This window comes from Burkholderia cenocepacia, from assembly GCF_014211915.1.
GTDB classification, from domain to species: domain Bacteria; phylum Pseudomonadota; class Gammaproteobacteria; order Burkholderiales; family Burkholderiaceae; genus Burkholderia; species Burkholderia orbicola.
This window is the reverse complement of record NZ_CP060039.1, coordinates 1,549,786-1,605,881: the sequence shown is the minus strand read 5'-3', so window position 1 is coordinate 1,605,881 and position 56,096 is coordinate 1,549,786. Positions and strand designations below refer to the sequence as shown.

General features: G+C 66.4%; 53 protein-coding genes and 1 other RNA gene (2 of these 54 only partly in view). 17 read left to right on the top strand and 37 right to left on the bottom strand.

What is annotated here, in order from left to right; all coding sequences use genetic code 11:
* The 6 genes from SY91_RS07540 to rpsP form a co-directional block, all read right to left on the bottom strand.
* Positions 1-670, bottom strand: partial view of a CobD/CbiB family protein gene (locus tag SY91_RS07540; protein WP_043887323.1) — the 5' portion only. 269 nt of this gene lie to the left of the window's left edge; only the first 670 of its 939 coding nucleotides appear in the window; its start codon is at positions 668-670; its stop codon lies beyond the left edge, outside the window.
* Between the two features lie 120 nt (positions 671-790).
* A complete protein-coding gene (locus SY91_RS07535) occupies positions 791-1,477 on the bottom strand; it encodes a CoA pyrophosphatase (protein WP_043887322.1) in 687 nt (228 codons plus the stop codon).
* Positions 1,478-1,564: 87 nt separating this feature from the next.
* Positions 1,565-1,957 carry a 50S ribosomal protein L19 gene (gene rplS, locus SY91_RS07530; protein ID WP_006486838.1) on the bottom strand — a complete coding sequence of 131 codons (393 nt, stop codon included), beginning with the start codon at positions 1,955-1,957 and terminating at the stop codon, positions 1,565-1,567.
* Positions 1,958-2,090: 133 nt separating this feature from the next.
* A complete protein-coding gene (gene trmD, locus SY91_RS07525) occupies positions 2,091-2,885 on the bottom strand; it encodes a tRNA (guanosine(37)-N1)-methyltransferase TrmD (RefSeq protein WP_006476548.1) in 795 nt (264 codons plus the stop codon).
* Between the two features lies 1 nt (position 2,886).
* Positions 2,887-3,564 (bottom strand): ribosome maturation factor RimM, encoded by a 678-nt coding sequence (rimM, locus tag SY91_RS07520; RefSeq protein ID WP_023475838.1) that lies wholly within the window; start codon positions 3,562-3,564, stop codon positions 2,887-2,889.
* Positions 3,565-3,606: 42 nt separating this feature from the next.
* Complete coding sequence (gene rpsP / locus SY91_RS07515) at positions 3,607-3,861, bottom strand: 30S ribosomal protein S16 (RefSeq protein ID WP_006476550.1); 255 nt, start codon at positions 3,859-3,861, stop codon at positions 3,607-3,609.
* Positions 3,862-4,013: 152 nt separating this feature from the next.
* Here rpsP and SY91_RS07510 point away from each other — a divergent pair, with 152 nt between their 5' ends.
* On the top strand, positions 4,014-5,153 hold the full coding sequence (locus SY91_RS07510) for a PQQ-dependent sugar dehydrogenase (protein WP_043887314.1): 1,140 nt from the start codon (positions 4,014-4,016) through the stop codon (positions 5,151-5,153).
* A gap of 111 nt (positions 5,154-5,264) precedes the next feature.
* Entirely contained in the window at positions 5,265-5,732 is a 468-nt protein-coding gene (locus SY91_RS07505; protein WP_023475835.1) for an NINE protein, read from the top strand.
* A 51-nt stretch (positions 5,733-5,783) separates the two neighbouring features.
* On the opposite strand, the gene SY91_RS07500 is transcribed toward SY91_RS07505, so the two are convergent.
* On the bottom strand, positions 5,784-6,962 hold the full coding sequence (locus tag SY91_RS07500; protein ID WP_043887312.1) for a PA0069 family radical SAM protein: 1,179 nt from the start codon (positions 6,960-6,962) through the stop codon (positions 5,784-5,786).
* Positions 6,963-7,052: 90 nt separating this feature from the next.
* Positions 7,053-7,541: an Lrp/AsnC ligand binding domain-containing protein gene (locus SY91_RS07495; protein WP_012492860.1), complete on the bottom strand. Its 489-nt coding sequence runs from the start codon at positions 7,539-7,541 to the stop codon at positions 7,053-7,055.
* Between the two features lie 145 nt (positions 7,542-7,686).
* Here SY91_RS07495 and SY91_RS07490 point away from each other — a divergent pair, with 145 nt between their 5' ends.
* Positions 7,687-8,973: a D-amino acid dehydrogenase gene (locus SY91_RS07490; RefSeq protein ID WP_011544898.1), complete on the top strand. Its 1,287-nt coding sequence runs from the start codon at positions 7,687-7,689 to the stop codon at positions 8,971-8,973.
* Positions 8,974-9,296: 323 nt separating this feature from the next.
* Here the strand turns inward: SY91_RS07490 and SY91_RS07485 are convergent, their stop codons facing one another.
* The 5 genes from SY91_RS07485 to SY91_RS07465 form a co-directional block, all read right to left on the bottom strand.
* Positions 9,297-10,232, bottom strand: coding sequence for an electron transfer flavoprotein subunit alpha/FixB family protein (locus SY91_RS07485; RefSeq protein ID WP_023475832.1), 936 nt, complete (start codon positions 10,230-10,232; stop codon positions 9,297-9,299).
* A gap of 16 nt (positions 10,233-10,248) precedes the next feature.
* Positions 10,249-10,998: an electron transfer flavoprotein subunit beta/FixA family protein gene (locus tag SY91_RS07480; protein ID WP_006496532.1), complete on the bottom strand. Its 750-nt coding sequence runs from the start codon at positions 10,996-10,998 to the stop codon at positions 10,249-10,251.
* Positions 10,999-11,227: 229 nt separating this feature from the next.
* Positions 11,228-12,022, bottom strand: a complete 795-nt coding sequence (locus SY91_RS07475; RefSeq protein WP_023475830.1) for a MetQ/NlpA family ABC transporter substrate-binding protein — start codon at positions 12,020-12,022, stop codon at positions 11,228-11,230.
* A gap of 28 nt (positions 12,023-12,050) precedes the next feature.
* The gene (locus SY91_RS07470; protein WP_006476559.1) at positions 12,051-12,704 is read right to left on the bottom strand and encodes a methionine ABC transporter permease; all 654 of its coding nucleotides are present in this window, start codon (positions 12,702-12,704) and stop codon (positions 12,051-12,053) included.
* Complete coding sequence (locus SY91_RS07465) at positions 12,694-13,728, bottom strand: methionine ABC transporter ATP-binding protein (protein ID WP_006476560.1); 1,035 nt, start codon at positions 13,726-13,728, stop codon at positions 12,694-12,696. The genes SY91_RS07470 and SY91_RS07465 overlap by 11 nt, the downstream gene beginning before the upstream one ends.
* A 216-nt stretch (positions 13,729-13,944) precedes the next feature.
* On the opposite strand from SY91_RS07465, the gene SY91_RS07460 reads away from it, so the two are divergent.
* Positions 13,945-14,853: an alpha/beta hydrolase gene (locus tag SY91_RS07460; RefSeq protein WP_023475829.1), complete on the top strand. Its 909-nt coding sequence runs from the start codon at positions 13,945-13,947 to the stop codon at positions 14,851-14,853.
* A 37-nt stretch (positions 14,854-14,890) separates the two neighbouring features.
* Here SY91_RS07460 and SY91_RS07455 read toward each other — a convergent pair whose 3' ends face one another.
* Positions 14,891-15,814: a histone deacetylase family protein gene (locus SY91_RS07455; protein WP_023475828.1), complete on the bottom strand. Its 924-nt coding sequence runs from the start codon at positions 15,812-15,814 to the stop codon at positions 14,891-14,893.
* A 43-nt stretch (positions 15,815-15,857) separates the two neighbouring features.
* Here SY91_RS07455 and mltB point away from each other — a divergent pair, with 43 nt between their 5' ends.
* A complete protein-coding gene (gene mltB / locus SY91_RS07450) occupies positions 15,858-17,201 on the top strand; it encodes a lytic murein transglycosylase B (protein WP_124477023.1) in 1,344 nt (447 codons plus the stop codon).
* Between the two features lie 76 nt (positions 17,202-17,277).
* Here the strand turns inward: mltB and cysM are convergent, their stop codons facing one another.
* The 16 genes from cysM to gyrA all read right to left on the bottom strand — a co-directional run bounded on the left by cysM (position 17,278) and on the right by gyrA (position 35,027).
* Entirely contained in the window at positions 17,278-18,180 is a 903-nt protein-coding gene (cysM, locus tag SY91_RS07445; RefSeq protein ID WP_006476564.1) for a cysteine synthase CysM, read from the bottom strand.
* Positions 18,181-18,397: 217 nt separating this feature from the next.
* Positions 18,398-18,745 (bottom strand): ComEA family DNA-binding protein, encoded by a 348-nt coding sequence (locus tag SY91_RS07440; protein ID WP_023475825.1) that lies wholly within the window; start codon positions 18,743-18,745, stop codon positions 18,398-18,400.
* Positions 18,746-18,819: 74 nt separating this feature from the next.
* A complete protein-coding gene (rfaD, locus tag SY91_RS07435) occupies positions 18,820-19,812 on the bottom strand; it encodes an ADP-glyceromanno-heptose 6-epimerase (protein WP_006476566.1) in 993 nt (330 codons plus the stop codon).
* A gap of 63 nt (positions 19,813-19,875) precedes the next feature.
* Positions 19,876-20,826: a D-glycero-beta-D-manno-heptose-7-phosphate kinase gene (gene rfaE1 / locus SY91_RS07430; RefSeq protein ID WP_011694215.1), complete on the bottom strand. Its 951-nt coding sequence runs from the start codon at positions 20,824-20,826 to the stop codon at positions 19,876-19,878.
* 7 nt (positions 20,827-20,833) lie between these two features.
* Positions 20,834-22,234, bottom strand: coding sequence for a UDP-glucose dehydrogenase family protein (locus SY91_RS07425; RefSeq protein WP_023475824.1), 1,401 nt, complete (start codon positions 22,232-22,234; stop codon positions 20,834-20,836).
* A gap of 90 nt (positions 22,235-22,324) precedes the next feature.
* Positions 22,325-23,497, bottom strand: coding sequence for a lipopolysaccharide assembly protein LapB (gene lapB, locus SY91_RS07420; protein ID WP_023475823.1), 1,173 nt, complete (start codon positions 23,495-23,497; stop codon positions 22,325-22,327).
* Between the two features lie 53 nt (positions 23,498-23,550).
* Positions 23,551-23,844: a lipopolysaccharide assembly protein LapA domain-containing protein gene (locus SY91_RS07415; RefSeq protein ID WP_023475822.1), complete on the bottom strand. Its 294-nt coding sequence runs from the start codon at positions 23,842-23,844 to the stop codon at positions 23,551-23,553.
* Positions 23,845-24,053: 209 nt separating this feature from the next.
* Complete coding sequence (locus tag SY91_RS07410; protein WP_011544886.1) at positions 24,054-24,377, bottom strand: integration host factor subunit beta; 324 nt, start codon at positions 24,375-24,377, stop codon at positions 24,054-24,056.
* A 22-nt stretch (positions 24,378-24,399) separates the two neighbouring features.
* Positions 24,400-26,112, bottom strand: a complete 1,713-nt coding sequence (gene rpsA, locus SY91_RS07405) for a 30S ribosomal protein S1 (protein WP_011544885.1) — start codon at positions 26,110-26,112, stop codon at positions 24,400-24,402.
* A 142-nt stretch (positions 26,113-26,254) separates the two neighbouring features.
* Positions 26,255-26,941: a (d)CMP kinase gene (cmk, locus tag SY91_RS07400; protein ID WP_006476573.1), complete on the bottom strand. Its 687-nt coding sequence runs from the start codon at positions 26,939-26,941 to the stop codon at positions 26,255-26,257.
* 13 nt (positions 26,942-26,954) lie between these two features.
* Positions 26,955-28,259, bottom strand: coding sequence for a 3-phosphoshikimate 1-carboxyvinyltransferase (gene aroA / locus SY91_RS07395; RefSeq protein ID WP_023475821.1), 1,305 nt, complete (start codon positions 28,257-28,259; stop codon positions 26,955-26,957).
* Between the two features lie 13 nt (positions 28,260-28,272).
* Positions 28,273-29,199, bottom strand: coding sequence for a prephenate dehydrogenase (locus SY91_RS07390; protein WP_043887301.1), 927 nt, complete (start codon positions 29,197-29,199; stop codon positions 28,273-28,275).
* Positions 29,200-29,386: 187 nt separating this feature from the next.
* Positions 29,387-30,469, bottom strand: coding sequence for a prephenate dehydratase (pheA, locus tag SY91_RS07385; protein WP_006476576.1), 1,083 nt, complete (start codon positions 30,467-30,469; stop codon positions 29,387-29,389).
* Positions 30,470-30,502: 33 nt separating this feature from the next.
* Complete coding sequence (serC, locus tag SY91_RS07380) at positions 30,503-31,585, bottom strand: 3-phosphoserine/phosphohydroxythreonine transaminase (RefSeq protein ID WP_006496544.1); 1,083 nt, start codon at positions 31,583-31,585, stop codon at positions 30,503-30,505.
* A gap of 155 nt (positions 31,586-31,740) precedes the next feature.
* Complete coding sequence (locus SY91_RS07375) at positions 31,741-32,340, bottom strand: DUF2059 domain-containing protein (protein ID WP_006486966.1); 600 nt, start codon at positions 32,338-32,340, stop codon at positions 31,741-31,743.
* An 83-nt stretch (positions 32,341-32,423) separates the two neighbouring features.
* Positions 32,424-35,027 carry a DNA gyrase subunit A gene (gyrA, locus tag SY91_RS07370; protein ID WP_011694211.1) on the bottom strand — a complete coding sequence of 868 codons (2,604 nt, stop codon included), beginning with the start codon at positions 35,025-35,027 and terminating at the stop codon, positions 32,424-32,426.
* A gap of 524 nt (positions 35,028-35,551) precedes the next feature.
* Here gyrA and ompA point away from each other — a divergent pair.
* The 4 genes from ompA to ssrA all read left to right on the top strand — a co-directional run bounded on the left by ompA (position 35,552) and on the right by ssrA (position 38,185).
* Positions 35,552-36,220: an outer membrane protein OmpA gene (ompA, locus tag SY91_RS07365; RefSeq protein WP_006476579.1), complete on the top strand. Its 669-nt coding sequence runs from the start codon at positions 35,552-35,554 to the stop codon at positions 36,218-36,220.
* Positions 36,221-36,372: 152 nt separating this feature from the next.
* Entirely contained in the window at positions 36,373-37,071 is a 699-nt protein-coding gene (gene ubiG, locus SY91_RS07360) for a bifunctional 2-polyprenyl-6-hydroxyphenol methylase/3-demethylubiquinol 3-O-methyltransferase UbiG (protein ID WP_023475819.1), read from the top strand.
* A 13-nt stretch (positions 37,072-37,084) separates the two neighbouring features.
* Positions 37,085-37,798: a phosphoglycolate phosphatase gene (gph, locus tag SY91_RS07355; protein WP_023475818.1), complete on the top strand. Its 714-nt coding sequence runs from the start codon at positions 37,085-37,087 to the stop codon at positions 37,796-37,798.
* Between the two features lie 17 nt (positions 37,799-37,815).
* Positions 37,816-38,185, top strand: a transfer-messenger RNA (tmRNA) gene (ssrA, locus tag SY91_RS07350).
* A gap of 289 nt (positions 38,186-38,474) precedes the next feature.
* Here ssrA and SY91_RS07345 read toward each other — a convergent pair.
* The 3 genes from SY91_RS07345 to SY91_RS07335 form a co-directional block, all read right to left on the bottom strand.
* The gene (locus tag SY91_RS07345) at positions 38,475-38,828 is read right to left on the bottom strand and encodes a DUF4148 domain-containing protein (protein ID WP_023475817.1); all 354 of its coding nucleotides are present in this window, start codon (positions 38,826-38,828) and stop codon (positions 38,475-38,477) included.
* Between the two features lie 355 nt (positions 38,829-39,183).
* Positions 39,184-39,453, bottom strand: coding sequence for a hypothetical protein (locus tag SY91_RS07340; RefSeq protein ID WP_023475816.1), 270 nt, complete (start codon positions 39,451-39,453; stop codon positions 39,184-39,186).
* A 101-nt stretch (positions 39,454-39,554) separates the two neighbouring features.
* Complete coding sequence (locus tag SY91_RS07335; protein WP_023475815.1) at positions 39,555-40,661, bottom strand: substrate-binding domain-containing protein; 1,107 nt, start codon at positions 40,659-40,661, stop codon at positions 39,555-39,557.
* Between the two features lie 130 nt (positions 40,662-40,791).
* On the opposite strand from SY91_RS07335, the gene SY91_RS07330 reads away from it, so the two are divergent.
* The 4 genes from SY91_RS07330 to SY91_RS07315 are packed head-to-tail and all read left to right on the top strand — an operon-like array spanning position 40,792 to position 46,094.
* Entirely contained in the window at positions 40,792-41,292 is a 501-nt protein-coding gene (locus SY91_RS07330) for an NAD(P)H-dependent oxidoreductase subunit E (RefSeq protein ID WP_023475814.1), read from the top strand.
* Positions 41,289-42,866: a formate dehydrogenase beta subunit gene (locus tag SY91_RS07325; RefSeq protein WP_023475813.1), complete on the top strand. Its 1,578-nt coding sequence runs from the start codon at positions 41,289-41,291 to the stop codon at positions 42,864-42,866. Before SY91_RS07330 ends, SY91_RS07325 begins: the two co-directional genes overlap by 4 nt.
* 17 nt (positions 42,867-42,883) lie before the next feature.
* Positions 42,884-45,835 (top strand): formate dehydrogenase subunit alpha, encoded by a 2,952-nt coding sequence (fdhF, locus tag SY91_RS07320; protein ID WP_023475812.1) that lies wholly within the window; start codon positions 42,884-42,886, stop codon positions 45,833-45,835.
* A 7-nt stretch (positions 45,836-45,842) separates the two neighbouring features.
* Complete coding sequence (locus SY91_RS07315) at positions 45,843-46,094, top strand: formate dehydrogenase subunit delta (protein ID WP_023475811.1); 252 nt, start codon at positions 45,843-45,845, stop codon at positions 46,092-46,094.
* A gap of 8 nt (positions 46,095-46,102) precedes the next feature.
* On the opposite strand, the gene SY91_RS07310 is transcribed toward SY91_RS07315, so the two are convergent.
* The gene (locus tag SY91_RS07310; protein WP_023475810.1) at positions 46,103-47,755 is read right to left on the bottom strand and encodes an FAD-dependent monooxygenase; all 1,653 of its coding nucleotides are present in this window, start codon (positions 47,753-47,755) and stop codon (positions 46,103-46,105) included.
* A 130-nt stretch (positions 47,756-47,885) separates the two neighbouring features.
* On the opposite strand from SY91_RS07310, the gene SY91_RS07305 reads away from it, so the two are divergent.
* Positions 47,886-49,721: a tetratricopeptide repeat protein gene (locus tag SY91_RS07305; RefSeq protein ID WP_023475809.1), complete on the top strand. Its 1,836-nt coding sequence runs from the start codon at positions 47,886-47,888 to the stop codon at positions 49,719-49,721.
* A 79-nt stretch (positions 49,722-49,800) separates the two neighbouring features.
* On the opposite strand, the gene SY91_RS07300 is transcribed toward SY91_RS07305, so the two are convergent.
* Positions 49,801-51,096 (bottom strand): MFS transporter, encoded by a 1,296-nt coding sequence (locus SY91_RS07300; protein WP_023475808.1) that lies wholly within the window; start codon positions 51,094-51,096, stop codon positions 49,801-49,803.
* Between the two features lie 368 nt (positions 51,097-51,464).
* On the opposite strand from SY91_RS07300, the gene SY91_RS07295 reads away from it, so the two are divergent.
* Positions 51,465-52,427: a hypothetical protein gene (locus SY91_RS07295; RefSeq protein WP_023475807.1), complete on the top strand. Its 963-nt coding sequence runs from the start codon at positions 51,465-51,467 to the stop codon at positions 52,425-52,427.
* Between the two features lie 78 nt (positions 52,428-52,505).
* Here SY91_RS07295 and SY91_RS07290 read toward each other — a convergent pair whose 3' ends face one another.
* A complete protein-coding gene (locus SY91_RS07290) occupies positions 52,506-53,204 on the bottom strand; it encodes a DUF2968 domain-containing protein (RefSeq protein ID WP_023475806.1) in 699 nt (232 codons plus the stop codon).
* Positions 53,205-53,319: 115 nt separating this feature from the next.
* A complete protein-coding gene (locus SY91_RS07285) occupies positions 53,320-54,510 on the bottom strand; it encodes a gamma-glutamyl-gamma-aminobutyrate hydrolase (RefSeq protein WP_011544866.1) in 1,191 nt (396 codons plus the stop codon).
* A gap of 282 nt (positions 54,511-54,792) precedes the next feature.
* On the opposite strand from SY91_RS07285, the gene SY91_RS07280 reads away from it, so the two are divergent.
* Together SY91_RS07280 and SY91_RS07275 are read left to right on the top strand one after the other, a co-directional pair.
* Positions 54,793-55,473 (top strand): GntR family transcriptional regulator, encoded by a 681-nt coding sequence (locus SY91_RS07280; RefSeq protein WP_023475804.1) that lies wholly within the window; start codon positions 54,793-54,795, stop codon positions 55,471-55,473.
* A 6-nt stretch (positions 55,474-55,479) separates the two neighbouring features.
* On the top strand, positions 55,480-56,096 hold the 5' portion of the coding sequence (locus SY91_RS07275) for an amidase (RefSeq protein WP_023475803.1). The gene runs 760 nt beyond the window's last position; the window shows 617 of its 1,377 coding nt (coding positions 1-617); it begins with the start codon at positions 55,480-55,482; its stop codon lies beyond the right edge, outside the window.

Below are 56,096 nucleotides of genomic sequence, written 5' to 3'. Positions count from 1 at the left end.
CGTAGATCGCATCCTCGAAATTGCCGACGATCGCGAAACCGAGCGCCGTCAGTCGGGACGGAATCCAGTCGATCACGAAGAACGCGCGCTGCGCGAACGTCGAGAACGCGACCGTGCGGTCCTCGCCCGGCGTCGCCCAGCTGCGCGCGAGGTATTCGGAAATCCGGTACAGCACGGCGCCGGCCGGGCCGAGTGGCAGCACGTACCAGAAGAACACGCCGAAGACGTGGCGATGCGACGCGACGACCGCATGGATCAGCGTATGGCGGACGATTTCACCGACCGGCATGTCGACCGTGTCGATACCCGTCCACTCGTGCAGGATTTCGCGCGCGCGCGGTACGTCGTCGTTGTTGAGCGCGAGATGGATATCGGTGAAGTAGTGGCTGAACTGACGGAAGCCGAGCGTGAAATACACGACGGCGACGTTCCACAGGAACGCGAGCACGAAGCTCACCTTGTACAGCAGGAAATAGATCAGCGCGACGATCAGCACCCACGGCAGCACGACCGCGAGCCATGCGAGAAGCCCGTGTTTCTGCTTGCCGGCGTCGAGGCCATGCGCGACGGTTTCCGCATGAAACTGGAACAGCGCGAACACCGGATTGCTCGGCGACAACGCGCGGACCTGTTCGATGATGAGAGCGAGGAGAACCGAAAAGAAAGTCATGCGTGGCGCCGTCTTCGGAGTTATGTCATTTTTTGCATAACGATAGCACAGCGTCAGCCGCGCATGGCTGCCGGTGCAGTGGCCCGACGGCAGCTCGCACGCGCCAGCCGGCACGCCCGCCTAGCCGGCGGCCAAGAAGCGATACAGATTGCGAAACATGGCGGCAGTTGCGCCCCAGATGAAGTAATGCCCGCCCGACTCGCCGTTCGGATAGGGCATGGCAAAAAAACGACGCTCGCCGCCTTCCCACCGGAACACGCGGACCTGATGGTTCGCGGGATTCATCACGAACGCGAGCGGCACTTCGAAAATCTCGGCGACTTCGAAGGTGTCGGCCTGCACCGTGAACGGCGGATGCACGAGGCCGACGACCGGCGTCACGCAGAAACCCGTGCCGGTGAGGTAGTCGGGCAGCACACCGAGAATCTCGACGCGTTCGGCGTCCAGTCCGATCTCTTCCTTCGCCTCGCGCAGTGCGGTGGCGGTCGCATCGCGGTCGAACGGCTCGCGCCGGCCGCCGGGAAAACTGATTTGCCCGGCGTGGTCGTTCAGGTGATCGGCGCGCTGCGTCAGCAGCACGGTGAGGCCCGACTCGCGGACGACGAGCGGCACGAGAACGGCCGCGCTACGTGGATCGACGCCCTCCTGCAGCCTCGCCTCGCCGGGCTCGACGCTCCATTCGAGCGTGCGTGCGAAACGTTCGCGCAGGCCGGACGGCGTCAGCAACCGGGAATCGATGACAGGCAGGCCGGCACCGGTGCCTTCGACCGGCAAGACTTCGGGATCGATGATGGGGCGGCGATTCAATGGGGCTCTCGGGTTCGTGTCGTATCGAGCATATTGTCGCGCCAGAATGAAAAAAGCACCCGGGTGGGTGCTTTTTCCTTACAGCTCTTACTCTTGGGAAGCTGCTGCGGCGCGATCCTTCGACACCAGCTTTTCCTTGATACGAGCCGACTTGCCCGAACGCTCGCGCAGGTAGTACAGCTTCGCACGACGCACATCACCGCGACGCTTCACGACGATGCTTGCCAGCAGCGGCGAGTACGTCTGGAACGTACGCTCGACGCCTTCGCCCGACGAGATCTTGCGGACGATGAAGTTCGAGTTCAGACCACGATTGCGAATCGCGATCACGACGCCTTCGTAAGCCTGAACGCGCTTGCGGTTACCTTCAACCACGTTCACGTTCACGATCACCGTGTCGCCCGGGGCGAAATCGGGGATGGTCTTGCCGGCGAGCGCGCGCTCGATTTCTTCCTGCTCAAGTTTTGCGATCAGATTCATTACTGACTCCTTATGCCATCGTGTCGGCGTTGACACCCGCCTGCTTCCAGGCCTGGCCCCGATAGAGGATGGATTCACATCAGGCGCCGCACACGCATGTACGGCACCGCCAATTCCCGCTCGCGCAGCCGCCTCAGGAGGCGTCCTTCGCTTCGCGTGCGAGGTTCGCGAGCCAGGCCTCGTCGGCCCGGCTCAACAACTTTTCGCGGCGCGCCCGGACGATCAGGTCCGGCCGCTTCCGCAACGTATTCCTCAATGCTTCCTGGCGCCGCCACTTCTCGATCTCGGCATGATGCCCGCCGAGCAGCACGTCCGGCACGCGTACACCGTCGTATTCCTCGGGGCGCGTGTAGTGCGGACAATCGAGCAGGCCATCGGCGAAGCTGTCCTGCACGGCCGACAACGAATCGTTCAGCACGCCGGGCAGCAACCGCACGACTGCATCCATCATCGCCATCGCCGGCAGCTCGCCGCCCGACAGCACGAAATCGCCGAGGCTGATTTCCTCGTCGACGCAACGGTCGAGCAGGCGCTGGTCGATCGCCTCGTAGCGACCGCACAGCACGACGACGCCGGGTTCCTGCGCCATCCGCACCGCGCGATCGTGCGTGAGCGGCGCGCCTTGCGGCGACATCATCACGACGCGCGTGCTCGCGATACCCTGCTCCGCCTGCGCCGCTTTCGCGGCGTCGATTGCGGCTTCGAGCGGCCTGGCCAGCATCACCATGCCCGGACCACCGCCGTACGGACGATCGTCGACCGTGCGGTAGTTGTCCGTCGTGAAATCACGCGGGTTCCAGGTGCGCAACCCGAAGCGCCCCTGCTTGACGGCCCGGCTGGTGATTCCCCAGTCGGTCAGTGCACGGAACATCTCGGGAAAGAGCGTGACGACGTCGAACTGCACCGCGCTCTCGGTAACCTGGTTCATTTCAGTAATCGGCTTCCCAGTCGACGACGATGCGACGCGCCGCCTGATCCACCGTTTTGACGTAGACGCCGACGAACGGAATCAACCGCTCGTCGGTGGTCGGCTGACCGTCTTTGCCGGTTGCCGGATACTCGACACGCATGATCGAATGCACGCCGTTGTCGATCATCCCGCTCACCTTCCCGAGCGCCACCGATTGCTCGTTGACGACCTCGAGACCGATCAGGTCGACCCAATAGAATTCGTCCGCGGCGAGTGCCGGGAAATCTTCCCGGCGCACGAACACGCGAAAACCGCGCATGGACAGCGCAGCATCGCGGTCGCTGACGCCCGCGGGTTGCGCAACGACAGTGTCGCTGTGCGTCTTCGACTGCATGATGCGGACGGAAAGCCGCTCCGCACCGCGTTCCAGCCACCAGCGACGCGCGTTGAGCAGCGCGTCGCCGCCGCGACCGGCATCGGCATGCGTCGCCACCTTGACCCAGCCCTTCAGGCCGTAGGCGTCGACCACCGCCCCGACCTCGACGGCATCGTCGGGCCAGGCCTGCGTCGCTTCGGGACTGCCTTGTTCGACAGCCTGACCGGCGTTCGCGACCGAGTCGCGCTCGACCGGCTTGCGGACGAATGCGCCGAATGACGCACGCCCGCGCCTTGCATTACCGGAATCGTGACCCGCCATCAATGCACCTCACAGCCGGCACGACCGGCACACCGTGCCATGTTAGGCAGCCGGTTGCGCCTTTTGCGCTTCCTTCACGAGACGCTGGACGGTCGGCGACAGTTGCGCGCCAACGCCTTGCCAGTACGTCAGGCGATCCTGAGCGATACGCAGCGATTCGCCCTTCGTGGCGACCGGGTTGTAGAAGCCGACGCGCTCGATGAAGCGGCCGTCACGACGGTTGCGCGAATCGGTAGCAACGATGTTGTAGAACGGGCGCTTCTTCGAGCCGCCACGAGCCAGACGGATGATAACCATATGATGTCCTTCGGGAAAACCGGGTTCGAAACTACTGAAACACGCGATTATAGCCGGAAACCAGAGGTACAACAAACACTTACGCGTAAAAAACCGCGGACGGCCCGTCCGCCGGGCATACAATCGTCGTGTCCAGGACGTTCCCGACCGTCATGCCGCCCCTTCGCGCCACCCCGATGCACCGCGTCCAGCGCCAAGTCGCGGCGCTGCTGGCCGGCCTTGCCTGCCTCGCGTCCGCACGGGCGTTTGCCGCGCCGCTGCCGGTGAGCGAACTCGTCGTGCCGCCCGGCTTCCATATAGACGTGCTGACCGACGCCGTCCCGGCCGCGCGCGAAATGGCGTGGTCGCCACGCGGCATCCTGTATGTCGGCTCGCGGGACGGCCGCGTCCACGCGTTCGTCATGCACGAGGGCCGGATCAATGCGCACTATGTCGTCGCGTCCGGGCTCGACCTGCCCGTCGGCGTCGCCTACCGCGACGGCGCCCTCTATATATCCGCCGTCTCGCGCATCCTGCGCCTCGATCATATCGACGACCGGCTCGCAAAACCGCCCGCCCCCGTCGTCGTGACCGACGCGCTGCCGACCGACCACCATCACGGCTGGAAATTCATCGCGTTCGGCCCCGACGGCAAGCTGTACGTGCCGACCGGCGCGCCGTGCAATGTCTGCCTCCCCGATCGCAATCGCTACGCGATCATCGCGCGGATGAATGCCGACGGCAGCGGGCGCGAAGTGGTCGCCCGCGGCATACGCAATACGGTCGGCTTTGCATGGCACCCGGAGTCGGGCGAGCTGTGGTTCACCGACAACGGGCGCGACATGATGGGTGACGACGTACCGGACGACAAGCTGAACCGCGCGCCGCGCGCCGGCCTCGATTTCGGCTTTCCATACTGCCACGGCGGCGATACGCCCGACCCCGAATTCGGCAGCGCCGACGTCTGCCGACGTTATGTGCCGCCCGTCCTGAAACTCGGCGCGCACGTCGCGGCGCTCGGGATGCGCTTCTACACCGGGCCGATGTTTCCGGCGTCGTATCGCAATAATGTCTTCATTGCCGAACACGGCTCGTGGAATCGCAGCACGAAGGTCGGCTACCGCGTGATGCGCGTGGTCGTCTCGGCGGACGGCAGCCACGCTCAGCAGACACCGTTCGTCACGGGGTGGCTGCGGCCCGACGGCACGGTATGGGGACGCCCGGCCGATGTATTGCCGCTGCCCGACGGATCGCTGCTCGTCAGCGACGATTACGCGGGCGCGATCTACCGCGTGACTTATGCGGCACCTTGACGCAGCCGAGGGGTGACCGGGCCCGACCGGGCATCGTAGAATGCGTGCCGGGCCGCGCGCCCGCGCCGGCCTGCCGGCCCCGCCCATGCCAACGACAACACGCCGCCATCCATGTCCAGCAGCACCGCATCGCCCCGCCGCTTCCGCTCCAAGACGCTCACCGCCGCCCTCGCGTTCCTGCTCGGGTCGATCGGCGCGCACCGCTTCTATCTGTACGGCTTTCGCGACGTGTACGGCTGGGCCCACTTGCTCGCCACGATCGTCGGCATCCCGGGCTTCCTGCTGCTCGCCGCAACCCAACGCAGCGCCGGCCTCGGCTGGTGGCTCGCGGTACCCGGCGCCATCTCGCTGCTGGCGGCGTTCCTCGCCGCACTCGTCTACGGGCTGCGCCCCGACGAAAAATGGGATGCGCAATTCAACGCGGACACCGGCAAGCACAGTCAGTCGGGCTGGACGGTGATCTTCGTCGTGATTTTCTCGCTGCTGATCGGCGCGTTCCTGTTGATGACCGCGCTCGCGCTGTCGTTCCAAACATACTTCGAATCGCAGGTCGAAGCAGCCAAGCAGATTTCGCAGTAAGCACGACCAATACGGTCGATACGGCTCGCCGCCAACTGCGTTGCCTGCCGGTCAGAACAGGTTCAACTGCATGTCGTCGCGCGACTTCGCGCCCGCTGAACGAACCGCGACACGCGGCGTCGGCCCCCCTGCAGCCGGCGCACTGCTGAACCGCGACAGATCGAGAATGCCGTTCGTGCGTTCGTTCAACCCGAGCCGCTTGACCGCCTGACGGAAGCGCTGCCGCAACAGGTCGGCCCAGATCCCCTCCCCCTTCATCCGTTTCGAGAAATCCGAGTCGTAATCCTTGCCGCCGCGCATGTCGCGCACGCGGTTCATCACGCGCTCCGCACGATCGGGAAAATGCGCGGCAAGCCACTGCTTGAACAGCGGCGCGACCTCCCACGGCAACCTCAGGATGATGTAGCTCGCATGCGTCGCGCCGGCTTCCGCGCAGGCCTCCAGCACGCGCTCCATGTCGGGCTCGGTCACGAACGGGATCACCGGTGCGATGCTCACGCCGACCGGCACGCCCGCATCGCGCAGTGCGCGGATCGTGCGCAACCGCCGCGCCGGGGTCGCCGCGCGCGGCTCGAGCGTGCGCGCGAGCTCGGCATCGAGCGTCGTGATCGTGACCGCCGCCATCACCTGCCCGCGTTCGGCCATCGGCGCGAGCAGGTCGAGATCGCGCTCGATCAGCGACGACTTCGTGATCGCCGCGAACGGCAGCCCGCGATCGTGCATCACCTGGATCACGCTGCGCGTGATGCGCAGGTCGCGCTCGACCGGCTGGTACGCGTCGGTATTGACGCCGAGCGCGATCGGTTCCGGCACGTAGCGCTTGCGCGAAATCTCGCGCTCGAGCAGTTCAGCCGCGTTCACCTTCGCATAGATGCGGCTTTCGAAATCGAGCCCCGGCGACAGCCCGAGGTAGCTGTGCGTCGGCCGCGCAAAGCAGTAGATACAACCGTGCTCGCAGCCGCGATACGGATTGAGCGACACGCTGAACGGAATATCGGGCGACTGGTTACGCGTCAGGATGCTCTTCGCCCGCTCCTCGAATACCTGCGTGCGCAGCGGCGCGGGGAAATCGGCATCGTCGGACGCGTGCGTCCAGCCGTCGTCCACGGCCTCGCGCTGCGCGATTTCATACCGCCCCTGCAGGTTGTCGACCGCACCGCGCCCCTTGCGGGGCACGGGCGGCGCTATCGGAAATTCGTTGTCGGACCGATCGTCCATGTGCCCACCCATTCGCCTGCGCCCAATACTGTACATTTATACAGTATTGCGTGCAGCATGCCAAGGGCGGGATAAAGGGCCCGACGGCGAACCGCCGTCGCGTCACTCGCCGACGGCGATCGTCAACGTTTCCTTGATTTCCTCCATCACGACATAGCTCTTCGACTGCACGGCGCCCGGCAACTGCAGCAGGATGTCGCCCAGCAGTTTCCGGTAGTCGGCCATCTCGCCGATCCGCGCCTTGATCAGGTAGTCGAAATCGCCGGAGACGAGATGGCATTCGAGCACCTCGTCGATCTTCATCACTTCCCGGCGGAATTGCTCGAACATGTTGCCGCCCTTGTGGCCGAGCGTGATCTCCACGAACACCAGCAGCGCGGCCCCCAACTGGCCCGGATCGACCCGCGCGTGATAGCCGGTGATCACGCCGTCGCGCTCCATGCGCCGCACGCGCTCGATGCACGGCGTGACGGTCAGGCCGACCTGTTCCGCGAGGTCTTTCATCGCCATCCGGCCGTCGTCCTGGAGCAATTTCAGGATGCGTCGGTCGAGCTTGTCGAGCGAGCGTACGGGCTGACGTTGCGTTCTCATTTGTTTATGCTGAAAACCAGAAAAATACAATAACAAAAACTGCACATTCGACAATACCATAGCGCAAAAAACTAGATCAGCTAGAGGTTACACGGAGCCGCAGGTGCGCCCGGCCTCGACCTGATTCCTTCGATCTGGAGCAGCTATGCGAGTCGTCATTCTGGGCAGCGGTGTAGTGGGCGTGGCAAGCGCGTATTACCTCGCGCGCGCCGGCCATGAAGTCACGGTGATCGACCGGGAAGCCGGCCCGGCGCTGGAGACCAGTTTCGCGAACGCAGGCCAGATCTCGCCCGGCTATGCGGCGCCGTGGGCCGCACCCGGCGTGCCGCTGAAGGCCGTCAAATGGATGTTCGAAAAGCATGCGCCGCTCGCGATCCGCCTCGACGGCACGCGCTTCCAGCTCCAGTGGATGGTTCAGATGCTGCGCAACTGCACGGCCGAGCGCTATGCAGTCAACAAGGGCCGGATGGTCCGTCTCGCCGAATACAGCCGCGACTGCCTGCAGGCGCTGCGCGCCGATACCGGCATCCAGTACGAAGGCCGCACGGGCGGCACGCTGCAACTGTTCCGCACGCAGCAGCAGCTCGACGGCGCGGCGAAGGACATCGCCGTGCTGCAGGAAGCGAACGTGCCGTTCGAACTGCTGTCGCCGGCCGAACTGAAGCATGCCGAACCGGCGCTCGCCGCCGTCTCGCACAAGCTGACGGGCGGCCTGCGCCTGCCGGGCGACGAAACGGGCGATTGCCAGCTGTTCACGACGCGCCTCGCCGCGCTCGCCGAATCGCTCGGCGTCAAGTTCCGCTACAACACGCCGATCGATGCGCTCGCGATCGCGGGCGGCAAGATCGCCGGCGTGCAGTGCGGCAGCGAGACGGTGCGCGCGGATGCGTATGTCGTCGCGCTCGGCTCGTACTCGACGAACTTCATCTCGAACCTGATGAAGATCCCCGTCTATCCGCTGAAGGGCTATTCGATCACCGCGCCGATCGTCGACGCAGCGGCCGCGCCCGTGTCCACAGTGCTCGACGAGACCTACAAGATCGCGATCACGCGCTTCGACCAGCGCATCCGCGTCGGCGGCATGGCGGAAATCGTCGGCTTCGACAAGACGCTGCGCGCGGCGCGCCGCGAGACACTCGAGATGTGCGTAAACGACCTCTTCCCGGGCGGCGGCGACACGTCGAAGGCCACGTTCTGGACGGGCCTGCGCCCGATGACCCCGGACGGCACGCCGATCGTCGGCCGCACGCCGGTGTCGAACCTGTTCCTGAACACCGGCCACGGCACGCTCGGCTGGACGATGTCGTGCGGCTCGGGCCAACTGCTCGCCGACCTGATCTCCGGGAAGAAGCCGGCAATCCAGGCCGACGACCTGTCGGTGCATCGTTACCTGAAGGACGCGCCGGGCCAGACGCGCCCGGCCTACGCGTAAATCGGAACGGCCCGCGGCGATGCGGGCTCGTTGCATCAGCGAAAAAGGCGCTCTCGGGCGCTTTTTTCGTTTCGGCCACTGCGCGTGCGAGCGCCCGCTCGGCACGAGGCTTCGGTCGACGCGTGCAGGACGCTTGTCGCGCGTCGAGCGAATCGACGCTGCCGGACGGACGTACGTGCACAACGATGCGTTCCGCTCGGCACCGGGCAATCGCGGATCGTCCGGGCGAACGACGCGCACACCTCTTCAGCGAGGACACAACAAAAAGGGGCGCTCATCGCGCCCCTCGTGCTACATGCTTACCGCCGAAGCGTCCCGCCGCATCAGCCGAGCTCGGTCACGAGCTCCGGCACGAGCGAGAACAGATCGCCGACGAGGCCGTAATCGGCCACGCTGAAGATCGGTGCTTCCGGATCCTTGTTGATCGCGACGATCACCTTCGAATCCTTCATGCCGGCCAGATGCTGGATCGCACCCGAGATGCCGACCGCGATGTACAGCTGCGGCGCGACGATCTTGCCGGTCTGGCCGACCTGGTAGTCGTTCGGCACGTAGCCGGCGTCGACTGCCGCGCGCGATGCGCCGAGCGCTGCCGACAACTTGTCGGCCAGCGGCTCCAGCACCTTCGTGTAGTTTTCACCGCTGCCCAGACCGCGGCCGCCCGACACGATGATGCTCGCCGACGTCAGTTCCGGACGGTCCAGCTTCGTTACCTCACGGCTCACGAACTGCGACTTGCCGGCGTCTGCCGCTGCTTCGATCTTGTCGACCGATGCGCTGCCGCCTTCCGCTGCCACCGAATCGAAACCCGTCGCACGCACCGTGATGACCTTGATCGGGTCGCTCGACTGCACCGTCGCGATCGCGTTGCCCGCGTAGATCGGGCGCTCGAACGTGTCGGCCGAATCGACTGCCGTGATGTCCGAGATCTGCGCGACGTCCAGCTTCGCGGCGATGCGCGGCGCGATGTTCTTGCCGTAGGCCGTGGCCGGCGCGAGGATGTGCGAGTAGTCCTTCGCGATGTTCAGCGCGGTCGCCTCGACGTTTTCCGCCAGGCCTTCGGCCAGCTGCGGCGCGTCGGCCAGCAGCACCTTCGACACCCCTGCGATCTTCGCTGCCGCGTCGGCAGCCGCTTGCGCGTTGTGGCCCGCGACCAGCACGTGGATGTCGCCGCCAATCTTCGCGGCCGCCGCCACCGTGTTCAACGTCGCGGCCTTGATCGACGCGTTGTCGTGTTCTGCAATCACCAGAATCGTCATTTCTTTCCGCTCCCTCTTACAGCACCTTGGCTTCGGTCTTCAGCTTCTCGACCAGCGTCTTCACGTCCGGCACCTTCACGCCGGCTGCGCGCTTCGGCGGCTCGACCACCTTCAGCGTCTTCAGACGCGGTGCGACGTCCACACCGAGGTCTTCCGGCTTCACGGTTTCCAGCGGCTTCTTCTTTGCCTTCATGATGTTCGGCAGCGTCACGTAGCGCGGCTCGTTCAGGCGCAGGTCGGTCGTCACGACCGCCGGCAGCGTCAGCGACAGCGTTTCCGCGCCGCCGTCGACTTCGCGTGCGACCGTTGCCTTGCCGTCGGCCACCGTCACCTTCGACGCGAACGTCGCTTGCGGCAGACCTGCCAGCGCAGCCAGCATCTGGCCCGTCTGGTTCGAATCGTCGTCGATCGCCTGCTTGCCGAGGATCACCAGCTGCGGCTGTTCCTTGTCGACCAGCGCTTTCAGGATCTTCGCGACGGCCAGCGGCTCGACGCTGTCGTTCGACTCGACGAGGATCGCGCGATCCGCGCCAATCGCCAGCGCCGTGCGCAGCGTTTCCTGCGCTTGCGTGACGCCCACCGACACCGCGATCACTTCGGTCGCGACGCCTGCTTCCTTGAGGCGCACCGCTTCTTCCACCGCGATTTCGTCGAACGGGTTCATCGACATCTTCACGTTCGCGATGTCGACGCCCGTGTTGTCCGACTTCACGCGGACCTTCACGTTGTAATCGACCACTCTTTTCACTGGCACCAGGATTTTCATGCACACGCTCCAAAGTTACGAATACGACCAGAGGCCATTTTATAGCGAGGCCTCATGACTGCGCGGCCAGGCGGACCCAACCATGATGGTTGTCGAGGATACCGCTTCTTGGCGACGCGCCAATGATAGCGAACGGTCGTTCTATTTTAAAAGAGAAAAAACCCGGACGCAAAGCCCGGGTTTTCGATCATCGACTCTAATCCCGCCGGGCGTCCCGTGCTCCGCCCCGTTACCAGGCGGCGATGACCGCGCCGCCGAACTTGCCTTCGATGAACTGCTTCACGTCGGCCGAGTGATACGCCGCAATCAGCTTGGCGACCCACGGCTTGTTCCGGTCCCCCTCACGGATCGCAAGGATGTTCGCGTACGGGCCGCTCGGGCCCTCGATCGCGATCGCGTCCTGCTTCGGTTTCAACCCCGCTTCCATCGCGTAATTGGTATTGATCGCGGCCGCGTCGACGTCGCCGAGCGAGCGCGGAATCTGCGCCGCGTCGAGTTCGACGATCTTCAGCTTGCGCGGATTGTCGACGATATCGAGCGGCGTCGCTTTCAGCCCCGCATCCGCGCGCAGCTTCAGCAGCCCCTGCTTCTGCAGCAACAGCAGCGCGCGGCCGCCGTTGGTCGGATCGTTCGGGACCGCGATGCGCGCGCCCGGCTTCAGTTCGGCCAGCGACTTCACGCGCTTCGAGTAGATGCCCATCGGGAACGTGACGGTATCGGCGACCTTGATCAGCTTGTAGCCGCGATCCTTCACCTGCGCCTGCAGATACGGATCGTGCTGGTAGCTGTTCGCGTCGAGGTCGCCCGACGCGAGCGCGGCATTCGGCTGCACGTAATCGGAGAATTCGACGATGCGAATCTCCAGGCCGTCCTTCGACGCGACCTTCTTCACCACTTCCATGATCTGCGCGTGCGGGCCGCCCGTCACGCCGACCTTGATGGTTTCGGCGTGGGCCTGCGCGCCCGCGAACAGCACGGCCGCACCCAGCGCCGCCGCGAATTTCAGCATGAAGCGTCGTTGCATCGTTTCTCCCCTGTCGGATCGGTTGGTCTTATTTGTGGCTCAACCGGCGCACCAGCCAGTCGCCGAACGATTGCACGATCTGCACGAACACGATCAGGATCGCGACGACCGTCCACATCACTTCCGGCAGATAGCGCTGGTAACCGTAACGGATACCGAGATCGCCAAGCCCGCCGCCGCCGATCGCGCCCGCCATCGCCGAATAGCCGACCAGCGACACGAACGTGATCGTCAGGCCCGCGACGATGCCCGGCAGCGATTCGGGCAACAACACCTTGAAGACGATCTGCGACGTGGTCGCGCCCATCGATTGCGCGGCCTCGATCAATCCGCGGTCGACCTCGCGCAGCGCCGTTTCGACGAGACGCGCGATGAACGGCGCGGACGCGAGCGTCAGCGGCACGACCGCCGCGGCCGTGCCGATCGACGAACCGGTGACGAGCCGCGTGAACGGGATCACCGCGACCAGCAGGATGATGAACGGCGTCGAGCGGACCGCGTTCACGATGCCGCCGAGCACGCGATTCACCGCGAGGTTCTGCAGCACGCCCTGGCGATCGGTCAGGTAGAGCAGCACGCCGAGCGGCAGGCCGACGAGCGCGCCGACCGCCCCGGAGATGCCGACCATGATCAGCGTCTCCCAGAACGACTGCACGAACATATCGAACATCTCACTCAACATACGAAAGCTCCTCTACCACCACACCTTGCTCGCGCAGGAACGCGAGCGCCTGCCCGACCTTGCCCGGCTCGCCGCCCGCGAGCACCGCGAGCGAACCGAATGCCTGCCCCTGGATCTCGTCGATCTGGCCATGCAGGATGTTGAAATCGAGTTCGTACCGGCGGATCGTCTCCGACAGGATCGGCTGGTCAACCCCCGAGCCCGTGAACGCGAGCCGCAGCAGATGCCCGCGGCCCGTCTTCAACCGCTCGGCCACGCGCGCCTTCAGCGCGGGCGGCAGTTCCTGCGCGATCACGTCGCCGATCAGCGCACGCGTCACTTCGTGATGCGGCTGCAGGAACACGTCGATCACGCGGCCTTCCTCGACCACGCGCCCCGCGTCGAGCACCGCGACGCGGTCGCAGACCTGCTTGATCACTTCCATCTGGTGCGTGATCAGCACGATCGTCAGGCCGAGCTCGCGATTGATGCGTTTCAGCAGGTCGAGAATCGAACGCGTGGTTTCGGGATCGAGCGCGGACGTCGCTTCGTCCGACAGCAGCACCTTCGGCTGGCTCGCCAGCGCGCGGGCGATGCCGACGCGCTGCTTCTGCCCGCCGCTGATCTGCGACGGATAGCGATCCTTCTGCGCGGACAGCCCGACCAGGTCGAGCAGCGGCAGCACGGCGGCCTCGATGTCGGCACGGCTCGCGCCGGCCAGCTCCAGCGGCAGCGCGACGTTGTCGAACACCGTGCGCGACGACAGCAGGTTGAAGTGCTGGAAGATCATGCCGATCTCGCGGCGCGCTTCGCGCAGCGCGCCGGCCGACAGCAGCGTCAGATCACGCCCGCCGACGACGACATTGCCTTCGGTCGGCCGCGTGAGCAGGTTGATGGTGCGCACGAGCGTGCTCTTGCCGGCGCCGCTTCGGCCGATGATGCCGAACACCTCGCCTTGCGGGATCGTCAGGTTGACGTTGTGCAGCGCCTCAACCCAACCGCCCGGGCCGGGGAAACGCTGCGAGAGATTGCGTAATTCGATCATGTAAACAAAACGGCGGCCGGCCGGCGAGATGGCCCGCCAGTCGGCCGCCGATGCATCTGGAATAGCCGGCGATTTTACCGCAAACCCCTCATTCCCCTTAATAATCGATTTCGATCTTTTCATAACCAGACGAAATTAGAGGGGCACTGCTGAGCCCGCGCGGGAGGGCGCGACTATGATCGCGAAACGCAGACCAACGAACAGGAGACCCGCCAGATGAGCGCCACCACCACACCGGCCGCCGTGCCCGCCACCGCCGGATCGGCGCCCGCGCCGCGGATGGGTCGGTTGCGTACCGCGGACGGGCTCGAACTGGCGTCGTACCGCTGGCCGGCAAGCGACGGCACCGTACCGCCGCGCGCGACGATCGCGCTGGTGCACGGCCTCGCCGAGCACGCGGGCCGCTATGCCACGCTCGCCGGCCGGCTGAACGCGGCCGGCATCGACGTGCTGGCGGTCGATCTGCGCGGGCATGGCCAGTCGCCCGGCAAGCGCGTGTGGCTCGAGCGTTTCGACGACTACCTGAACGATGCGGATGCGCTGGTCGCCGAAGCCGCGCGCGGCGCGGCGCCGCTCTTCCTGATGGGGCACAGCATGGGCGGCGCGGTCGCGGCGCTCTACGCGATCGAACGCGCGCCGGCTCGCGGCCACGCGCTGGCGGGCCTCGTGCTGTCGAGTCCGGCGCTGGCACCCGGGCGCGACGTGCCGCGCTGGATGCTCGCGGTCAGCCGCATCATCAGCCGTGTGTGGCCCACTTTCCCCGCGATCAGGATCGATGCGGCCCTGCTGTCGCGCGATCCAGCCATCGTCGCGGCCAATCGCGCCGATCCGCTCGTGCATCACGGCGCGGTGCCCGCACGCACCGGCGCGGAGATTCTCGACGCGATGACGCGCATCGAAAACGGCCGCGGCGCGCTGCGCGTGCCGGTACTCGTCTATCACGGCACCGAGGACAAGCTCACCGAACCCGACGGCAGCCGCGCGTTCGGCGCGCGTGTCGGCTCGCCCGACCGTACGCTGACGCTGTACGACGGCGGCTTCCACGAAACGATGAACGATCTCGAACGCGACCGCGTAATCGACGCGCTCATCGCGTGGATTCACGCGCGCGTGCCGGCGCGCTGAGCGCGCCGGGTCGCGGCCCGGGCCGGCCAACCGGGAATCAGATCCCGGCCAGCACGCGCAGGTGCGCGACGACGCTGCGCCCGAGCGCGGAGAGGTTGTAGCCGCCCTCGAGGCAGCTGACGATACGGCCCTGCGCATGTCGGCGCGCCACGTCGACGATCTGTGCGGTCAGCCATTCGAAGTCGGCCTCGACGAGGCCGAGATTGCCGATGTCGTCCTCGCGATGCGCATCGAACCCGGCCGACACGAACAGCATCTGCGGCTTGAACGCATCGAGGCGCGGCAGCCAGAACATGTCGACGGCTTCGCGGATCGCCATCCCGTTGCTGCGCGCGGGCATCGACAGGTTGACCATGTTCGGCGCCTGATGATCGACGCCCGAGAATGGATACAGCGGATGCTGAAAGAAGCTGCACATCAGCACGCGCTCGTCGTTCGCGAACGCCGCCTCGGTGCCGTTGCCGTGGTGCACGTCGAAATCGATGATCGCGACACGCTCGATGCCGTGTACGTCGAGTGCATGCCGCGCGGCGATCGCGACATTGTTGAAGAAGCAAAAGCCCATCGCGCGCGCGGGTTCCGCATGGTGACCGGGTGGACGGACGCCGCAGAACGCATTCGCATAGCGGCCTTCGATCACCGCGTCGGTCGCCGCGATCGCGGCGCCGGCCGCGCGCAGCGCCGCGCGCCACGTGTCGCGATTCATCAGCGTATCGGGATCGATCTCGACGTGACCGTCGACCGGCGTCATGCTCCGGATGTAGTCGATGTGCGCCTGCGTATGCACGCGACCCAGCGCGACCTCGCTCGCGAATGGCGCGGTTTCGTGCACGATCAGGTCGTCGATGCGGCTCGCAATCAGTTGATCCTGGATCGCCGACAGGCGGGCCGGGCATTCCGGATGCCATTCCCCCATCTCGTGCAGCATGCAGTCGGGGTGCGTGTAGAAAGCGGTTGCCATAAGCTGTCGTCCGCGGCGCACGGTGCGCCGCAGGTCTCCGTCAATGATGTCCATCGTCTGCCGCGAATTCGCCGCTAACTTACCACAACGGGGGCCGGCTTCGGCCCGGGGCGCCGGATGCGTCGGGTATACTGCGCCGAACACAATCGCCCTGTCCGCCCGCTTCGACATGAATTCCAGCAAGCCCGCCGCCCTTCTTTCCGCGCTGTTCCGTGTTCGCGCTCCGCTCGTCGTCGCTGCCATCGCCGCGGCCCTCGGCACCGCGCCTGCCGTCGCACAGACGCAGCCGGCGAAACCTGCGGGCACGCTCGTCGCCCAGGCCCAGCCGCAGCAGCCGACGCCGCAAGGCCAGACCTTCGAAGAGGAAATCGTTCCACAGCGTTACGCGAGCAACGCGAAGGTCGATGCGTTCATCGACGAGATGGTGAGCCGCAACGGCTTCGATTCGGCGAGCCTGCATGCGCTGTTCTCGCGCATCAGCTACTCGGCGACGGCCGTCAAGCTCGTGAGGCCGGCCCCGACGCCCTCGGTCAAAAACTGGCGCGTCTATCGCTCGCGCTTCATCGAGCCGATCCGCATCAACGCGGGCGTGAAGTTCTGGAAGGCGAACCGGGCGACGCTGCAGCGCGCGTCCGAACAGTTCGGCGTGCCGCCCGAGGTGATCGTCGGCATCATCGGCGTCGAAACCATCTATGGCCGCTACATGGGCAATTTCCGCGTGCTGGACGCGCTGACGACGCTCACGTTCGACTACCCGGACACGCCGAATCGCGACAGCCGCCAGGCCACCTTCCGCAAGAACCTCGAAGACTTCCTGGTCTGGACCCGCGACAACCAGCTCGACCCGACCACCGTGCTCGGTTCGTACACCGGTGCGATCGGGATTCCGCAGTTCCTGCCGAGCAGCATCCGCGAATATGCGGTCGACTTCGACGGCACGGGCCACGTCGATCTGCGCAGCAGTCCTGTCGATGCGATCGGCAGCGTCGCGAACTACCTGAAGCAGCACGGCTGGGAAACCGATCGACCGGTGGTCTGGCAGATCACGCCGGACACGGGCAGCCTGGGCATCGCACAGGCCGCCGCCGACGGCCAGCCCGAACCGCACTGGGCGCTGTCGCAACTGCTGCGCGCCGGCATGACGCTGAACGAGCCGACGGTCGACATCACGACCGAAGCCGGCACGCCGGTGACGGTGGTCGACCTGCCGACGCCGGGGCGCGCGACCGAATACATGCTCGGCCTGAAGAATTTCTATGTGTTGACGCGCTACAACCGCAGCTTCTTCTACGCGCTTACCGTGTACCAGCTCGGCGAAGCCGTGAAAGCACAGATGGAAGCGAGCGGCGCGCTGCAACCCGCCGCTGACGACGCGCAGCCGCAGTAATCACCGGCCGCCCAAAGAAAAAGCGCCGCTTCTGCGGCGCTTTTTTATCGATGCGCGCATCGCGCACCGATCTCGCTCAGGCGGGAAACACACCCGTGGACAGATAGCGGTCGCCACGATCGCAGACGATGAACACGATCGTCGCATTCTCGACCTGACGCGCGATGCGCATCGCGACTTCGCATGCGCCGCCCGACGAAATGCCCGCGAAAATGCCTTCGACCGCCGCGAGCCGGCGCGTCATCGTTTCCGACGCGGCCTGGCTCACGCTCTCGACGCGGTCGACACGGCTGCGATCGAAGATGGTCGGCATGTATGCTTCCGGCCATTTGCGGATGCCCGGAATACGCGAGCCGTCTTCCGGCTGCGCACCGACGATCTCGATCGCCGGATTCTGTTCCTTCAGATAGCGCGATGTGCCCATGATGGTGCCCGTCGTGCCCATCGCGGACACGAAGTGCGTGATGCGCCCTTCGGTATCGCGCCAGATCTCCGGCCCCGTTGCTTCGTAGTGCGCGACGGGATTGTCGGGGTTGCCGAACTGGTCGAGGATCACGCCCTTGCCTTCACGCTGCATCTGCTCCGCGAGGTCGCGCGCCAGTTCCATCCCGCCCTTCACCGGCGTCAGGATGATTTCGGCACCATAAGCGGCCATGCTCTGGCGGCGCTCGACCGACAGATCCTCCGGCATGATCAGCACCATCTTGTAGCCGCGGATTGCCGCGGCCATCGCGAGCGCGATGCCCGTGTTGCCGCTCGTTGCCTCGATCAGCGTATCGCCCGGCTTGATGCGTCCACGCGCCTCGGCCTTGCTGATCATCGACAGCGCCGGACGATCCTTCACGGAGCCGGCCGGATTGTTGCCCTCGAGCTTCGCGAGCAGCACGTTGTTGCGGGCGCGAATCTCGTCGTCCGGCAGGCGGACCAGTTGCACGAGCGGCGTATTGCCGATCGTGTCTTCGATAGTTTTGTAAGCCATGGATATACCGTGAGTGCGAGGCCGATCAATCGATCGATTGTAAACCAGCACCGGCACCCGCGCCGGCAACCCCATTGCGACGATGGAATACGCGTGCCGCGCGGTTCGCGTTTCGCCGCGCAAGCCCGCCGCTCCACGCAAAAAACCCGCGGCATGCCGCGGGAAGCCGTCGCAACGACGGCGACTGAAGGAGCACTTGTGTCGGTTGCTTGACGCGTTATTTCTGCGCGGTGCGGGCCGGTGCGGCGGCAGGCTTCGCTGCCGCCGGTTTGGCCGCGGCCGACGGCGTAGCGCTCGTACCCGCCGCTGCACCGATCGTCAAACCTTCCTGCTGAAGCCGCTCGACGGTATGCCCGCCCATGCCCTTCACGCGCGTGGCGAGATCGTCCGCATTCCTGAACGGACCACGTGCGCCGCGCTCGTCGAGAATCGCCTTGGCCCGCGCCGGGCCGATGCCCTTGATGCCGACGAGCGCATCCTCGTTCGCGGTGTTGACGTCGACGGCCGCCCAGGCCGACGCGACTGCGCCGAGCATGACCGCTGCGGCAAACCATTTCCTGATCATGTGCTGGATCTCCGAAGAAAAACGGCCGGCGGCTGCCGACCGTGAGACCCAGTCTATCGATGCAACGCTTCGGTTTAAACCTGGCCGGATAGCCAACGCACGTAGCGGTCGACGCCTTCCTGCACGGTCAGGAACGGTGCGTCGTAGCCGGCCGCGCGCAGTTTCGTCTGGTCGGCCTGCGTGAAGCACTGGTACTTGCCGCGCAGCGCATCGGGGAACGGCACGTATTCGATCAATCCCTGCTCGACCTGCTGCGCGAGCGTCAGCGGCGCCTGGTTGTCAAGCGCACGCAGCGTGTTCACGACCGTCGACGCGATATCGTTGAACGGCTGCGCCCGGCCCGTGCCGAGGTTGAAGATGCCCGACTTCTCCGGATGATCGAAGAAGAACAGGTTAACCTTGGTCACGTCCTCGACCGACACGAAATCGCGCGTCTGCTCGCCCGGCGCATAACCGTTGTACTCGCCGAACAGCTTCACCTTGCCTTCCGCGCGGAACTGGTTGAAGTTGTGGAACGCGACCGACGCCATGCGACCCTTGTGCGTCTCGCGCGGACCGTACACGTTGAAATAGCGGAAGCCCGCGATCTGGCTCTTCGCGCTCGGCAGCACGCGACGGATCACCTGGTCGAACAGGAACTTCGAATAGCCGTACACGTTCAGCGGCGCCTCGACGTCGCGCTCCTCGACGAAACGCGTCGAGCCGCCGTAGATCGCGGCCGACGACGCATACAGGAACTGCGTGCCCTGCGCGAGGCAGGTATCGAGCACCGCGCGGCTGTAGCGGAAGTTGTTGTCCATCATGTAGCGGCCGTCGGTTTCCATCGTGTCCGAACAGGCGCCTTCATGAAATACCGCGCGCACCTTGCCGAAATCGCCACGCGCGAAGCGTTCGACGAATTCGGTCTTGTCGAGATAGTCGTCGATCTCGCAGTCGACGAGATTGCGGAACTTGTCCGCGCGGGTCAGGTTGTCGACCGCGATGATGCGCGTCTCGCCGCGCTCGTTGAGCGCCTTGACGATGTTCGCGCCGATAAAACCGGCTGCGCCGGTGACGATGAGGGTCATGATCGTCCTGCCTGAAAAGTGCGAGCCACGCGTGCGGCGCGCTCGTCGCGCCGCCGAATGCGCTCAGTGAAACAGTTCGTCGTAATCCACCGTGGCCGTGCCGAGCTTGCCGACCACGATGCCTGCCGCGCGATTCGCGAGCACCACGGCGTCGACGAGCGGCACACCGGCGCCGAGCATCGTCGCGACCGTCGCGATCACGGTGTCGCCCGCGCCCGACACGTCGAACACTTCGCGTGCGAGCGCCGGCGCATGCAGTTCGCCACCCGCGGAAAAGAGCGTCATGCCCTCTTCCGAACGGGTGAGCAGCAGCGCGTCGATGCCGAGCTCCGCACGCAGATTCGCGACGCGCGCGCGCAGGTCGTCTTCCGATTTCCACTGCCCGACCACCTCGCGCAACTCCGCGCGATTCGGCGTGATCAGCGATGCGCCGCGATAGCGTGCCCAGTCGTCGCCCTTCGGGTCGACCAGCACCGCCTTGCCGGCCGCGCGCGCCTTCTCGATCATCGTCGTGACGTGCGTCAGGCCGCCTTTCGCGTAATCCGACATCAGCACGACGTCGTGCTGCGGCAGCAGCGCATCGAAGCGCGCGAGCCCCGCGAGCAGCACCTCGTGCGTCGGCGTCGCCTCGAAGTCCACGCGCAGCAGTTGCTGCTGGCGCGCGAGCACGCGCAGCTTGATCGTGGTCGGGAGTGCCGGGTCGCGCTCGAGATGGGGCGTCACGCCGCTGCTGCCGAGCAGCTCGACGATCCGCTCGCCCGGTTCGTCGCAACCGACGACGCACAGCAGGCCGGCCTGGCCGCCGAGCGTCACGGCATTGCGCGCGACGTTGGCCGCGCCGCCGAGCCGCTCCTCCTGACGCTGCACGTGCACCACCGGCACCGGCGCTTCAGGCGAAATGCGATCGACGTTGCCGAACCAGTAACGGTCGAGCATCACGTCGCCGACGACGAGCACACGCGAGCGCGCGAGTTGCTCGCGCGGCACCGGAACGACTTCGCGAAGAGTATTCATCGTACGTTCAGCCACGGGAGGACGACTGGGGATCGACATACGGCCGGCCGATCGCGTAATAGTCGATGCCCAGCTCGGCCATCGCATCCGGCTCGTACAGGTTGCGCCCGTCGAAGATCACCGGCGCTTTCAGCTCGGCCTTCAGGCGCGTGAAATCGGGGCTGCGGAATTCCTTCCATTCGGTGACGATCACGAGGGCGTCCGCGCCCGTGACCGCGGCGTCCTGCGTGTCGACGAGATGCAGCCGCGCCAGCGCCTTCGCGGCGTCGCCGAAATCCAGTGCGAACACGCGCCGCGCTTCGTCGACCGCAACCGGATCGTAGGCGCGCACGGTCGCCCCGCGTTCGAGCAGCGCGGCGATCAGGCGACGGCTCGGCGCCTCGCGCATGTCGTCGGTGTTCGGCTTGAACGCGAGGCCCCAGACCGCGAACTCGCGGCCCGTCAGGTCGGTGCCGAAGCGCTGCTCGATCTTGCCGATCAGCACGTCCTTCTGCGCATGGTTGGCGGCCTCGACAGCCTCCAGAATGCGCAGCGGCTGGCCGTTCTCGCCCGCGGTGCGGATCAGCGCCTGCACGTCCTTGGGGAAGCACGAGCCGCCGTAGCCGACACCGGCGTACAGGAAGTGATAGCCGATGCGCGGATCGGAGCCGATCCCGCGGCGCACGGCCTCGATGTCGGCGCCGACCTTGTCGGCGAGATTCGACATCTCGTTCATGAACGAGATGCGCGTCGCGAGCATCGCGTTCGCCGCATACTTCGCGAATTCCGCCGAACGCACGTCCATGTAGATCGTACGCTCGTGGTTGCGGTTGAACGGCGCATAGAGCTTCTTCATCTTCTCGCGCGCGATCGTGCCGGTTTCGTCGTCGTCGACGCCGATGATGATCCGGTCCGGGCGCATGAAGTCCTCGACCGCCGCGCCTTCCTTCAGGAATTCCGGGTTCGACACCACCGAAAAGCGATGCGCGACGCTGCCCGCGAGCCCGCGTGCGGCAAGCGCCTCGTCGACCACGCCGTGCACGCGCCGCGCGGTGCCGACCGGCACCGTCGACTTGTCGACGATCACCTTGAAGCCCGTCATGTGGCGGCCGATGTTGCGCGCGGCCTCGAGCACGTATTGCAGGTCGGCCAAGCCGTCCTCGTCGGGCGGCGTGCCGACGGCGATGAACTGGATCTCGCCATGCGCGACGCTCGCCTCGATGTCGGTCGAGAAACGCAGGCGCCCCGCCGTGCGGTTGCGCGCGATGATGTCCAGCAGCCCCGGTTCGTGAATCGGCATCCCGCCGTTGTTCAGGATGTCGATCTTGCGCGGATCGACGTCGAGACAGAAGACGTCGTGACCTATCTCCGCGAGGCAGGCGCCCGTGACGAGGCCGACATAGCCGGTGCCGATGATGGTGATTTTCATAGATGTTCCGGTACTTCCCGGTAATTGACTAACTTGGCCGCCGGGACGAGCCCGGCGGCAACCGCAGCGCGTTGGCTCCGCGTGCCGGGATCAGCCCGGCATCGCAGGTTCGACGCGGCGCGGCGCATAGGTTTCCCAGCCGCTGCATCCGGGGCACTGCCAGTAGAAGAGCCGTGCCCGGAAACCGCAATTCTGGCACGTATACCGTGGCAGATTTTTCGTGCGCTGCTTGATCAGCGCACGCATCATTTCAAGTTCCTTACGACGCGGTTCCTCGGCCGCCGCGATCTGCGCATCGAGCAGGTGCAGCATCCCCGACAGGTTCGGCGACTTTTCCATCTGCGTCCGCGCGAGCGTATGCGCCGCATCCTGGCCGCGCAACCCGGCGATATGCTGATAGGCGATGTCGAGCAGGTCGTTCGACGGATAACGATCGACGTACCCCATCAGCAGCTCGGCGCCTTCAGCGTTCTTGCCGAGCGCGACGTACGCCTTCATCAGCTTGTCGGCGACGAGCGGCAGATATGCCGGGTTCTGCGCTTCGACGCGCTTCCAGTGCTTGATCGCGGCCGCGTGGTCGCCCGCTGCTTCCGCCGCGTCGCCGGACAGCACCGTCGCACGGACGTTCTGCGGATTCACGGTCAGCGCGAGGCGCAACTGTTCGGCCGCCGCAGCAGCATTCTTGCGCTGCAGCGCGTCCTGCGCGAGTTCGCAGTGAAACTGCGCAATTTCGACGCCGAGCGGCTTGTCGCTCATCGATTCGATGCGCTTCGCCGTATCGATCGACTTGTTCCAGTCCTTCTCGATCTCGTAGATCGTCAGCAGCGCACGCTGCGCACCCAGTGCGTAGTCGCCGTCCGCGAGCTTGTGGAACGCCTCTTCGGCACGATCCAGCAGGCCGGCTTTCAGGAAATCCTGGCCCAGTTCGTACAGCGCGTGGTCGCGCTCGTTGACCGGCAGGTCGGTGCGGCTCAGCAGGTTCTGGTGCACGCGGATCGCGCGGTCGGTCTCGCCACGACGGCGAAACAGGTTGCCGAGCGCGAAGTGCAGCTCGACCGTTTCGGGATCGAGCTTGGCCACCTCGATGAACGCATCGATCGCCTTGTCGGGTTGTTCGTTCAACAGAAAATTGAGGCCGCGAAAATACGAGCGCGGCAGGTTGGCACTCTCCGACAGGAGATTCTTCAGGTCATAGCGTGACGCCGCCCAACCGAGCGCGAACGCGACCGGAATCGCGAGCAACCACCAGAAATCCAGATCCATGCGAAATATCGAAGCAGAGACGAAAACCGCGCGATGATCGCGCGGCGTCCGTGTTAAATGACGGGCGGCATCGGCGGCTGCTCGATGACGGCGGGCGTTTCGCGCGCCGCACGCAGATCGCGCTTCAAACGCCCGTTCTCGAGACGCAGCCGGAAGATCGAAGGCAGCGCGGACAGCAGGCCGGCCAGCAGCCCCACGGCGAAGAATGCCAGGCCGATCAGGATCAGCGGCGCTTGCCATGCGTAGCCGGCAACGAAATTCAGCGTCGCGGTTTGTGTATTGGCCAGCGCAAGCACCAGCAGGAGGACGAACACCAATACCCGGATCAGCCAGACGATAAACTTCATGAAGCCCTCTCTTTGTTGAGGTTTGCCGCGGCGCGCGACTCCCCTTCGTCGCACCGAATCGACCCGTATTGTAAAGGAAGCGTTTCCGCGGCTGCGCACATCCTGTGCGCGGCGTTGCGCGTCGGTGGCCGGAAATGAAAAAAGCGCCCGCAAGGGGCGCTTTTCTTTTCAGCCTTCGCCGGACAGGTTCCGGGCACACCGAACGACGCTCAACGGTCGTCGTCCGGATCGTCAGCCTTCAGCGGTTCACCGGCGCGGCCGTCGACGCGTTCACGCAATTCCTTGCCAGGTTTGAAGTGCGGCACGAACTTCTCGGGCACCTGCACTTTCTCCCCCGACTTCGGGTTGCGTCCGACGCGCGCCGGGCGACGATTGAGGCCAAAGCTGCCGAAACCCCGAATTTCAATGCGATGCCCTTTCGCCAGGGCGTCGGACATCGCATCGAGCATCGTTTTCACCGCGAAATCCGCATCCTTGAGGACAAGTTGCGGAAATCGCGATGCCAGCTGCGCGACCAACTCGGATTTGGTCATACTTCAGCAGACCTCGTAAGGCTTACTGGTTCTGGCCGTCGAGCTTCGCCTTCAGCAGCGCGCCGAGGTTGGTCGTACCGGTCGCAGCAGCGCTCGAGTCCGACTGCAGGCCGCGGATCGCTTCCTGTTGTTCAGCCGAATCCTTCGCCTTGATCGACAGGTTGATGCCGCGCGACTTGCGATCGATGTTGATCACCATCGCGTTGACCTTGTCGCCTTCCTTCAGCACGTTGCGTGCATCTTCGACGCGATCCTGCGAGATTTCCGACGCACGCAGGTAGCCTTCGATGTCGCCCGTCAGCGTGACGACCGCACCCTTCGCATCGACCGTCTTCACGACGCCGTCGACGATCGAGCCCTTGTCGTTCATTGCAACGTAGTTGCTGAACGGGTCGCCTTCGAGCTGCTTGATGCCGAGCGAAATGCGCTCCTTCTCGACGTCGATACCGAGCACGATTGCTTCGACTTCGTCGCCCTTCTTGTACTTGCGAACGGCTTCTTCGCCGGCTTCGCTCCACGACAGGTCCGACAGGTGAACCAGGCCGTCGATGCCGCCCGGCAGACCGATGAACACGCCGAAGTCGGTGATCGACTTGATTGCGCCCGTGATCTTGTCGCCCTTCTTGAAGTTGCGGCTGAAGTCATCCCACGGATTCGGCTTGCACTGCTTCATGCCGAGGCTGATACGACGACGGTCTTCGTCGATCTCGAGGACCATGACTTCGACTTCGTCGCCCAGCTGGACAACCTTCGACGGCGCAACGTTCTTGTTGGTCCAGTCCATTTCCGACACGTGGACGAGGCCTTCGATGCCCGATTCCACTTCGACGAATGCGCCGTAGTCGGTGATGTTCGTGACCTTGCCGAACAGGCGCGTGCCCGACGGGTAACGGCGCGAGATGCCTTCCCACGGATCGTCGCCCAGTTGCTTGATGCCCAGCGAGACGCGGTTCTTCTCTTGGTCGAACTTGAGGATCTTCGCGGTGACTTCCTGGCCAACCGACAGGACTTCGCTCGGGTGACGCACACGACGCCATGCGATGTCGGTGATGTGCAGCAGGCCGTCGATACCGCCGAGGTCGACGAACGCGCCGTAGTCGGTGATGTTCTTGACCACGCCGTTGACGATCGCGCCTTCCTTCAGCGTCTCGAGCAGCTTCGCGCGCTCTTCGCCTTGCGTTGCTTCGATCACTGCACGACGCGACAGCACGACGTTGTTACGCTTGCGATCGAGCTTGATCACGCGGAACTCGAGCGTCTTGCCTTCGTAGGGGGTGGTGTCCTTGACCGGACGCGTGTCGACCAGCGAACCCGGCAGGAACGCGCGGATGCCGTTGACCATCACGGTCATGCCGCCCTTCACCTTGCCGGTGATCGTGCCGGTGACGAGCTCGTTGTTGTCGAGCGCCTTTTCCAGCGACAGCCACGATGCAAGGCGCTTCGCCTTATCGCGCGACAGGATCGTGTCGCCGTAGCCGTTTTCAAGTGCGTCGATCGCGACGGACACGAAATCGCCCGACTGCACCTCAACCTCGCCCTGATCGTTCAGGAATTCCTCGATCGGAATGTAAGCCTCGGACTTCAGGCCTGCATTGACGACCACGAAGTTGTGGTCGACGCGCACGACTTCGGCGGAAATCACTTCGCCGGCGCGCATGTCTTGGCGGGTCAGCGACTCTTCGAACAGAGCCGCAAAGGATTCGGTATTCGGGGTGGAGGTTTGCAGGTCGGACATAAAAATCTGATTGTGCATGGCTCGCTGTGCCACGCCGGCCGGAATGGCAGGCTGAAAGGGCCAGATCGAAGACCACACGGGGTTAAGGGTTCGAAACACGCTCCGCGCTTGCGACGCGGAGCACCTACCGCTGCCCGCCTTCTCAGGCGGGCTGGCCGAGTGCCCGGTACCACTGCAGCACCTGGTCGACGGCTTCATCGACCGAAAGTGCCGACGTATCGAGCAGCTTGGCATCTGCCGCAGGCTTCAGCGGCGCGGCCGCGCGATTGCTGTCGCGCGCGTCACGTTCACGAAGATCCCGGAGCAAGTCATCTATATTAGCAGAAAAACCTTTTTGCATCAATTGCTTATGCCGCCTCGTCGCGCGTGCCTCGGCGCTGGCCGTCAGGAACACCTTCAACACGGCGTCCGGGAAGATCACCGTGCCCATGTCGCGGCCGTCCGCCACGAGGCCCGGCGTCTTGCGGAACGCCCGCTGGCGCGCGACGAGCGCGGTGCGCACGGGGCCGTGCACGGCAATCGCCGACGCACGGTTGCCGACCGCTTCGGCACGAATGTCGTTCGACACGTCGACGCCGTCGAGCTGCGCGCAACCTTCGCGGAACGTGATGTGCAGATCGTCGATCAGCTTCACCAGCGCGTCGATGTCTTCCGCGGCGATGCCGTAGCGCACGCTCGCGAGCGCCGCGAGCCGGTACAGCGCGCCGCTGTCGAGCAGGTGAAAGCCGAGGTGCGCGGCGACGAGCGCCGCGACGGTGCCCTTGCCGGATGCGGTCGGGCCGTCGATCGTGATGACGGGAGTCGGGTGAAAGGGTCGGGTCGATTTCATCGGAACAGTCGGGTCAGGCCTTGGCGAGCGCGGCGAAGCGGTCGAAATAGTCGGGGAACGTCTTGCCGACGCACTTCGGATCGTTGATCCGCACGGGCACGCCGCCCAGGCTGACGAGCGAGAAGCACATCGCCATCCGGTGATCGTCGTACGTATCGATCGCCGCGTTCGGCGTGAGCTTTTCCGGCGGCGTGACGACGAGATAGTCGGGGCCTTCCTCGACGATCGCGCCGACCTTGCGCAACTCGGTCGCCATCGCGGCGATGCGGTCGGTCTCCTTCACGCGCCAGCTCGCGATATTGCGCAGCGTGCTCGTGCCGTTCGCGAACAACGCCGCGACCGCGATGGTCATCGCCGCGTCGGGAATCAGGTTGAAGTCCATGTCGATCGGCTCGAGCTTGCCGTGATCGTGGCCAATGCCACGCACGTCGATCCAGTCGTCGCCCATCGTCACGTTCGCGCCCATCTGCATCAGCGCATTCGCGAAACCGACGTCACCCTGGATACTCGCCCGCCCCACGCCCTCGACCCGCAGCGGGCCGCCGCCGAGCGCGCCGGCCGCGAGGAAATACGACGCGGACGACGCGTCGCCCTCGACCATGATTCGCCCCGGCGAGCGGTAGCGGACGCCGGCCGGCACGACGAAGCGCTGCCAGCCGTCGCGCTCGACGGTCACGCCGAAGCGCGCCATCAGCCGGATCGTGATGTCGATGTACGGCTTCGAGATCAGCTCGCCGTCGACTTCGACGACGGTCCGGCCATCCTTCGCCTTCACGAGCGGCAGCGTCATCAGGAGTGCGGTGAGGAACTGGCTCGACACGTCACCGCGCACGCGGATCGGCGCATCGACCGAAATCGTCGCAGGCTTGATCCGCAGCGGCGGGTAGCCTTCGTTCAGCTCGTAGTCGATCTGCGCGCCGATCTGGCGCAGGCCGTCGACGAGATCGCCGATCGGCCGCTCGTGCATGCGCGGCACGCCGTGCACGCGGTAGTCGCCGCCGTTCACCGCGAGTGCGGCGGTCAGCGGCCGCACGGCCGTGCCCGCGTTGCCGAGGAACAGGTCGGCCGTCTTCGCGGTGAACGCGCCGCGCGTGCCGGTGACGACACAGGTGTCGCCATCGCGCGCGAGCTTCACGCCGAGCTTGCCGAGTGCGTCGAGCATCACACGTGTGTCGTCGGAGTCGAGCAGGTTGGTGATCGTCGTTTCGCCTTCGGCGAGCGCCGCGAGCAGCAGCACACGGTTCGAAATGCTCTTCGAGCCGGGCAGGCGCACGGTGCCCGATGCGCTGGAGTACGGGCCGAGATCGAGGTAGTCCATGGGAATCGTCCTGTTATTTCTTGACCGGTTCGGCAGCGGGCGTGCCGCCGCGTTCCTGCCATGCCTTGCGCGCGGCGCGCGAGCGCGTGAATACGGCTTCGAGCGCCGCTCCGTCACCGGCGTCGATCGCCGCGCGCAGGCGCGTGAGCACGCGCGTGTAGCCGTCGAGTTCGTCGAGCAGCGCCGCACGGTTGGCGACGCACACGTCGCGCCACATTTCCGGGTTCGACGCCGCGATGCGCGTGAAATCGCGGAAACCGCCGGCCGCGTACGAGAATTTCAGTTCCGCGTCGGCCTCGCCGAGAATCTGCTCGACGAGCGCGAACGACAGCACGTGCGGCAGATGGCTGATCGACGCGAATACGCGATCGTGCTGTTCGGTGCTCATCGTGCGCACGTCGGCGCCGGTCGCGCGCCACATCGCGTCGATCCGGGCGACCGCGTCGGGCGCGTTCTCCGGCAGCGGGCACAGCACGACGTTGCGGCCGACGTAGAGGTCCGGCAACGCCGCCTCGACGCCGCTCGACTCGCGCCCCGCGATCGGATGACCCGGCACGAACTGCGCGATCCGCACGCCCAGCGCGTCGCGCGCGGCCGCGACGACATCTGACTTGGTGCTGCCCGCATCGGTGACGATCGTCGCGCCGTCGAGCCACGGCGCGATGCGCGCGAGCAACGGACCCGTCTGCGCGACGGGCGCGGCCAGCAAGACGAGATCGGCGCTGGCGAGCGCGTCGCGCAACTGCGCGTCGTCGTCGAGCGCCGCCGCGCGATCGATCACGCCGAGCGACAGCGCGCGCTCGACCGACGCGCGCGAACGGCCCACGCCGACGATCTCGCCCGCGCCGCCCGGCGCGCGCTCGCGCAGCGCGCGGGCCAGCGATCCGCCGATCAGGCCGACGCCGAAGATGACCAGTTTGTTGAATGCAAAGCCTGACACGACAAGAGCCAAGTTACGCGCGCGAAACGACGCCCCGCACGCGGAATTCCAGATTCCGGGCAACGGGCGCGCACCCGGCGCAACCTGCACCGGATACCGCCCGAACCCGCCTTCGGCAGCGCCGACCGGCCTGCCCTGCCCGCCCGGCCACGACGCCTGTCCCAAGCAGGCGACGGGCCGCCGCGTATCAGCGTGCGCGCGGATACGAACCGAGTACCTTCAGGAACGCGGCCTTCTGGCCGAGTTCCGCCAGCGCGGCCGCCACCGCCGCATCGTCGCGGTGCCCTTCGATGTCGATGTAGAAGTAGTACTCCCACGTGCCGACGCGCGCCGGACGCGACTCGAAGCGGGTCATCGACACGCCGTGCCGCGCGAGCGGCTCGAGCAGCTTGAACACGGCGCCCGGCTCGTTCTTCACCGACACGATCAGCGACGTCTGGTCGTGACCGCTCTGGCCGGCCGGCTGCTTGCCGACGATCACGAAGCGCGTGCGGTTGTGCGGATCGTCCTGGATCAGCGAGAACGCGATCTGCAGGCCGTAATGCGCGGCTGCGCGGTCGCCCGCGATCGCGGCGACGGTCGGATCGGCCGCTGCGAGGCGCGCGGCCTCCGCGTTGCTCGCCACGGCCTGCCGCTCGAGCTGCGGCGCATTCGCCGCGAGCCACTGCTGGCATTGCGCAAGCGCCTGCGCATGCGCGCAGACACGCTTCACGCCGTCGAGCGTGCCGCTCTGCGTGAGCAGGTTGTGATGAATCGGCAGCGCGAGCTCGCCGCTGATCAGCAGCTGGGTCTGCAGCAGCAGGTCGAGCGTGCGCGATACGGCGCCTTCGGTCGAATTCTCGACCGGCGCGATGCCGAATGCCGACGCACCGGCCTCGACCGAGCGGAACACCTCGTCGATCGACGGGCAGGGCAGCCCTTCGATCGACTGGCCGAAATACTCGAACATCGCCTGTTCGCTATACGTGCCGACCGGCCCGAGGAACGCGACGTGGATCGTCTGCTCGAGCGCGCGGCTCGCGGCCATGATCTCGCGCCAGATGGCGCTGATGTGCTCGCTCGCGAGCGGCCCGGCGCTCATGTCCTGCAGCCGCGCGATCACCTGCAGCTCGCGCTCCGGCCGGAACACCGGCGCGTTGAAATGCTTCTTGACCTCGCCCACCTCGAGCGCCACCGCGGCGCGCTGGTTCAGGAGCGCGATCAGCTGCGCGTCGATCGCGTCGATGCGGTCGCGCAGCGGTTTCAGGCGGGAATTCAGTTCGTCGTCCATGCGTTTTGCCGTGCTGTTTGAACAGCGCCGCCGTCAGGCGCCGCGCTGCTCGAAGTCCTTCATGTACTCGACGAGCGCCTTCACGCCCTCGAGCGGCACCGCGTTGTAGATCGACGCCCGCATGCCGCCGACGGACTTGTGGCCCTTCAGCTGCAGCAGCCCGCGCGCCTTTGCGCCGGCAAGGAAGTCTTCGTTGCGCGTTTCGTCGGCCAGGAAAAACGGCACGTTCATCCGCGAACGTGCTGCCGGCTCGACCTTGTTCAGATAGAAGCTGCTCGCGTCGATCGTGTCGTAGAGCAGCTTCGATTTTTCGATGTTGCGGGCCTCGATCGCTTCGAGGCCGCCCTGCCGCTTCAGCCACTGGAACACGAGGCCCGCGATGTAGATCGCGTAGGTGGGCGGCGTGTTGTACAGCGAGTTGTTCGCGGCGATGGTCTTCCATTCGAATGCGGATGGGCAGATCGACAGCGCGCGATCGAGCAGATCCTCGCGCACGATCACGACCGTCACGCCGGCCATCCCGATGTTCTTCTGCGCGCCGCCGAACAACACGCCGTACTTCGCGACGTCCATCGGGCGCGACAGGATGTGCGACGAGACATCGGCGACCAGCGGCACGTCGCCGAGATCCGGGATCTCGAACGTCTCGACGCCGTCGATCGTCTCGTTGGTGCACAGGTGCACGTAGGCCGGATCGTCCGACAGCTGCCATTCGGCGCGCGCGGGCGCACGCGTGAAGCCGGCCTCCGTCTTGCCGCTCGCGGCGAGATGCGGCGTGCAGAACTTCTTCGCCTCGCCGAACGATTTCTGCGACCACGAACCCGTCACGACGAAGTCGGCCGTCTTGCGCGCACCGAGCAGGTTCATCGGCACGATCGCGTTTTCCGCGATGCCGCCGCCCTGCAGGAACAGGATCCGGTGGCTCGCCGGCACGCCGAGCAGGTCGCGCAGATCGGTCAGCGCGGCCTCGTGGATCGACATGAATTCCTTGCCGCGATGGCTCATCTCCATCACGCTCATGCCGCTGCCATGCCAGTCGAGCATTTCGTCGGCGGCCTGCCGCAGCACTTCCTCGGGCATCGCCGCAGGGCCGGCGGAGAAATTAAAGACGCGCATCGTGAAAACCTCGGGAGGGACGCGACCGGCTTGCCGCCGGCAAAACGCGCCAGAAAAGAAATGGCCGCTTGCGCTCGCGCGCAAACGGCCATTATCGCACTGTCGTCAGGCTCCCGCCAAACCCGGCCGAACGGCCGGGGGCGCGCCCGGACAGCTTACTTGCCCGGCTTGACTGCTGCGACTTCCTTGTCAGCCTGCGTACGCGTTGCCTGGATCGCTTGCGGCATGTACTTCTGCATCAGGCCGTTGACCACGTCGCGACCGACCTGATCCTGAACCTGGATGAACTTGCGGCCCGTCGGGCTCTTGTAGAACGTCGTCAGATCCTTGATCTCCGACGTGCTGTAGTACTTCGCGTATGCGTCGTACTGAGCCGACATCGCGTCGCTCTGGAACTGTTGCGTACCGAACACCTTGCCTGCGCCGTCGACCAGCTTCGGCACCGCGTTCTTCTGCAGCGTCGGAACGGCAGCCTGCTTCTGCTTGTCGTTCAGCGTCTTGTTTTCCGACAGCGCGTCCGACAGGATGGCCGGCACGAGCTGCTTGGCCTGCATTTCGGCGCTGTTGCCGATTGCCGACACGAGCTTCGGCGCGTCGATCGCGTCGAGCAGATCCTTGATCGCTGCCTTCTTGTCGGCGTCGATCGGCGCAGCTGCCGCCGGAGCTGCCGGTGCGGAATTCGACAGCGCTTGCGCCATCGCGAACGTCGGCACCAGTGCAGCCAGCAGAACCAGTTGCTTGAATTGCTTTTGCATCATCACTCCCTTTTGGAAATATGAATGGTTGCTCGCCGGCCGCGGCGCTTTTCGCCCGCGGCGGCCAGAGTCTCATCCGTTCTTCAGGCTTCGCCGTCCGACGCCTCGTCGGCCTCGCCCTCTCCCTCTTCGGCCTCCGCGATCTGCTGCAGGCCAGAGAGCTTGGTGCCCTCATCGAGACTGATGAGTGTAACACCTTGCGTGGCACGCCCCATCTCGCGAACCTCGGATACGCGGGTGCGAATCAACACGCCGGCCGTCGTGATCAGCATGATCTGATCCTCGGCGTCGACGAGCGTGGCAGCCACGACCTTGCCGTTGCGCTCGGACGTCTGGATCGCGATCATACCCTTCGTACCACGGCCATGGCGCGTGTACTCGGTGATCGGCGTGCGCTTGCCGTAGCCGTTTTCGGTTGCGGTGAGCACGGTCTGCTCCTCGCTGCCGGCAACCAGCATCGCGATGACCTGCTGCCCGTCCTCGAGCTGCATGCCGCGCACGCCGCGCGCCTCGCGCCCCATCGGACGCACGTCGTTCTCGTCGAAACGCACGGCCTTGCCGGCATCGGAGAACAGCATCACGTCGTGCGCGCCGTCGGTGATCGACGCACCGATCAGGTAGTCGCCCTCGTCGAGGCCGACCGCGATGATGCCCTTCTTCATCGGGCGGCTGAACGCTTCGAGCGGCGTCTTCTTCACGGTGCCGAGCGACGTCGCCATGAAAATGAACTTGTCGGCCGAGAATTCCTTGACCGGCAGCACGACGTTGATCTTCTCGCCTTCCTGCAGCGGGAACATGTTGACGATCGGGCGGCCGCGCGAGTTGCGCGAGCCCTGCGGCACTTCATAGACCTTGACCCAGTACACGCGGCCGCGGTTCGAGAAGCACAGGATGTAGTCGTGCGTGTTCGCGATGAAGAGCGTCTCGATCCAGTCGTCTTCCTTCATCTGCGTCGCCTGCTTGCCGCGACCGCCGCGCTTCTGCGCACGGTACTCGGACAGCGGCTGCGACTTCACGTAGCCCGCATGCGACATCGTGACGACCATGTCCTGCGGCGTGATCAGATCCTCGGTGTTCAGCTCGGTCGCGTTCAGCTCGATCTTCGAGCGGCGCGCATCACCGAATTCGGCCTTCACCGAGGTCAGCTCGTCGCCGATCATCGTCGTGATCCGCTCGGGGCGCGCGAGGATGTCCAGCAGGTCGGCGATCTGTGCCATCACGTCGCGGTACTCGCCGATGATCTTGTCCTGCTCGAGGCCGGTCAGGCGCTGCAGGCGCATCTGCAGGATTTCCTGCGCCTGCGTGTCGGACAGGCGGTACAGGCCGTCGGTCTGCATCCCGAATGCCGGGTTCAGGCCTTCCGGACGGTACGCGGAACGACCGCCGGCCGCCGCGTTCTCGCTCTCGGCGCGCGTCAGCATCTCGCGCACGAGCGACGAATCCCACGGCTTCGCCATCAGTTCCTGCTTCGCGATCGGCGGCGTCGGCGCGGCCTTGATGATCGCGATGAACTCGTCGATGTTCGCGAGCGCGACCGCGAGACCTTCGAGCACGTGGCCACGTTCGCGGGCCTTGCGCAGTTCGTAGATCGTGCGGCGCGTCAGCACTTCGCGTCGGTGCGACAGGAAGCACTGCAGGATTTCCTTCAGGTTCAGCAGCTTCGGCTGGCCGTCGACGAGCGCGACCATGTTCATGCCGAACGTGTCCTGCAGCTGCGTCGCCTTGTACAGGTTGTTCAGCACCACTTCCGGCACTTCGCCGCGCTTGAGCTCGATCACGACGCGCATGCCGCTCTTGTCGGACTCGTCGCGGATGTCGGAAATGCCTTCGAGCTTCTTCTCGTTGACGAGCTCGGCGATCCGCTCGAGCAGCGAGCGCTTGTTCACCTGATACGGCAGCTCGTCGACGATGATCGCCATCCGCTGGCCGCGGTCGATCTCCTCGAAGTGCGTGGCCGCCCGCATCACGACGCGGCCGCGCCCGGTGCGGTAGCCGTCGCGCACGCCGGCGACGCCGTAGATGATGCCGGCCGTCGGGAAGTCCGGCGCCGGGATGATCTCGATCAGCTCGTCGATCGTCGCTTCCGGGTTGCCGAGCAGGTGCTGGCACGCGTCGACGACTTCGTTCAGGTTGTGCGGCGGGATGTTGGTCGCCATGCCGACCGCGATGCCCGACGAGCCGTTGATCAGCAGGTTCGGAATGCGCGACGGCAGGACCGACGGCTGCATTTCGTTGCCGTCGTAGTTCGGCTCGAAATCGACCGTTTCCTTGTCGATGTCGGCAAGCAGTTCGTGACCGATCTTCGCCATGCGAATTTCGGTGTAACGCATCGCCGCGGCATTGTCGCCGTCGATCGAGCCGAAGTTGCCCTGCCCGTCGATCAGCATGTAGCGCAGCGAGAAGTCCTGCGCCATCCGCACGATCGTGTCGTAGACCGCGGTATCGCCGTGAGGGTGGTATTTACCGATCACGTCACCGACGATACGCGCCGACTTCTTGTACGCGCGGTTCCAGTCGTTGTTCAGTTCGTGCATCGCGAACAACACGCGCCGGTGCACGGGCTTGAGGCCATCGCGGACATCCGGGAGGGCACGTCCGACGATCACGCTCATCGCGTAATCGAGATACGAACGGCGCATTTCCTCCTCTAGGGAGGTGGGCAGGGTCTCTTTGGCGAATTGATCCATGTATCCGTATCGTTTCGGAGCGAAGACGGCGAACGCCTTTCGCGTGGGCGCTGCATGCGCAACGCAACGCGAGATTCTAACATGCGCCCATCAGCCGCCAATCCGCCTCCCCCTCTATATGTAAACAGCAAAAATCGCGGTCGCCGCGAATCGGCCGAAATCGCGTGCGCCTCGACGCCGCAGGCGGTCGCCCCCGCGTTTCATGCGCACGAGTAAACAACTGCATGCATTCACGCAATTTCGCCGCCCCGCTCTTGACAATCTCTAAAAGTTACGGCAGGCCGGTGTTGCGCATGCACCACAAAGTTGAAGCGATCTTGGGGTGGGGAGGATTTTTTTTCGTAGGAAGGGAACGATATGGCAAAATGCCAACGCACTGAAAGTTAGACGCTGCTCGAAGTCTACACAGAGCGGTGCCGCGTTTTTTGTGCCGCACCAATGTTATACTTCGAGCAATGTATGACTTGTCACCGTCAACAGGCTCGCAGTAAACCTGCGGTAATCTCAATTTCGAGAGGAGAAATATGAATAAACTTTCAAAGCTCGCGTTCATTGCAGCTACCGCAGTTATGGCTGCATCCGCTTCGGCACAGTCGGTGCCGGCGTCGCGTCAAGCCGTCAATGACAACTGGGTGAACGGCACGGGCGAATGGGTGTGGATGAACGGCACGAACGAGCTCTGCTGGCGCGATGCGTTCTGGACGCCGGCCACCGCCAACGCGAAGTGCGATGGCGCACTGGTCGCCCAGGCACCGCAGCCGCCGGTCGCTCCGGTCGCTCCGGCCATCACGAGCCAGAAGATCACGTATCAAGCTGACGCACTGTTCGACTTCGACAAGGCAACGCTCAAGCCGCTGGGCAAGCAAAAGCTGGACGAACTGGCTTCGAAGATCGAAGGCATGAACACGGAAGTGGTCGTCGCAACGGGCTACACGGACCGCATCGGTTCGGACAAGTACAACGACCGTCTGTCGCTGCGCCGTGCGCAAGCCGTGAAGTCGTACCTGGTCAGCAAGGGTGTGCCGGCCAACAAGATCTACACGGAAGGCAAGGGCAAGCGCAACCCGGTTACGACTGGCTGCAACCAGAAGAACCGCAAGCAACTCATCGCCTGCCTCGCACCGGACCGCCGCGTGGAAGTCGAAGTGGTTGGTACGCAGCAAGTGCAGAAGACGACCGTTCCGGCAAACTAAGCCGCGGTTTTCGACTGCTTCAAAGCCCCGCTCCGGCGGGGCTTTTTCATTGACGCCCGTCCAGGCGCTCGCTGGCCTCGTCGTCCGCCCGCTTATATACTCGGGGCTGACGCACCGAAGCACCGCCCTCCTCTCGTAGCCCGTTTGCCGACATGACCAACGCCGATCCGCACGAACTCCAGAAATTCAGCGACCTCGCCCACCGATGGTGGGATCCGAATGCCGAATTCAAACCGCTGCACGACCTGAACCCGGTCCGGCTCGGCTGGATCGACGCGCATGCGCACCTGGCCGGCAAGCGCGCACTCGACATCGGCTGCGGCGGCGGCATCCTGTCCGAATCGATGGCCGGGCTCGGCGCCCAGGTCAAAGGCATCGACCTGTCGACCGAAGCGCTCGGCGTGGCCGACCTGCACAGCCTCGAAAGCGGCATTTCGGTCGAGTACGAGGCGATCGCGGCCGAAGCGATCGCCGCGCGCGAACCGGGCACCTACGACGTCGTCACGTGCATGGAAATGCTCGAGCACGTACCGTCTCCCGGCGACATCGTGGCCGCGTGCGCGACGCTCGTGAAACCGGGCGGCTGGGTGTTCTTCTCGACGCTGAACCGCAACCTGAAGTCCTACCTGTTCGCCGTGATCGGCGCGGAATACATCGCGCAAATGCTGCCGAAGGGCACGCACGATTACGCGCGGTTCATCCGCCCGTCGGAACTGGCCGGCTTCGTGCGCGCGACGGATCTGCACATCGTCGAGATCAAGGGCATCACGTACCACCCGATCGGCAAGCGCTTCGCGCTGTCGAACGACACCGATATCAACTACCTGGTTGCGTGCCGTCGCGGCGCGTGACCCTCCAACCGGCATGACGACTCCCCTTTCGACCGCGCGGATCGCAGACGAACCGCGCCTGTTGCACTGCGATGCGGTTCTGTTCGATCTGGATGGCACGCTCGCCGACACGGCGCCTGACCTCGCGGCAGCCGTCAACAAGATGCAGCGCGAGCGCGGCCTGCCCGAAACGTCGCTCGACGTGTTGCGGCCGCTGGCCTCGGCCGGCGCACGCGGCCTGCTCGGCGGCGCGTTCGGCATCGATCCTCATACGCCCGGCTACGAAGCGATGCGCGACGAGTTCCTGGCCAACTACGCGACCGATCTGTGCGTGCATACGACGCTGTTCCCCGGCATCGGCGACGTGCTCGACGAACTCGATGCGCGCGGCGTGCGCTGGGGCATCGTCACGAACAAGGCGATGCGGCTCACCGCACCGCTCGTCGATCTGCTCGGCCTCGCGCCGCGCGCCGCCTGCGTCGTCGGGGGCGACACAACACCGCACTCGAAACCGCATCCGGCCCCGCTGCTGCATGCCGCCGAGCAACTGACACTCGCGCCCGAGCGTATCGTCTACGTGGGTGACGACCTGCGCGACATCCAGGCCGGCAGCGCCGCCGGCATGGCTACGGTCGCGGCCGCATACGGCTATTGCGGCGACGGTATCGCGCCGGCCAACTGGCAGGCCCAGCACCTCGTCGGCACGACGCAGGAACTGCGGCACCTGCTGCGCGATGTTGGGCTATAATGGTCGATCTTATCCGCGGGGGCGACCTGGTTTCGACAGGGGTTGTGAAGCGGCTAGGGCATGTCGAGGACCCGTCACCTCGTTAATCAATGGGAAAATCGTAACTGCAAACGACGATACGTTCGCACTGGCAGCCTAAGGGCCGCCGTCCTCTGCCTAGTTCACTGACGGGCTAGTGTCGCAAGACCGGTAGCAATACCGCCAGAGGTCATTTACGTCAGTTAAGCCCTGTCGGCGTCGCGACGCCAGGGTCGAAAATCCAGCGAATCGCCGTAGTGCAGCGTGTTCGTCCGCGTCGCTGCGGTTAAATCAAAAGACTGGACTAAACATGTAGAACTAGTCGTGGAGCGCTTCTGGACGCGGGTTCGATTCCCGCCGCCTCCACCAAATACCCGCCAAACGTTCACCACGTTTCGCAAAGAAAACCCCGCCGAGCGTTGCTCCGCGGGTTTTTTTCTTGCCTGCGAAACGCACCCGCCCCGCACCCTCCGAAAAAGCGCCCAGCCCCGACGGGCCGGGCGGAATGCCGCCGGTGTCGTGGCGGCAGGAGGTGACGGATGTTCTGCCGCGCCGGCGCCATCATCGGTTGCGCCGAATGGCGGCCGGCCCGGGGGGGCAGGCGTCGGGCACGACGCATCGCCGCACCCGCGTTCGCCCACCCCAGACAACGTGCGACTTAGCTGCCGCGATACAGCGACTTCATTTCTTCCGCGCTGGCCGGGCGCACGCCCATGGCGCGCGATCCGGACGCCGAAGCGCCCTGTGCCTGCGCACCATAGCCGCTGGCGTCGGCGCCTTGCGCTTGCGCCAGCGCGCTGCGCTGCTGCTCCGCGATACGGGCCGTTGCGGCCTGGATCGCTTCCGGATAATGCGGATCTTCGCCGCGGGCGGTGTTGTAACCGGCCTGCTGGAGTTGAACCAGTTCGGCACGAACCTGCGCACGGGTGAGCGTCGAACCCGACTGGGCGAACGACACGACCGGGGCAACGAGAGCAGCGGCAACGACAACGGCTTGAACGAACGACTTCATGATGACCTACCTCCAGATTTGTCTGATTCGGCGGTGAACACCTTGATCAGCGCCGACAAACCGAAGTTTATGTAGGTGGATGCTTAAGAATAAGGCAGGTTTCAGGAAGACATCCTTCCTGATTTAAGGGTTAACCCTAGATTCCTGTCGGAACGGCAACGCGGGCGATCGGCCGCTTCGTCCGTCCCCGCGTTGCGAGAAGGCTCGCCGAAAAGCGCGAGCCCCGCGAGGCGACGGGCTTCGCGGGGCTCGAATAAAGCGGGATCGGGGCGGAACGTGCGCAGCCGTCTATCAGTCGATCGAGCCGCTGCGCAGAAGACCGCGCCCGTTCAGGCGCAAACGCGCCGCCTGCGCGTTACCGGGTATCCATCGGGCACTTCAGGTTGCAGCCGTTCGGGTCGCCCAGGTCACCCTTGCGGCGCAATGCCGACTTCTTGCCGCTCTGGTATTTCTCGGACGGCGCCGACGCCGCGAACGGCATCTGCGGATGTTCGTTCAGGCGGAACTGTTCGCTCAGGATCCCGCCGGGCACACCCGGGGAATTCTGCGCGAACGCAAGCGGCGAAGCGACGACCAGCAGCCCTGCGGTCAACGCTGCCGCAGAAAGGGGAACGGAAAATTTCATGGCGGGATGACGCCTGAACGGCGTGCTTGTTGGAACGTTGATCAAGCGGCAAGCGTAGCGCAAATCCCCCACTGCTGCAGCGCGGTCCGGTCGCGTTCTCGTTACGGAGAATTGCGGTCCGGCACGCTCGTGCCGTCGCTGCCGGCAAGCCCTGTCGCGATGGGTTCCAGCGCGCCGCACGCGGCCGGATCGTAGCCGTCGAGATGCGCGACGCGCTCGACGAACCGCGCGTCGCGCAGCAGCGCCAGCACATCGGCGAGCGGCCGCACATCGAGCCGCGCACGTTCGCACGCGAAGTAGTAATCCTCGTCGACGACCGGGATGAAGTCGAGCCCGAAGTGACGGGCGGCCGGCTCGACGCCGAAACCGAGATCGGCCATGCCGCTCGCGACGAACGCCGCGATCGCCGAATGCGTGAGTTCGGCCGACGCATAGCCGTCGATACGCTCCGGATCGATGCCGATCGCGCGCAATGCGAGATCCAGCAGCATGCGCGTGCCCGACCCCGGCTGGCGATTGACGAAGCGGATGTCGCTGCGCGCCAGATCCGCCAGCCCGCGCACTTGCTTCGGATTGCCGCGCGGCACGAACAGCCCCTGCTGGCGGCGCGTCAGGTGGATCAGCACGTGGCGTGTGTCGTCGAACCAGGGCCGGTAGATTTGCGCGCACTGCGCGCGAAACGCGCCGCGCGGCAAATGGAAGCCTGCGAGGTCGCATTCGCCGCGCGCGAGCGCCTGCACGGCCTCGACGCTCTCGCGATATTTGATGTCGACGGCCGCCTGCGCATCGACGAGCGCGGAGACCAGCGTCGCGACCGCATAACCATGCGACGCATGAATGCGCACGGCGCCGTCGCGCTGCGCGAGCCGCCGGTTCAGCTCACTGGCCACCTCGGCCGCGAGCGTGCGCAGATTCCCGTCGAGGCGGCTGCGTGCCAGACGCTGCGCATCGACGACGGCCTGCCCCAGCGCCGACAACGTCGAACCCTTGCCGCGCGCGGTTTCGATCAACTCCCCGCCGATGCACGATTCCAGCGCGCGGAGCATGCCCCACGCGTGCCGGTACGACAGCCCCTTGGCTTGCGCGGCCTGCGCGATGCTGCCCGTCTCCGCCACGAGCTCCAGCAGCGGAGCGACGTCGGACAGACTGGCCGAGCGGCCTTCCGTGTCGCGTACGGTCAGATACGCGTCGCATTCGATCCGAATCAATTATGCACTCCGATTTCCTATTGCGACCGCGAAATCTTCCGCTTATCGTTGGTCAAAATCAATCAGAACCAAGTCCCGCTGCGCCATATATGAATTTCGAGCGCATATGAGGCTTTGGAGGAGCATAACGATGTCCCCGAATTCCCCTGCGCCCGACGTGCTCGTCGAGCGCCATGCGCGCGCCGGCCGGTCGCTCGTCGCGATCCTGCACGCGATCCAGGACGACGCGGGCTACGTGCCGCCAGGCTGCGTCGCGCCGCTCGCCAAGGCGCTGAACCTGTCGCGCGCGGAAGTGCACGGCGTCCTGACCTACTACCACCACTTCCGCACCACGCCGCCCGCCCGCGTGACGATCCAGATGTGCCGCGCCGAAGCGTGCCGCAGCATGGGCTGCGAAACGCTCGCCGCCCACGCGGAAGCCCGCACCGGCTGCCGGTTCGATGCCGCGCACGGCGATGCCGTCGCGCCCCGTACGCCGGACGACATCGCGCTCGAATCGGTCTATTGCCTCGGACTGTGCGCACAATCGCCGTCGATGACGGTCAACGGCGAGCTCCACGCCAAGGTCACGCCGGAGAAGTTCGACGCGCTGCTGGCCGACGCGGTCGCCCACACGCCGGAGGCCGCATGACGACCCGCATCTACGTTCCGCGCGATTCGTCCGCGCTGGCGCTCGGCGCCGACGCGCTCGCCGCCGCGATCGTGGCCGAAGCCGAACGGCGCGGCGTCGCGGTCGAACTGATCCGCAACGGTTCGCGCGGGCTGCTGTGGCTCGAGCCGCTCGTCGAGGTCGGGACGGCCGCGGGCCGCGTCGGCTATGCGAACCTGTCGGCCGCCGACGTGCCGGCCCTGTTCGACGCCGGCTGGCTCGAAGGCGGCACGCATCCGAGCGGCGTCGGCCTCGTCGACGCGCTGCCCTACCTCGCCCGTCAGCAGCGGCTCACGTTCGCGCGGATCGGCCTGACCGATCCGCTGTCGATCGACGACTATCTGCAACACGGCGGCCTCGCCGGCCTGAAGAACGCACTGGCGCTCGACGGCGATGCCGCATGCGAGACGCTGATCGAATCGGGGCTGCGCGGCCGCGGCGGCGCGGCGTTCCCGGCCGGCATCAAGTGGCGTACCGTACGGCAAGCACGCGCCGCGCAGAAATACATCGTCTGCAACGCGGACGAAGGCGATTCGGGCACGTTCTCCGACCGCCTGCTGATGGAATGCGATCCGTACTGCCTGATCGAAGGAATGATCATCGCGGGCGTCGCCACCGGCGCGACGGTCGGCTACATCTACGTGCGCAGCGAATACCCGCACGCGATCGCGACGCTCGAAGCCGCGATCGTCCGCGCGCGTGAAGCCGGCTGGCTCGGCGAGCACGTGCTCGGCTCCGCGCATGCGTTCGAGCTGCACGTCGCGAAAGGCGCTGGCTCGTACGTATGCGGCGAGGAAACGGCGCTGCTCGAATCGCTCGAGGGCAAGCGCGGCGTCGTGCGCGCGAAGCCGCCGCTGCCCGCGCTCGCGGGCCTGTTCGGCCAGCCGACCGTGATCAACAACGTGATCACGCTCGCGACCGCGCCCGTGATCTTCGCGCGCGGCGCCGCGTTCTATCGCGACTACGGGATGGGCCGCTCGCGCGGCACGCTGCCGTTCCAGCTTGCCGGCAACATCCGTCACGGCGGCCTCGTCGAACTCGCATTCGGCGTCACGCTGCGCGAGCTACTGTTCGACTTCGGCGGCGGCACGGCCAGCGGCCGGCCGGCGCGCGCCGCGCAGGTCGGCGGCCCGCTCGGCACCTATCTGCCCGACCACCAGTGGGACGTGCCGCTCGACTACGAGGCATACACGGCGATCGGCGCGGTCGTCGGCCACGGCGGCATCGTACTGCACGACGACACGTCGAATCTCGCCGAGCTGGCCGAATACGCGATGAAGTTCTGCGCGATCGAATCGTGCGGCAAGTGCACGCCGTGCCGGATCGGTTCGACGCGCGGCGTCGAGACGATCGCGCGGATTCGCCACGGCGATACGTCGGAGCGGCAGGTCACGCTGTTGCGCGACCTGTGCGACACGATGCTCGCCGGCTCGCTGTGCGCGATGGGTGGCATGACCCCGTACCCGGTGCTGTCCGCGCTCGACCATTTCCCCGAAGATTTCGGGCTCGCTGCCGGCAAGGATGCCGCGTCGGGTCCGGTCAAGGCTGCGGCCTGACCCAGAAGGAGCCCTGTATGTCCCTCGACACGAACAACGTCCGCCAAGGCGGCTGCGGCTCGGGCCAATGCGCGTGCAAGAGCGCCGCACAGGCGCGCGCATTCGATCCGTTCGACGACACCGACTACGGCACGCCGCAACGGCATGCCGACACCGACGTCACGCTCGAAATCGACGGCCAGCCGGTCACGGTGCCGGCCGGCACGTCGGTGATGCGCGCGGCGATCGAAGCCGGCGTCAACGTCCCGAAGCTCTGCGCGACCGATTCGCTCGAACCGTTCGGCTCGTGCCGGCTATGCCTCGTCGAGATCGAGGGCCGGCGCGGTTATCCGGCGTCGTGCACAACGCCCGCCGAAGCCGGCATGAAGGTGCGCACGCAGTCGGACCGGCTGCAGTCGCTGCGCCGCAACGTGATGGAGCTGTACATCTCCGACCACCCGCTCGACTGCCTCACCTGCCCGGCCAACGGCGACTGCGAGCTGCAGGACATGGCCGGCGTGGTCGGCCTGCGCGAAGTGCGCTACGGCTTCGACGGCGCGAATCACCTGAAGGACACGAAGGACGAATCGAACCCGTACTTCACGTACGACCCGTCGAAGTGCATCGTCTGCAACCGCTGCGTGCGCGCGTGCGAGGAAACACAGGGCACGTTCGCGCTGACGATCGCCGCGCGCGGCTTCGAATCGCGCGTCGCCGCCGGCGAAAGCGAATCGTTCATGGCGTCGGAATGCGTGTCGTGCGGCGCGTGCGTCGCCGCCTGCCCGACGGCCACGCTGCAGGAAAAATCCGTCGTGCAGCTCGGGCAGGCCGAGCACTCGGTCGTCACGACCTGCGCGTACTGCGGCGTCGGCTGCTCGTTCAAGGCCGAGATGAAGGGCACGCAGGTCGTGCGCATGACGCCGCACAAGAACGGGCTCGCGAACGAAGGCCACGCGTGCGTGAAGGGACGCTTCGCGTGGGGCTACGCGACGCACAAGGACCGCATCACGAAGCCGATGATCCGCGAGAAGATCACCGACCCGTGGCGCGAAGTCAGTTGGGAAGAGGCGCTCACCTACGCGGCGACGCAGTTCCGCAAGCTGCAGCAGAAGTACGGCCGCGATTCGATCGGCGGCATCACGTCGTCGCGCTGCACGAACGAGGAAACCTATCTCGTGCAGAAGCTCGTGCGCGCCGCGTTCGGCAACAACAACGTCGATACCTGCGCACGCGTGTGCCACTCGCCGACCGGCTATGGCCTCAAGACGACGCTCGGCGAATCGGCCGGCACGCAGACGTTCGCCTCGGTCGGCCAGGCCGACGTGATCATCGTGATGGGCGCGAACCCGACCGACGGCCATCCGGTGTTCGGCTCGCGGCTGAAGCGGCGCGTGCGCGAAGGCGCGAAGCTGATCGTGATCGACCCGCGCCGCATCGACGTCGTCGACGGCCCGCACGTGAAGGCCACGCACCACCTGCAGTTGCGCCCGGGCACCAACGTCGCGATCGTCAATGCGCTGGCGCACGTGATCGTCACCGAAGGGCTGGTGGCCGATGCATTCGTCGCCGAGCGCTGCGACACGCGTGCGTTCGAGCAATGGCGCGACTTCGTCGCGCAGGCCGACAATTCGCCCGAGGCCACCGCCGACGTGACGGGCGTGCCGGCCGAACTGGTGCGCGAGGCCGCGCGCCTCTACGCGACGGGCGGCAACGCCGCGATCTATTACGGCCTGGGCGTGACCGAACACGCACAGGGCTCGACCACGGTGATGGGCATCGCGAACCTCGCGATGGCGACCGGCAACGTCGGCCGCGAAGGCGTCGGCGTCAATCCGCTGCGCGGCCAGAACAACGTGCAGGGTTCGTGCGACATGGGCTCGTTCCCGCACGAACTGCCCGGCTACCGGCACATCAGCGACACGGTCGTGCGCACGCAGTTCGAAGAAGCCTGGTCGGCCACGCTCCAGCCGGAGCCCGGCCTGCGCATCCCGAACATGTTCGACGCGGCGCTCGACGGCAGCTTCAAGGGGCTCTACTGCCAGGGCGAGGACATCGTCCAGTCGGACCCGAATACGCAGCACGTCGCGGCCGCGCTGTCGGCGATGGAATGCATCGTCGTGCAGGACATCTTCCTGAACGAAACCGCGAAATACGCGCACGTGCTGCTGCCGGGCTCGACGTTCCTCGAGAAGGACGGCACGTTCACGAACGCGGAGCGCCGCATCTCGCGCGTGCGCAAGGTGATGCCGCCGCTCGCGGGCTACGCGGACTGGGAAGTGACGCTGCTGCTGTCGCAGGCGCTCGGCTACGACATGCACTACACGCATCCGTCGGAAATCATGGACGAGATCGCGCGGCTCACGCCGACCTTCTCGGGCGTGTCGTACGCGAAGCTCGACGCGCTCGGCAGCATCCAGTGGCCGTGCAACGAACACGCGCCGGAAGGCACGCCGACCATGCACATCGACACGTTCGTGCGCGGCAAGGGCCGGTTCGTGATCACCAAGTTCATTCCGACGCCTGAGAAAGTCACGCAGCGCTATCCGCTGATCCTGACGACGGGCCGCATCCTGTCGCAATACAACGTCGGCGCGCAGACGCGCCGGACCGAGAATGTCCGGTGGCACGAAGAGGATCGCCTGGAGATCCATCCGCACGACGCGGAAGATCGCGGAATCCGGACGGGCGACTGGGTCGGCATCGAGTCGCGTGCCGGTCAGACGGTGTTGCGCGCGCTGGTGTCCGAGCGCATGCAGCCGGGCGTCGTCTACACGACGTTCCACTTCCCCGAATCGGGTGCGAACGTGATCACGACGGAAAGCTCCGACTGGGCGACGAACTGCCCGGAATACAAGGTGACGGCCGTTCAGGTGCTGCCGGTTGCGCAACCGTCCGACTGGCAACAAGCGTATGCGCGCTTCAACTCGGAGCAGCTCGACCTGCTCGAGCGCCGCGCCGCCGAGCCGGCCGCCGTGACGACGGGCAAGTGAGACTGCGATGAACAGCGAACACCTGATCGACATGGCCAACCAGATCGGCGCATTCTTCGAATCGATGCCCGACCGCGACGAAGCGCTGACCGGGATCGCCGAGCATATCCGGCGTTTCTGGGAGCCGCGGATGCGCCGTGCGTTGCTGGTCGCGCTCGACGATCCGTCGCGCGAAGCCGGGCAACGCGCGACGCCGATCGTGCGCGATGCGATCGCCGCGCATCGCGCGTCGCTCGTCCCCGCCGCGGCGCCCGCCTGACCGCGCGGCTACGCGGATACCGACATGCCCGCGAACCAGCTTTCGCAGTGGCGCAGCAGCGCGTTCGCGTCGGTCGCCGTGCGCCCGCGCGCGGCAACGTAGCCGTCGGGCCGCAGCAGATAGAACGACGGGCGCGAGCGGCCGTATTCCTGCGCGAGCCCGGCCGTACCATCGCCTTCGGCATCGGCGACACGCCACACGCGCACCGCTTCCGGCATGATCCGCTCGAGCCCCTGCACGAGCGCCTGCGCATCGGCCGGGATCGGCGGCACCTCGCCGGCGTCGGCATTCATCGGCTCTTCCAGCAGCAACAGCGTGAAGCAGGCCGGATCGTGAAGATCGTATAGCCGCGCCGTACCGGGCGCGCGACCGAGCGGCCCGTCGAGCACGTGTACGAGTGCGTCGGGCGCCCGCTCGCCCGCGCGCGGGCCGCCGTCGAGCACGCGCTCGAGCGTGAGTGGACTCTTCCGGTATTGCACGCCGAGCTCGCTGACCGTGCGCCTGACCGCGTCGCGCATCGGCCCGAACGACGCCAGCAGCGGCACGACGTGATCACGCAGCAGCTTCATCGCGCCGCGCTCGGCTTCGACGATCTGCGTGACGAAACCGGTCTGCCGCAATACGTCCCGCTCGATCGGGTGGCGCTCCGCGTGATACGTGTCGAGCAATCGCTCGGGCGCGCCTGCGCCGAGGACGCGGGCGAGCTTCCAGCCCAGGTTGAACGCCTCCTGGATGCCGGTGTTCATGCCCTGCGCGCCGGCCGGGCTGTGGACGTGCGCCGCATCGCCCGCGAAGAACACGCGGCCGTGACGGAGCCGGTCGACCATCCGGCTGTGCAGGTGGAAATAGGACGACCACGCGAGATCGCTCGGCGAGATCGATGCGCCGACGCGCGCGCGGATGATCGCATCGCATTCGTCGAGCGACGGCGCCGGCGCCGGCGCGTCGCGCGACGCGTCGCCGCGGGGCGGCCGGTCCGCGACGAGCCGGTAACGGCCGCCTCCCATCGGAAACAGGCCCGCGATGCCGGCAGGTGTCGTGAACAGGTGAATCTCTTCGTCCGGCCAGTCGGGTATCGCCGCGAAATCGGCCAGCAGGAAAGTCTGTTCGAACGCATGCCCGGCAAAGCCCAGGCCGAGCAGATGCCTCACCGTGCTGTGCGCGCCGTCGGCGGCAATCAGGTACGACGGGGCGAACGATTCGTCGCGGCCGTCGGCGCGGCGCAGCGTCACGTCGAGCGACGTGCCGCCCGCATCGCAGGCGGTCAGCACCGTCCCGCGTTCGACGCTCACGCCCATGCCGGCCAGGTGCTCGGCGAGCAGCCGCTCGGTGATGCTCTGGTCGAGAAACATCAGATACGGATAGCGCGTTTGCAGCGGATCGAAATCGAGCCGTGCGATCACACGGCCGTCGGCATGCAGCTCGGCCGCATGCGCGCGATGACCGAGCGCGAGAAACGGCTCGACCGCGCGATGCTGCTCCAGCAGTTCGAGCGTGCGCGCCTGGATGCCGATCGCACGCGAAAACGGCGCGGGCGCGACGAGACGATCGATGATGCGCACCGGCACGCGGGCCCGTGCGAGGCTCATCGCCGCGGCGAGACCGGTGGGCCCCGCGCCGACGATCAGCACGGGCGGGATATCAGGCAGTGTGTCAGCCATGAGAACCTCGATGACACGCGACTCTGCAAGTCTACGCCGCTCCGCGTCACGGGGCCATATGCCGACCGGCCGATACGCGGCCCCGCCGCGCGGTGTGGGAAAATACGCGCTTTCCGCCAGTTTTCGCGTCATGGATTCCGCATTCGACCAGGCGTACGCCGCGCACCGTGCCGGCCGCCTCGCCGAGGCCGAGCACGGCTATCGCAACGCGCTCGCCTCCAACCCCGCCGATGCCGACGCGCTGCACCTGTTCGGCGTGCTGCGGCACCAGCAGGGCCAGCACGCCGAGGCGGCCGATCTCGTCGGCCGCGCCGTCGCGCTGCGTCCGGACGATGCCGCGCTGCAGCTCAATCTCGGCAACGCGCTGAAAGCGCTCGGCCGACTCGACGAAGCGATCGACCGCTTTCGCAACGCGCTGACGCTCGCGCCCGAATTTCCGCTCGCGCACTACAACCTCGGCAACGCGTATGCGGCACTGCAGCGTCACGACGATGCGATCGACGCCTTCGGCCGTGCGCTGCGGCTCACGCCCGACGACGCGTCGATCCACAACAATCTCGGCAACGCGCTGAACGCGCTCGGCCGCCACGACGACGCGCTCGCCGCTTTCGGTCGCGCGCTCGAGCTCCGGCCCGGGCATGCGGGCGCGCACAACAACCTCGCGATGGCGCTGAGCGCGATGGGTCGCGCCGACGAGGCGATCGCGCACTTCCAGGCCGCGACCGCCGCGCAACCGCGGTTCGTCGCCGCGCATTTCAATCTCGGCAACACGCTCGACGCGGTCGGCCGGCATGCCGAGGCAGCCGCGGCATTCGAAGCCGCGCTCGCGCTGCACCCGCCGTTTCCGCTCGCGCTGTTCGGGCTCGCGAATGCGCTCTGCGCGCAGGCGCGCCACCGCGACGCGCTGCCCTACTACGAGCGCGCCGTCGGGCTCGATCCGTCGTTCGGGCTCGCATGGCTGAATCTCGGCAACGCGCATCACGCGCTCGGTGCGCACGAGATGGCGCTGCGCGCATTCGACCAGGCGCTGCGGGTCGCGCCCGATCTCACGCTCGCACGGCTGCACCGCGCGGTCACGCTGCTGACGCTGCGCGACTTCACGCGCGGCCTGCCCGCCTACGAAGCGCGCCACGAGACGCCCGGCGCGACGCCGCTCGGCGCGCTGCCGCGCTGGCACGGCGAGCCGATCGCGTCGCGCACGCTGCTGATCCGCGCGGAACAGGGGTTCGGCGACACGCTGCAGTTCGTCCGCTTCGTGCCGCTGGTCCGCGCACGCTGCGCGCGCGTGGTGCTCGAAGTCCAGCCGGAACTCGTCGCGCTGCTGACGCCGGCCGCGTCGCGCTGGCGCGTGACGCTCGTCCCGCAAGGCGCCGCGAAGCCGCCTGCCGCGGACGTCGCGTGCACGCTGATGAGCCTGCCGTTCCTGCTCGGGCTGCAGCCGGACGACATCGTCGGCTCGCGCTACCTCGACGCACCCGACGGCGCCCGGCGACGCTTTCGCGGTTCGCTCGGCGGGCAATCGAAGCGCAAGTTCGGCCTGGCATGGTCGGGGCGCCGGCAGGCGCAGGAAAACCGCTCGATGCCGTTCGACGCGCTCGCGCCGCTCCTCGCGCTGCCGGACATCGACTGGATCGTGCTGCAGCCCGCGCTCGACGAAGACGAACGGGCGCGCGTCGACGCGCATCCGCGCGTGCATCGTCTCGACGGCCGGCTGAACGACTTTGCCGATACGGCCGCGCTGATCGAGCGCCTGGACGGCGTCGTCACGATCGACACGGCGGTCGCGCACCTCGCGGGCGCGCTCGGCAAGCCGCTGTGGGTCATGCTGCCGTTCGCGGCCGACTGGCGCTGGTTCACCGGCGACGACTGTCCGTGGTATCCGCGAGCCAGAATCGCCCGCCAGCCGGCCCCGGGCACGTGGCGCGACGTGGCGGCCTCGGTGGCCGACATGCTGCGCGACGCATGACCGCAAGCGAAAAAGGGAGCGCATCGCGCTCCCTTTCGATGTGATGCGCGGCCGACACCGCGCGATATAGCGGCCGCCGTCAGGCTGACTTGTACTGGTTGCGCGCATCGGCCGTGCGATACAGCACGAGCGTCGCGATCAGGCCGCAGATCGCGGCCACGCTCAGCCACAGCCCCGGCGCCGCCTTGTTGCCCGTCTGGTGGATCAGCAGCGTCGAGATCGCTGGCGTGAAACCGCCGATCGTCGTGGCCAGGCTGTACGCGAGCGAGAAGCCGGCCGTCCGCACGTCGGCCGGCATCACTTCGGTCAGCGCGACGACCATCGCGCCGTTGTACGACGCGTACAGGAACGACAGCCACAGCTCGACCGCGAGCAGCCGCAGGAACGACGGATCGCCGACGAGCCACAGCACGGCCGGATAAGCCGACACCAGCGTCAGCACGGTGAAGGCGATCAGCACCGGGCGGCGACCGATGCGGTCGGACAGCGCGCCGGACAGCGGCAGCCACACGAGATTCGAGATCCCGACGCAAACGGTCACGACGAGCGCGTCGAGCGACGACAGGTGCAGCACTTCCTTGCCGAAGGTCGGCGTGTACGCGGTAATCATGTAGAACGACACCGTCGTCATGATCACCATCCCCATGCCGGCCACCACGACACCCCAGTTGTCGAGCATCGAGCGCATGATCTCGCCCATCGTCGGCCGGTGACGCTTCGCAAGAAACTCGTCGGTCTCCTTCAGCGACCGGCGGATCAGGAACAGGAACGGCACGATCAGGCAGCCGATCAGGAACGGAATGCGCCAGCCCCACGCGGTCATTTCCTCGACCGGCAGCGCGCGGTTCAGCACGACACCGACGAACGCGGCGAACACGACGGCCACCTGCTGGCTGCCCGACTGCCACGACGTATAGAACCCCTTGCGGCCCTTCGTCGCGATCTCCGACAGGTAGACCGACACGCCGCCGAGCTCGACGCCCGCCGAGAAGCCCTGCAACAGCCGGCCGAGCAGCACGAGCACCGGTGCGAGCACGCCGATCGTCGCGTAGCCCGGGATCGCGGCCACGGTGAGCGTGCCGATCGCCATCAGCCCGAGCGTCAGGATCAGGCCCTTGCGGCGGCCGTGATGATCGATGTACGCGCCGAGCACGATCGCACCGACCGGGCGCATCAGGAAACCCGCGCCGAATACCGACAGCGACAGCATCAGCGACGCGAACGCGTTGCCGCTCGGAAAGTATGTTTTCGCGATGGCCGACGCGTAATACCCGTAGACCATGAAGTCGTACATTTCCAGGAAGTTGCCGCTGACGACCCGGAAGACGGTGCGGACTTTCGATTCCTGCGCGATGGCAGGGGACGCTGTGGACATGTTTTCTCGCTCAGCTCGGGCGGCGCGAATACCGCGCCGCCGCATGAATCCGACGATGCGCGACGCGCAGGGTGAGTCCGCGCGCCCGGGCATCGCTGCCCGCCGGCGGCACGGCGCGTAACGGCGCGCCGCCGGCATGATTCGCGAATCATGCCACGCCAGGCCGACATTTGCCTTGTGGTGCCCCTTGGCGCCCCCTGTCACGGCCGTCGCGGCATCCGCCTCGTACAAGTCGCCCCCAAAAAGGCACAAGAATCAGATTGATCTAATCGACCTGCCTTCGCCGGCTGACCACAATGTCACGATTTGCGACGACATTTCCGCGCCGCGCCGGCACGGTCGCCCGTGTCGCACGACGTACCCCTTTCATGATCCCATCGCCCCTCGTCCCGGTCGAAGGCGCGCTCGCCCGCCCTCGCATCAACCCGCTCGATCAGGTCCCGCCGTTCGGTCGCGAATGGCGATTTCTCGGTGCCCCCGGTGCACGGTCCAGCAAGAACTGCCTCGCGACACTGACGACGTCCTGCATCGACGTCGACTGGCCGCACTCCGCATGCCGGTGGCAACCGCTGCCGGCGACCGCGCTGCCGGCTTCGGGCGGGCTGCCTGCCCCGCCGGCTGCGGCCAGCGGTCGGCGCTTGCGCCATCGCCGCCCTCGTGATCGGCGCGCGATGTACGCGCTCTACTGGAGCATCGGCGCACTCGGCATCATCGGCTGGCTGATCGGCACGTACGACCCGCCCGCGGGCTTCGGTCCCGCGTATGCGATTCAAGCGACCGGCGGTGTGGCCGATGACCTCACGACGTCGACCGGCACCATACATATGGCCGCGACTCACCCGGCCACCTCGACGAACGCCGTGCCGCAGCGCAAGGTTGCGGCACCTGCCGCGAACACGATGAAAACGCCGCCCGCCACGCACCGCGCCCCGCTTCGCCCCGCATCGCTTCATCCGCAAACGGCGTCCGCCATGCGGCACGCCGCGCCTGCGTCGCCCCGTCGGGCAACCGGCCAGCGCACGATGCCGGCACCGTCCCACACACCGGTCGTGCCGCGACTCGCCGCACATCCGCCGACCCAGCGTGCGCCGCTCCAGCGCGCTGCGACCAACACCGACACACACGATCGGCTCGCTCCACCGCCGCGCACGGCAGACACGCGCGATACACGCGACTCGCTCGACGATCCGGCCACGCTGATCGCCATGGCGAACGCGCTGCGCGCCACGCAGCCGGCCCGCCCGGCGCACCCGAGCGCGGCTGGTTTCGACTGGACGTCGCAACTGTCGCACCGCCGCGTGACCGACGTGCCGGACGCGTTCGCGCACTGACGCCCGCGCAATAAAAAACCCGGCGAAGATCGCTTCGCCGGGTTTTCGTTCGTCTCGCTCCGTCCGTTCGACGAATCGTTACTTGTGCGCGGGCAGCCCCGTCTCGTTCTGTCTCTCGAGTTGCCGCACCTGCTCCTGCAGATCGCGCAACTGCAACTGCGCAGCCCGCTTCTCGACCTGCAGCGCCTGGGCCTGTTCCTGCGCCGACCGCTGCCGCTGCGCGACTTCGGCCTGCTGGCTGCGCGCGACGCTCAGGTCGGCCTGCAACTGCTGCGCGCGATTCGCCTGCAGTGCGATCACGCGTTCGAGAAACGCCTTCTGCGCCTGCAGCTCGGTCCGGCGGATCTCGATATCGGCGAGCTGCGCGGTCTGCTGGACGAAGTTCGCGTACACCATCTCCGCGCGATTCTTTTCCTGCGAACGGATCACGCGCCACAGGTTCTTGTCCTGGAACAGCGCGACGTAATACGTCATCTCGCGCGGATCGAACATCAGGCTCGCGCCGTAGCTGCCGTTGTACGTCGTCCGCATCTCGACGATCCGGCCGTCGTGCAGCATCTGCGTCAGCTCGGCGACGTTGCCTTGCGCAGCGGCGTCCGTCTCGGCCGCGGCCGATGCCGCCGGCGACGCGCTGCCGCTCAGGCTCGTGACCGCCGGACGCGTACCGGCGACGGGGGCGGTCGCCTCGGCGGACCAGGCCGCGCCCGCTTGCGCGCAGGCAACCAGTGCAACGATCCACGTTGCGCATCGTGCAGGGGAAAAGTTTCGGAAAGCCAACGTCAGACTCCGGCGAACGAATCGGAACTCGCGATTATCGTTCAAAACGAAACGGCCGCATCTCGAATTTATCGGGACGCGGCCGGCCTTCATCCAACACGGAAAATTCGGCGTGCTACAGGCGCGTTTCGCGCGCCGCGCGCAGGAACGCATCGAGCAGCGGCGTGCAGTCGAGCAGTTCCGAGCCGCCTGCGCGGTGGAACTCCGGATGCCACTGCACGCCGACGACGAACGGCGAACGCCGATGGCGAATGCCTTCGATGATCCCGTCGCCCGCCGACACGGCCTCGATGTTCAGATCGCGGCCGAGATCGCGGATCGCCTGGTGGTGAATCGAGTTGACGATCGCCTCGCTGCGCCCCGGGAACATGCTCGCGAGCGTCGACGAATCGGGAAAGCGGATCGCGTGACGATGCTGGTCGTAATGCTCGCTCACGTGCGCATTCGCGGTCGGCACGTCGGTGGCGATGTCCTGGTACAGCGAGCCGCCGAACGCGACGTTGATCAGCTGGCAGCCGCGACACACGCCGAGCACGGGTTTGCCGGACTCGACGAATTCGTGCAGCAGCTCGAGCTCGTACATGTCGCGCACGCGATCGCCCGGCCATTCGGGACGCGCATCCGACGCCGCGTAGGTCTGCGGCGATACGTCGGCGCCACCTTGCAGCAGAAGGCCATCGAGATGCTTCGCGTAATCGCGCAGGCGGATATTGCTCGGATGGATCATGCCTTGATGGCCGACGGTCGGAATCATGAACACGAGCACGTCGCGCGACATCACCCAGTGGGCGATCGATTCCTCGAGATACTGCAGCGTCTTGCCGCGCAGCCCCTTCGCGCCCGGCTCCGGATGGAAGATCCGCGCCGACACGCCGATGCGCAACGTGCGCTGGGTGATGCGCTGGCCAGCGCGATCGAACAGCCGCCGCGCTCGCGCCGCGACGATCCGGCCGAACACCGACCACGGTGTGTCGCTCTGCTTCAGGTAGGCCGGCGGCGCATTCTGTGCGCTCGCGGGCGGCGGCCGCGGCGTGTCGAAATCGGGCGGCGCGCCGAAGCCGGGCGGCGGTGCCCCCGGCTTCAGCGGCGCGGCCGTCGCAGCGCCATCACCGACGGCGCCTGCCGCACCGGGCGCACCCGGCTCGGATGCGGCCGTGACGGGCGACGCGCCGTCATCGGCGACGTTCTGCGCGGCTGCCTGCGGGGCCGGCGCATCGGGTGTTTTCGCCGGATCGGGACGGGGGGAATCGGAAGAAGCGGAAGAGGTGCCGGGCAGACCGGCCGAAGAAGGCGTGTTTTCGCTCATGACGATGGTCTGGTGCGTCGCTCGCGCGTAGGGATAGACGAGGATTCATTATGCTTCAGTGCATGATCGCGCGGCAAACCTGCAACATCCTGTCGATTTTGTTGCAAGTCGGTGGGAAGCCGCGCCGAAGAGCGGGCTGCCTCACGCACCGGCGCTGCCCGTCTGACGTCAGCCGCGCTGGACACCAGTGATATATCACAATAATATCCAGGGATCGCCCCCACGCTTCCCGAGCATCCGCGCCATGATCGCGCCCCTTCCGACCCCGATGCCGCAATCGCCATGAGCACCCTGACCGACGTCACCCGAGACCGCCCCGCCGCATCGCCGGGCAGCCTCGCCGACCGCGCGTACGCGCTGATCCAGCGGGACATCATCACGATGCGCCTGAAGCCGGGCGCCGCGCTCAACGAAGCCGACCTCGTTGCACGCACCGGAATCGGCCGCACGCCGGTGCACCAGGCCGTGCATCGGCTCGTGCTCGAAGGGCTGCTGTCCGTGATACCGCGCAAGGGCTTGATGGTGCAGCCGCTCTCGCTCGACGACATCGTCGCGGTGATCGACGTACGGCGCATCAACGAAGCGCACTGCGCCGAACTCGCCGCGCGCCATGCGACGCCCGACGATCTCGCGCGCCTGGCCGCGCTGCTCGACGACGGGCAGGCCTGCGTCGACACGCACGACGTCGAGGGCATGATGGAACTCGACCGCGCGTTTCATCAGACGATCGCCGCGGCCGCGCGCAACGCGGTGCTCGCCGACATCCTGCGGGCGCTGCACGAGCGCTCGCTGCGCTTCTGGTTCGTCACGCTGTCCGAACCGCACCATCTCGCCGACGTCCAGCACGAGCATCGCGCGCTGTTCGACCGGCTGTCCGCCCGCGACGCCGCCGGCGCGCGCGCGGCCGTCGAAAGCCATATCGATTCGTTCCGCTCCACGCTTCTTCAACATCTTCGCCCCTGAGCCGCCATGACCACTTTCACGCCGTTTCCCCCGCTCGCCCAGCTCGCCGCCGACCTCGCCGCCGGCCGGACCACGAGCCGCGCGCTCGTCGACACCGCGCTCGACCGGATCGCCGATCCGTCTGGCCAGGGCGCCGTCGTCTTCACCAAAGTCGATGCGGACAATGCCCGCGCGGCCGCCGACGCACACGACCGGCTGCGCGCCGCGGGCACCGTGCTGTCGCCGCTCGCGGGCATTCCGGTGTCGGTCAAGGACCTGTTCGACGTCGCGGGCCAGGTCACGCGCGCGGGGTCGCGCGTGCTCGACGGCGCACCGGCCGCGCGCACCGATGCGGTCGCCGTCGCACGGCTCAAGCGGGCGGGCGCGGTACTGGTCGGCCGCACCAACATGAGCGAATTCGCGTTCTCCGGGCTCGGGCTGAATCCGCACTTCGGCAACCCGCGCTCGCCGTATCACCGCGACGTGCCGGGCGACGCACGGATTTCGGGCGGCTCGTCGTCGGGAGCGGCCGCGTCGGTCGCCGACGGGATGGCCGCCGTCGCGCTCGGCACCGACACCGGCGGCTCGATCCGCATTCCGGCCGCGCTGTGCGGGCTGACGGGCTTCAAGCCGACCGCGAGCCG

What these genes read in the sequence shown, in the direction of transcription:
- rplS (WP_006486838.1), bottom strand. Translation starts at nt 1,957, where the DNA reads ATGAATCTGATCGCAAAACTTGAGCAGGAAGAAATCGAGCGCGCGCTC.
- trmD (WP_006476548.1), bottom strand. Translation starts at nt 2,885, where the DNA reads ATGAACCAGGTTACCGAGAGCGCGGTGCAGTTCGACGTCGTCACGCTC.
- rimM (WP_023475838.1), bottom strand. Translation starts at nt 3,564, where the DNA reads ATGGCGGGTCACGATTCCGGTAATGCAAGGCGCGGGCGTGCGTCATTC.
- rpsP (WP_006476550.1), bottom strand. Translation starts at nt 3,861, where the DNA reads ATGGTTATCATCCGTCTGGCTCGTGGCGGCTCGAAGAAGCGCCCGTTC.
- SY91_RS07510 (WP_043887314.1), top strand. Translation starts at nt 4,014, where the DNA reads ATGCCGCCCCTTCGCGCCACCCCGATGCACCGCGTCCAGCGCCAAGTC.
- SY91_RS07505 (WP_023475835.1), top strand. Translation starts at nt 5,265, where the DNA reads ATGTCCAGCAGCACCGCATCGCCCCGCCGCTTCCGCTCCAAGACGCTC.
- SY91_RS07500 (WP_043887312.1), bottom strand. Translation starts at nt 6,962, where the DNA reads ATGGGTGGGCACATGGACGATCGGTCCGACAACGAATTTCCGATAGCG.
- SY91_RS07495 (WP_012492860.1), bottom strand. Translation starts at nt 7,541, where the DNA reads ATGAGAACGCAACGTCAGCCCGTACGCTCGCTCGACAAGCTCGACCGA.
- SY91_RS07490 (WP_011544898.1), top strand. Translation starts at nt 7,687, where the DNA reads ATGCGAGTCGTCATTCTGGGCAGCGGTGTAGTGGGCGTGGCAAGCGCG.
- SY91_RS07485 (WP_023475832.1), bottom strand. Translation starts at nt 10,232, where the DNA reads ATGACGATTCTGGTGATTGCAGAACACGACAACGCGTCGATCAAGGCC.
- SY91_RS07480 (WP_006496532.1), bottom strand. Translation starts at nt 10,998, where the DNA reads ATGAAAATCCTGGTGCCAGTGAAAAGAGTGGTCGATTACAACGTGAAG.
- SY91_RS07475 (WP_023475830.1), bottom strand. Translation starts at nt 12,022, where the DNA reads ATGCAACGACGCTTCATGCTGAAATTCGCGGCGGCGCTGGGTGCGGCC.
- SY91_RS07470 (WP_006476559.1), bottom strand. Translation starts at nt 12,704, where the DNA reads ATGTTGAGTGAGATGTTCGATATGTTCGTGCAGTCGTTCTGGGAGACG.
- SY91_RS07465 (WP_006476560.1), bottom strand. Translation starts at nt 13,728, where the DNA reads ATGATCGAATTACGCAATCTCTCGCAGCGTTTCCCCGGCCCGGGCGGT.
- SY91_RS07460 (WP_023475829.1), top strand. Translation starts at nt 13,945, where the DNA reads ATGAGCGCCACCACCACACCGGCCGCCGTGCCCGCCACCGCCGGATCG.
- SY91_RS07455 (WP_023475828.1), bottom strand. Translation starts at nt 15,814, where the DNA reads ATGGCAACCGCTTTCTACACGCACCCCGACTGCATGCTGCACGAGATG.
- mltB (WP_124477023.1), top strand. Translation starts at nt 15,858, where the DNA reads ATGATGTCCATCGTCTGCCGCGAATTCGCCGCTAACTTACCACAACGG.
- cysM (WP_006476564.1), bottom strand. Translation starts at nt 18,180, where the DNA reads ATGGCTTACAAAACTATCGAAGACACGATCGGCAATACGCCGCTCGTG.
- SY91_RS07440 (WP_023475825.1), bottom strand. Translation starts at nt 18,745, where the DNA reads ATGATCAGGAAATGGTTTGCCGCAGCGGTCATGCTCGGCGCAGTCGCG.
- rfaD (WP_006476566.1), bottom strand. Translation starts at nt 19,812, where the DNA reads ATGACCCTCATCGTCACCGGCGCAGCCGGTTTTATCGGCGCGAACATC.
- rfaE1 (WP_011694215.1), bottom strand. Translation starts at nt 20,826, where the DNA reads ATGAATACTCTTCGCGAAGTCGTTCCGGTGCCGCGCGAGCAACTCGCG.
- SY91_RS07425 (WP_023475824.1), bottom strand. Translation starts at nt 22,234, where the DNA reads ATGAAAATCACCATCATCGGCACCGGCTATGTCGGCCTCGTCACGGGC.
- lapB (WP_023475823.1), bottom strand. Translation starts at nt 23,497, where the DNA reads ATGGATCTGGATTTCTGGTGGTTGCTCGCGATTCCGGTCGCGTTCGCG.
- SY91_RS07415 (WP_023475822.1), bottom strand. Translation starts at nt 23,844, where the DNA reads ATGAAGTTTATCGTCTGGCTGATCCGGGTATTGGTGTTCGTCCTCCTG.
- SY91_RS07410 (WP_011544886.1), bottom strand. Translation starts at nt 24,377, where the DNA reads ATGACCAAATCCGAGTTGGTCGCGCAGCTGGCATCGCGATTTCCGCAA.
- rpsA (WP_011544885.1), bottom strand. Translation starts at nt 26,112, where the DNA reads ATGTCCGACCTGCAAACCTCCACCCCGAATACCGAATCCTTTGCGGCT.
- cmk (WP_006476573.1), bottom strand. Translation starts at nt 26,941, where the DNA reads ATGAAATCGACCCGACCCTTTCACCCGACTCCCGTCATCACGATCGAC.
- aroA (WP_023475821.1), bottom strand. Translation starts at nt 28,259, where the DNA reads ATGGACTACCTCGATCTCGGCCCGTACTCCAGCGCATCGGGCACCGTG.
- pheA (WP_006476576.1), bottom strand. Translation starts at nt 30,469, where the DNA reads ATGGACGACGAACTGAATTCCCGCCTGAAACCGCTGCGCGACCGCATC.
- serC (WP_006496544.1), bottom strand. Translation starts at nt 31,585, where the DNA reads ATGCGCGTCTTTAATTTCTCCGCCGGCCCTGCGGCGATGCCCGAGGAA.
- SY91_RS07375 (WP_006486966.1), bottom strand. Translation starts at nt 32,340, where the DNA reads ATGCAAAAGCAATTCAAGCAACTGGTTCTGCTGGCTGCACTGGTGCCG.
- gyrA (WP_011694211.1), bottom strand. Translation starts at nt 35,027, where the DNA reads ATGGATCAATTCGCCAAAGAGACCCTGCCCACCTCCCTAGAGGAGGAA.
- ompA (WP_006476579.1), top strand. Translation starts at nt 35,552, where the DNA reads ATGAATAAACTTTCAAAGCTCGCGTTCATTGCAGCTACCGCAGTTATG.
- ubiG (WP_023475819.1), top strand. Translation starts at nt 36,373, where the DNA reads ATGACCAACGCCGATCCGCACGAACTCCAGAAATTCAGCGACCTCGCC.
- gph (WP_023475818.1), top strand. Translation starts at nt 37,085, where the DNA reads ATGACGACTCCCCTTTCGACCGCGCGGATCGCAGACGAACCGCGCCTG.
- SY91_RS07345 (WP_023475817.1), bottom strand. Translation starts at nt 38,828, where the DNA reads ATGAAGTCGTTCGTTCAAGCCGTTGTCGTTGCCGCTGCTCTCGTTGCC.
- SY91_RS07340 (WP_023475816.1), bottom strand. Translation starts at nt 39,453, where the DNA reads ATGAAATTTTCCGTTCCCCTTTCTGCGGCAGCGTTGACCGCAGGGCTG.
- SY91_RS07330 (WP_023475814.1), top strand. Translation starts at nt 40,792, where the DNA reads ATGTCCCCGAATTCCCCTGCGCCCGACGTGCTCGTCGAGCGCCATGCG.
- SY91_RS07325 (WP_023475813.1), top strand. Translation starts at nt 41,289, where the DNA reads ATGACGACCCGCATCTACGTTCCGCGCGATTCGTCCGCGCTGGCGCTC.
- fdhF (WP_023475812.1), top strand. Translation starts at nt 42,884, where the DNA reads ATGTCCCTCGACACGAACAACGTCCGCCAAGGCGGCTGCGGCTCGGGC.
- SY91_RS07315 (WP_023475811.1), top strand. Translation starts at nt 45,843, where the DNA reads ATGAACAGCGAACACCTGATCGACATGGCCAACCAGATCGGCGCATTC.
- SY91_RS07310 (WP_023475810.1), bottom strand. Translation starts at nt 47,755, where the DNA reads ATGGCTGACACACTGCCTGATATCCCGCCCGTGCTGATCGTCGGCGCG.
- SY91_RS07305 (WP_023475809.1), top strand. Translation starts at nt 47,886, where the DNA reads ATGGATTCCGCATTCGACCAGGCGTACGCCGCGCACCGTGCCGGCCGC.
- SY91_RS07300 (WP_023475808.1), bottom strand. Translation starts at nt 51,096, where the DNA reads ATGTCCACAGCGTCCCCTGCCATCGCGCAGGAATCGAAAGTCCGCACC.
- SY91_RS07295 (WP_023475807.1), top strand. Translation starts at nt 51,465, where the DNA reads ATGATCCCATCGCCCCTCGTCCCGGTCGAAGGCGCGCTCGCCCGCCCT.
- SY91_RS07285 (WP_011544866.1), bottom strand. Translation starts at nt 54,510, where the DNA reads ATGAGCGAAAACACGCCTTCTTCGGCCGGTCTGCCCGGCACCTCTTCC.
- SY91_RS07280 (WP_023475804.1), top strand. Translation starts at nt 54,793, where the DNA reads ATGAGCACCCTGACCGACGTCACCCGAGACCGCCCCGCCGCATCGCCG.